The 41,161-nt window shown below is 60.3% G+C and carries 33 protein-coding genes and 1 pseudogene; 16 read left to right on the top strand and 18 right to left on the bottom strand.

All coding sequences use genetic code 11. The features are described 5' to 3' along the window. Window positions 1-380: 380 nt before the first annotated feature. The gene (locus CXK96_RS20465; RefSeq protein WP_102838232.1) at window positions 381-2,063 is read right to left on the bottom strand and encodes a methyl-accepting chemotaxis protein; all 1,683 of its coding nucleotides are present in this window, start codon (window positions 2,061-2,063) and stop codon (window positions 381-383) included. 589 nt (window positions 2,064-2,652) lie between these two features. Here CXK96_RS20465 and CXK96_RS20460 point away from each other — a divergent pair. From CXK96_RS20460 to CXK96_RS20445, 4 genes are read left to right on the top strand one after another with little or no spacing between them, the layout of a single operon-like run. Then, window positions 2,653-4,191 (top strand): MBOAT family O-acyltransferase, encoded by a 1,539-nt coding sequence (locus CXK96_RS20460; RefSeq protein ID WP_102838231.1) that lies wholly within the window; start codon window positions 2,653-2,655, stop codon window positions 4,189-4,191. A 30-nt stretch (window positions 4,192-4,221) separates the two neighbouring features. Then, entirely contained in the window at window positions 4,222-6,141 is a 1,920-nt protein-coding gene (locus CXK96_RS20455; RefSeq protein WP_102838230.1) for an HAD-IIIC family phosphatase, read from the top strand. Then, on the top strand, window positions 6,138-6,386 hold the full coding sequence (locus CXK96_RS20450) for an acyl carrier protein (RefSeq protein WP_102838229.1): 249 nt from the start codon (window positions 6,138-6,140) through the stop codon (window positions 6,384-6,386). Before CXK96_RS20455 ends, CXK96_RS20450 begins: the two co-directional genes overlap by 4 nt. A 3-nt stretch (window positions 6,387-6,389) precedes the next feature. Beyond that, window positions 6,390-7,457, top strand: a complete 1,068-nt coding sequence (locus CXK96_RS20445; protein ID WP_256061703.1) for a hypothetical protein — start codon at window positions 6,390-6,392, stop codon at window positions 7,455-7,457. A 72-nt stretch (window positions 7,458-7,529) separates the two neighbouring features. On the opposite strand, the gene fahA is transcribed toward CXK96_RS20445, so the two are convergent. Together fahA and hmgA are read right to left on the bottom strand one after the other, a co-directional pair. Further along, window positions 7,530-8,831 carry a fumarylacetoacetase gene (gene fahA, locus CXK96_RS20440; protein WP_102838228.1) on the bottom strand — a complete coding sequence of 434 codons (1,302 nt, stop codon included), beginning with the start codon at window positions 8,829-8,831 and terminating at the stop codon, window positions 7,530-7,532. Window positions 8,832-8,847: 16 nt separating this feature from the next. Next, window positions 8,848-10,152, bottom strand: coding sequence for a homogentisate 1,2-dioxygenase (gene hmgA / locus CXK96_RS20435; RefSeq protein WP_102838227.1), 1,305 nt, complete (start codon window positions 10,150-10,152; stop codon window positions 8,848-8,850). Between the two features lie 116 nt (window positions 10,153-10,268). Here hmgA and CXK96_RS20430 point away from each other — a divergent pair, with 116 nt between their 5' ends. Together CXK96_RS20430 and CXK96_RS21060 are read left to right on the top strand one after the other, a co-directional pair. Next, window positions 10,269-11,042, top strand: coding sequence for an IclR family transcriptional regulator (locus tag CXK96_RS20430; protein ID WP_102838226.1), 774 nt, complete (start codon window positions 10,269-10,271; stop codon window positions 11,040-11,042). Window positions 11,043-11,155: 113 nt separating this feature from the next. Next, complete coding sequence (locus CXK96_RS21060; protein ID WP_102838225.1) at window positions 11,156-11,341, top strand: hypothetical protein; 186 nt, start codon at window positions 11,156-11,158, stop codon at window positions 11,339-11,341. Window positions 11,342-11,405: 64 nt separating this feature from the next. On the opposite strand, the gene CXK96_RS20420 is transcribed toward CXK96_RS21060, so the two are convergent. The 3 genes from CXK96_RS20420 to CXK96_RS20410 all read right to left on the bottom strand — a co-directional run bounded on the left by CXK96_RS20420 (window position 11,406) and on the right by CXK96_RS20410 (window position 15,485). Continuing rightward, complete coding sequence (locus tag CXK96_RS20420; RefSeq protein ID WP_102838224.1) at window positions 11,406-13,367, bottom strand: TonB-dependent receptor domain-containing protein; 1,962 nt, start codon at window positions 13,365-13,367, stop codon at window positions 11,406-11,408. A gap of 85 nt (window positions 13,368-13,452) precedes the next feature. Then, the gene (locus tag CXK96_RS20415; protein ID WP_256061704.1) at window positions 13,453-14,781 is read right to left on the bottom strand and encodes a HAMP domain-containing sensor histidine kinase; all 1,329 of its coding nucleotides are present in this window, start codon (window positions 14,779-14,781) and stop codon (window positions 13,453-13,455) included. An 8-nt stretch (window positions 14,782-14,789) separates the two neighbouring features. Further along, window positions 14,790-15,485: a response regulator transcription factor gene (locus CXK96_RS20410; protein ID WP_102838222.1), complete on the bottom strand. Its 696-nt coding sequence runs from the start codon at window positions 15,483-15,485 to the stop codon at window positions 14,790-14,792. A 238-nt stretch (window positions 15,486-15,723) separates the two neighbouring features. Here CXK96_RS20410 and CXK96_RS21055 point away from each other — a divergent pair. Then, a pseudogene (locus CXK96_RS21055) lies at window positions 15,724-15,840 on the top strand (IclR family transcriptional regulator); the annotation flags it as partial. A 156-nt stretch (window positions 15,841-15,996) separates the two neighbouring features. Here CXK96_RS21055 and CXK96_RS20400 read toward each other — a convergent pair. The 4 genes from CXK96_RS20400 to CXK96_RS20385 all read right to left on the bottom strand — a co-directional run bounded on the left by CXK96_RS20400 (window position 15,997) and on the right by CXK96_RS20385 (window position 20,771). Next, on the bottom strand, window positions 15,997-17,532 hold the full coding sequence (locus tag CXK96_RS20400; RefSeq protein ID WP_336442448.1) for a sensor domain-containing diguanylate cyclase: 1,536 nt from the start codon (window positions 17,530-17,532) through the stop codon (window positions 15,997-15,999). A 321-nt stretch (window positions 17,533-17,853) separates the two neighbouring features. Beyond that, window positions 17,854-19,056 carry an HDOD domain-containing protein gene (locus CXK96_RS20395; RefSeq protein ID WP_102838221.1) on the bottom strand — a complete coding sequence of 401 codons (1,203 nt, stop codon included), beginning with the start codon at window positions 19,054-19,056 and terminating at the stop codon, window positions 17,854-17,856. A gap of 434 nt (window positions 19,057-19,490) precedes the next feature. Then, the gene (locus CXK96_RS20390; protein ID WP_102838220.1) at window positions 19,491-19,706 is read right to left on the bottom strand and encodes a hypothetical protein; all 216 of its coding nucleotides are present in this window, start codon (window positions 19,704-19,706) and stop codon (window positions 19,491-19,493) included. A gap of 297 nt (window positions 19,707-20,003) precedes the next feature. Next, window positions 20,004-20,771, bottom strand: coding sequence for a TerC family protein (locus CXK96_RS20385; protein WP_102838219.1), 768 nt, complete (start codon window positions 20,769-20,771; stop codon window positions 20,004-20,006). Window positions 20,772-21,390: 619 nt separating this feature from the next. Between CXK96_RS20385 and CXK96_RS20380 the strand changes: the two genes are divergently transcribed. From CXK96_RS20380 to CXK96_RS20370, 3 genes are all read left to right on the top strand, one after another. Further along, entirely contained in the window at window positions 21,391-23,028 is a 1,638-nt protein-coding gene (locus CXK96_RS20380; protein WP_102838218.1) for an acyl-CoA synthetase, read from the top strand. A gap of 201 nt (window positions 23,029-23,229) precedes the next feature. Continuing rightward, complete coding sequence (locus CXK96_RS20375) at window positions 23,230-24,018, top strand: alpha/beta fold hydrolase (RefSeq protein WP_219807547.1); 789 nt, start codon at window positions 23,230-23,232, stop codon at window positions 24,016-24,018. Between the two features lie 220 nt (window positions 24,019-24,238). Continuing rightward, window positions 24,239-24,631 carry a GFA family protein gene (locus CXK96_RS20370; protein WP_102838216.1) on the top strand — a complete coding sequence of 131 codons (393 nt, stop codon included), beginning with the start codon at window positions 24,239-24,241 and terminating at the stop codon, window positions 24,629-24,631. Window positions 24,632-24,840: 209 nt separating this feature from the next. On the opposite strand, the gene CXK96_RS20365 is transcribed toward CXK96_RS20370, so the two are convergent. The 6 genes from CXK96_RS20365 to hppD all read right to left on the bottom strand — a co-directional run bounded on the left by CXK96_RS20365 (window position 24,841) and on the right by hppD (window position 32,876). Then, complete coding sequence (locus tag CXK96_RS20365) at window positions 24,841-25,197, bottom strand: copper-binding protein (protein WP_102838215.1); 357 nt, start codon at window positions 25,195-25,197, stop codon at window positions 24,841-24,843. Next, the gene (locus CXK96_RS20360; RefSeq protein ID WP_102838214.1) at window positions 25,194-28,358 is read right to left on the bottom strand and encodes an efflux RND transporter permease subunit; all 3,165 of its coding nucleotides are present in this window, start codon (window positions 28,356-28,358) and stop codon (window positions 25,194-25,196) included. Before CXK96_RS20360 ends, CXK96_RS20365 begins: the two co-directional genes overlap by 4 nt. After that, on the bottom strand, window positions 28,355-29,797 hold the full coding sequence (locus CXK96_RS20355; RefSeq protein WP_102838213.1) for an efflux RND transporter periplasmic adaptor subunit: 1,443 nt from the start codon (window positions 29,795-29,797) through the stop codon (window positions 28,355-28,357). The genes CXK96_RS20360 and CXK96_RS20355 overlap by 4 nt, the downstream gene beginning before the upstream one ends. Next, window positions 29,794-31,047, bottom strand: coding sequence for a TolC family protein (locus CXK96_RS20350; protein ID WP_102838212.1), 1,254 nt, complete (start codon window positions 31,045-31,047; stop codon window positions 29,794-29,796). The genes CXK96_RS20355 and CXK96_RS20350 overlap by 4 nt, the downstream gene beginning before the upstream one ends. Window positions 31,048-31,142: 95 nt before the next feature. Next, entirely contained in the window at window positions 31,143-31,496 is a 354-nt protein-coding gene (locus tag CXK96_RS20345; protein ID WP_102838234.1) for a hypothetical protein, read from the bottom strand. Window positions 31,497-31,796: 300 nt separating this feature from the next. Then, window positions 31,797-32,876, bottom strand: coding sequence for a 4-hydroxyphenylpyruvate dioxygenase (gene hppD / locus CXK96_RS20340; RefSeq protein ID WP_102838211.1), 1,080 nt, complete (start codon window positions 32,874-32,876; stop codon window positions 31,797-31,799). A gap of 642 nt (window positions 32,877-33,518) precedes the next feature. Here hppD and CXK96_RS20335 point away from each other — a divergent pair. Then, window positions 33,519-33,890 carry a YgaP-like transmembrane domain gene (locus tag CXK96_RS20335; protein ID WP_102838233.1) on the top strand — a complete coding sequence of 124 codons (372 nt, stop codon included), beginning with the start codon at window positions 33,519-33,521 and terminating at the stop codon, window positions 33,888-33,890. 229 nt (window positions 33,891-34,119) lie between these two features. Beyond that, the gene (locus CXK96_RS20330) at window positions 34,120-34,329 is read left to right on the top strand and encodes a hypothetical protein (protein WP_102838210.1); all 210 of its coding nucleotides are present in this window, start codon (window positions 34,120-34,122) and stop codon (window positions 34,327-34,329) included. Window positions 34,330-34,529: 200 nt separating this feature from the next. Here the strand turns inward: CXK96_RS20330 and CXK96_RS20325 are convergent, their stop codons facing one another. Next, window positions 34,530-35,693 carry an NAD(P)-dependent oxidoreductase gene (locus CXK96_RS20325; RefSeq protein WP_102838209.1) on the bottom strand — a complete coding sequence of 388 codons (1,164 nt, stop codon included), beginning with the start codon at window positions 35,691-35,693 and terminating at the stop codon, window positions 34,530-34,532. Between the two features lie 119 nt (window positions 35,694-35,812). Continuing rightward, complete coding sequence (gene rfbD / locus CXK96_RS20320; RefSeq protein WP_102838208.1) at window positions 35,813-37,873, bottom strand: dTDP-4-dehydrorhamnose reductase; 2,061 nt, start codon at window positions 37,871-37,873, stop codon at window positions 35,813-35,815. A 369-nt stretch (window positions 37,874-38,242) separates the two neighbouring features. Here rfbD and CXK96_RS20315 point away from each other — a divergent pair, with 369 nt between their 5' ends. From CXK96_RS20315 to CXK96_RS20300, 4 genes are all read left to right on the top strand, one after another. Next, a complete protein-coding gene (locus tag CXK96_RS20315) occupies window positions 38,243-38,596 on the top strand; it encodes a hypothetical protein (RefSeq protein ID WP_102838207.1) in 354 nt (117 codons plus the stop codon). An 88-nt stretch (window positions 38,597-38,684) separates the two neighbouring features. Next, a complete protein-coding gene (locus CXK96_RS20310) occupies window positions 38,685-39,005 on the top strand; it encodes a hypothetical protein (RefSeq protein WP_178114578.1) in 321 nt (106 codons plus the stop codon). Window positions 39,006-39,346: 341 nt separating this feature from the next. Beyond that, window positions 39,347-39,679: a hypothetical protein gene (locus CXK96_RS20305; protein ID WP_102838206.1), complete on the top strand. Its 333-nt coding sequence runs from the start codon at window positions 39,347-39,349 to the stop codon at window positions 39,677-39,679. A 184-nt stretch (window positions 39,680-39,863) separates the two neighbouring features. Next, window positions 39,864-40,898 (top strand): NADP-dependent oxidoreductase, encoded by a 1,035-nt coding sequence (locus CXK96_RS20300; protein ID WP_102838205.1) that lies wholly within the window; start codon window positions 39,864-39,866, stop codon window positions 40,896-40,898. Window positions 40,899-41,161: the final 263 nt, after the last annotated feature.

Below are 41,161 nucleotides of genomic sequence, written 5' to 3'. Positions count from 1 at the left end.
GGCCGCAGCGCTATCTACGTCGCAGGCTCAAAGCCTAAGGGTGGATACGGCTTCCTGGCCTTCCCCCGATGATCAGTCGGGAACTATCACCCCAACATAGCGTGGTAGTCGAGATACAAGGGTGGATGTCGTGTTACATCCAACATGGCATCGCTCGGTGGGGCGCCATCCGATGGATCGCCACCCGGTGGATCAATGAAGCGTGATCCACCGTACGTGAGCACGGAGATGGGTGCGCCAGGGTGCCGCCGCTACGTCTTAGGCTGATGGGCCAAGACCGGCTTTTTTAGAGCTGGCCTGCGCTAAACGGAAAACCCCGCATGTGCGGGGTTTTGTTTTTTAAGGCTGAATTGAGCCCGATCTGACCAGATCAGGCCGCGTCAGATGCGGAACTGGCGCACCAATCCACCCAGACGTTCACCCACGCTGGCCAGGTTGCGCGCGGTCTGGGCGCCCTGCTGGGTTTCCTCGGCGACGTTTTCCACTGCTGTGGCGATCTGGTGAACGCTGCGGTTGATCTCTTCTGCCACCGCCGTCTGCTCTTCAGCGGCGCTGGCGATCTGTGCGTTCATACCGTTGATGGTGGCGATCAGCTGGGCAATGGCGTCCAGCGAAGCGCCGGCCTGATTGGCCTGAGCACTGCTGGCATCACCCGCTTCGCTGGAACGGCTCATAGCGGCTACGGCCTGCTTGGCGCCGCTCTGCAAGCGGTCAATCATTCCCTGGATTTCCTGGGTGCTCTGCTGGGTGCGACTGGCCAGTGCACGAACCTCGTCGGCGACGACGGCGAAGCCACGTCCGGCCTCACCGGCACGTGCTGCCTCGATGGCGGCGTTCAACGCTAGCAAGTTGGTCTGTTCGGCAATCGAGCGGATCACGTCGAGCACACCCACGATCGCATGCACATCCTGCTGCAAAGCATCCAGCGAGGTGCCGCTGCTGCGGATCTCTTCAACCAGTGAATGGATTTGGCGAATGCTTGAATCGACTACGGCTTTTGCCTGCTGACCTTCCTGATCGGTCTGTTGAGCAGCTTCAGCGGCGCCTTGCGCGCTGTGTGCCACTTCCTGCGCCGCAGCGGACATCTCATTGATTGCCGTAGCAACCTGATCGGTTTCCTGGCGCTGGGTCTCCATGGCTTTTTCGGAGCGCTGTGCCTGGGATGCGACCTCGGCCACCATGCCGGTCAGTTGTCCGGTCATCTCCGCAACCTGGCTGACCATGGTGTGGATCTTGCCAACGAAGCGGTTGAACGAGCCGGCCAGCTGGCCCAGTTCGTCGCTGCGATCTTCCGGCAGGCGGTGAGTCAGGTCACCGTCGCCAGCGGCAATGTCATCGAGCTGAGCGCGAATCACCTGGATCGGCTTGACGATGGAGTTGCTGATCACCACGCCGGCGATGCACAGCGCTGCCAGCATCACGCCAGCGATAACCAGAATGCTGGTTAGGATCGAGTTGACCCGGCCGTCGATGTCGGTCCTTACCCGGTCCAGGGCCGATTCGATATTGTCGAGATTGACCGCCGTACCCAGCGCCAAGTCCCACTTCGGCAGGTAATAGCTGTAGGCAAGTTTTGGCACCGATACCTTGTCGTTACCGGGCAACGGCGATGAGTAATTCACGAAGTAGGTGTTGTTTTTCGCCACGGCCACCAATTCACGGTTGATGTAGACGCCGTTGGAGTCGCGGCGGTCGCTCAGATTGGAGCCGACATCCACCGGACTTTCCCCGCGAAACAGCCGAACCACATTGGAGTCATGGCCGAAAAAGTAACCGTCTTTTCCGTACTTGATCTTCTTGAGGATGGCGATGGCCTCCTCACGGCTGGCCAAATCCCCTTGAGCGGCCGGCTCGTAGAGGTGAGCCACACTGCTCACACCGATTCGCATGTAATCCTCGAGCCGAGTCCGAGCATCGTCGATCATACGCTCACGGGTAGTTCCCAACTCTTTGTCGGCGAGACTGTGCAGGATTTTTGCCGCAGCGCCACTGAGTACTAGCGCAAATAGGGTGACAGGCACCAAAGCAAGAAGGAGGACTTTGGTTTTCAGCGTAAGTCGCATGTGTGGCATCCGAATGTATGAGTACCGGTGAGTCATCGGCTGACCGTGCGGCAACTTGACGCTCTTATATTCGGATTCCGCGGTAGCCCGACGAACAGCACACTCGGCGCAAAACAGCCGTACGCCGGATTTGTTTGCGTACCGCTTTGAATGTCGGCTTGTCGTTCCGATTCTCGTGGAGTGCCACCAAACGAGAACCGTAGAAAGCGTTTCTAAAGCCCCTCGATTTGAATATCGCCCCTGACGCATGCGGCAACCTGCCGCCTCTTCTTTTTGCGTTTTCCCCGATCTCTCGCCAACGGCTCTAAAACGGCCGTTTCGCTTGATTTTACTGGCTTGCCCGCTTGTCTGGACTGTTTAGACAAAGGGATGAGCGGCGCAACTTTCCCTTACAACTCTGTGTCGCAGTTAACAGACCAGGCATTGGTTATGTGCAGCTGAAAACTGTTCGCAACAAGAGGCACTTCAGGCTTGTGTGAGTGACTTCGGAAACGCACCAGCGAGCGTAGTTCGGTAGGTGATGGGTCATCACAACGTTCACCGTTCCGAAGAACGGCTGTTATTTGTTCAGGGATAGGGAATAAGAACAATGCTCTTCAATTCGATGGTATTTATCGCCGGGTTTCTTCCGGTGGTTTTACTGGGCTTCATCCTTCTCGCGGGCTCCGGCAGACAACGCTTTGCCGCCATATGGCTGACACTGGCGTCGCTGGTGTTTTACGGCTGGTGGAACCCCGCCTATGTGCCGCTGCTGGTGGGCAGCATGGTGGTCAACTACCTGATCGGTGGTTACCTGATGCGACAGCCCTCGAAGGCTGTGCTGATACTAGGCGTTGCCGCCAACGTCGCCCTGCTGGCTTATTACAAATACACGGGCTTTCTCTTCGGCACACTCGACAGCGCCTTCGACCTCGGTTGGTCGGTGGGCGACATCATCCTGCCGCTGGCGATTTCGTTCTTCACCTTCCAGCAGATCGCCTATCTGGTCGACGCGCACGACGGCGAGGTCGCCGAGCATGATTTCGTCAACTACTGCCTGTTCATCAGTTTTTTCCCACAGTTGATCGCCGGTCCCATCACCCACCACGGCGAGATGCTCAAGCAGTTCAATGACAGCAGCACCTTTCGCCCTCGTATCGACAATATCTCGCTGGGGCTCACGGTCTTCGTGCTCGGTCTGTTCAAGAAAGTGATCCTTGCCGACCCGCTGGGGGAAAACGCCTCGCCGGTCTTCGCGGTTGCCGCGAGCGGCACCGTGCCTTCGCTGTACGACGCCTGGTATGGCGCGCTCAGCTATACGCTGCAGATCTACTTCGATTTTTCCGGTTACAGCGACATGGCGATCGGCCTGGGCTTGCTGTTCGGCCTGCGCCTGCCGGTGAATTTCAACAGCCCGTTCAAGGCGCACAACGTGATCGATTACTGGTCGCGCTGGCATATGACGCTGACGCGCTTTCTCACTGCCTATATCTACAACCCCATCGTGATGCGGATCACCCGCAAGCGGATGGCCACCGGCAAGCCGTTGCCACGGCGAGGGAAGATGAGTGTCGGAACCTTCGTCGTGCTGATCGCCTACCCCACCGTGCTGACCATGTTCATCTCTGGCGTGTGGCACGGCGCCGGCTGGCAGTTCGTGGCGTTTGGACTGTTGCACGGCTTCTACCTGGTCGTCGCCCACGGTTTCCGGGCCTACAAGGCGCGCCATGGTCTGCCCTTGGACAGCGACAAGTTCTGGCACCACGCCGGCGCCGTGCTGCTGACCTTCCTTTGTGTAGTCGTGGCCATGGTGTTCTTCCGTGCCAACAGCGTGACGGCGGCGATGGCCATGTTGACGGGGATGGTTGGCTTGAGCGAGTTGCACACCGACTTCGACAAGTCCGACTACCTCACCGTCGCCATACTGCTTGCCTTCGTCTGGATCATGCCCAACGTGCAGCAGTGGATGGCAGGCTTTCGTACCGCGCTGGACGCCCAGCCGCGCGAGAACTGGCTGCTGCGCTGGTTCCCGATTGCCATGTGGAGCCCAACGCCGGTCATCGGTATGGCCATTGGCGTGCTGGGCTTCTTTGCCCTGGCGGTGGCCTTTTCCGTGGCGCCTACCGAGTTTCTCTACTTCCAGTTCTAACCGTCCAATAACAAAGGAGTAACACGCTAAATGGATCAGCTTCTCTGGTTAGCGCAGCACCCGGATCTTGGCTCCGCCATCGGCGAGGCCAAACGGGAAGCCGACCCCTTGGTTCGCCTGGGTCTGGCCGCGCAGCTCGCTGGGTACCGCCGCGACTTCACCCTCACCACCCGGCTGGATCGGCTTGTAAGCGAGGGTCTGCGCGCACTGGCAAACGGTGAAACCTCGGTCAGCGGGCTGCAGCCGTTGCGCATCGCCCTGCTGTCGTCGCATACCGTGGATCATCTGGTGCCGGCCATTCGCGTCGCGGGCCTTCAACGCCGGCTGGCGCTCTCGGTGCACGTCGCGCCGTATGGCATGTACCGTCAGGCCTTGTTGATGGACGATCCTGAGCTCGCCAGCTTTGCTCCGCAGTTGATCGTCCTGGCCCTGGATGCCAGAGATGCACCCTTGCAGCTGCCACTCGAAGCCTCGCAGCAAGACGTTGATGCTGCAGTGGCCGAGCGTGTCGACGAGTTGCGCCTGCTCTGGCGCCGGGCACGTGAGCGCTATGCCGCACAGGTCGTTCAGCAGACCATCGTGCCTGCCGACCCGCCGATCTTCGGCTCGTTCGAAGCGCTGGTCCCAGCCTCACCCTACGCGCTGATCGAGCGCCTCAACGCTGCCATTCGCGCCGCGGCCCGTGAAGACGGCGTGCTGCTGATGGATCTGGCCTGGGAAGCGGCTCGCGGCAGCTACGGCGACGGTCTGGCCGAACCGGTGCGTTGGCACCAGGCCAAGCAACTGGTCAGCCCGAACCTGGCGCCGCTGTATGGCGACCAGCTGGCGCGCATCGCCGCAGCCAGCGCCGGCCTGTCGCGCAAGTGTCTGGTGCTGGATCTGGACAACACGCTGTGGGGCGGCGTGGTCGGCGACGATGGCGTCGACGGCATCCATCTCGGCCAGGGCTCGCCCAGTGGCGAAGCTTTCCTCGCCTTTCAACGCTATGCCGCACAACTGGCGCGCCGCGGCATCATCCTCGCGGTGTGCAGCAAGAATGATCTGAGTGTGGCCGAGGCAGCGTTCAATCACCCGGAAATGGCGCTCAAGCGCAGTGACATCGCCGCCTTTGTCGCCAACTGGGAAGACAAGGCCGGCAACCTGCGGCGTATCGCCTCGATGCTGGACATTGGCCTCGACAGCCTGGTGTTCGTCGACGACAACCCGGCCGAGCGAGACATCGTGCGGCGCGAGCTGCCGGAAGTCGCCGTACCGGAATTGCCGGACGACGTAGCCGACTACCCTGCCCGCGTTGCCGCCGCCGGCTACTTCGAAGCCGTCTCCTTTACCTCCGACGATGCCACCCGTGGGCGCAACTATGCCTTGAATGCCGAGCGCAAAGCGGCAATGACCCAGGCCACCGACATGGAAGGCTATTTGCGCGGACTGGAGATGGTGCTGACCGCCACCCCGATCGGCGCCGCCGAACTGGCCCGCAGCACGCAGCTGATCAACAAGACCAACCAGTTCAACCTCACCACGCGCCGCTATAGCGAGGCCGAAGTCGAGCGCATCGCCAGCAACCCGGCGGCCGTGGCACTGGCAATCCGCCTGGCTGACAAGTTTGGCGACAACGGTCTGATCAGCGTTGTCTTGGCACGCCCGGATGCGGCCGGGGCCAGTGACGAACTGCTGATCGACAGCTGGCTGATGAGCTGCCGCGTGCTGGGTCGTCAGGTCGAAGACGCTGTGCTCGACGTGCTGGCTGCCGCGGCCACCGCTGCCGGCTATCGCGCATTGATCGGTGAGTACCGCCCGACCGAACGTAACGGCATGGTCGCGGAGCATTTCCCCCGGCTGGGCTTCGTTCAGCATCCGGCGCCTTCCGAAAGCGAGCCAGACGCGACCTTCTGGCGTTACGAACTCAACGCCCCCCGCACACCCCGCCATTTCATCGAGGTATTGGCATGACTGAAGCAGAAGTACTCAAGCAGCTCACCCCGGTTTTCCACGATGTGTTCGACGACGACAGCATTGTGCTTGCCCCGGAAATGACCGCCAACGATATCGAGGGCTGGGACAGTCAGACCCACGTCATGCTCACGGTCGCGGCCGAGCAGCGCTTCGGCATCAAGTTTCGGACGGCGGAGCTGGAGTCGCTGCGCAACGTCGGTCATTTCGCACAGGTCATCAGCGCCAAGCTGGAGGGAAAATAAATCATGATCCAGACAGCAGATGTCCCCAAGGACGGGAGCCTTGCCGAGCAGGATGCAGGCACCACGGCCCGCGCGCCGGGCCGGGTGCGTTCGCGATATCTGCTGTCGCTGTTTGCCGGGCTGTTCGGTGCGTTTGCGATGTTCTGCCTGACGCTGTTGGCGCTGGATCGGACCGGCAACCTGCCGCCTCCCGCGTTCTCCAACATTTCCTGCGCCGACGAAAAGCTCAACTTCATGCGCGACAACCCGATTCAGTCGCCGAATCTGCTGATCATCGGCTCCTCCGTGGCCTGGCGCCATGTGGACGGCAACGTCCTGACCGAGGCATTACCAGAGGTGCGACCGATGAACGGCGCATTCTGTGGGCTGTTCGCCAACCAGTCGACTTACGTGGGGCACTGGCTGCTCGACCGTCAGCCGAGCATCCAAAGCGTGGTGATGATTGCCGACCCACAGGATTTCGCCGGTTGCTGGCGCGTACCTACCGCAGTGTTCAACCGTGAGCACGTCGACCCTTACGTCTACGAAAACGCCTCACCCTGGGGGCACTACATGCGTTATTTCTCGCCGAAGTCGTTGGCGCGCAATGCCTTGACGGTAAAAGCGCAGCGCGCGGGCGAGATTGAATGGGACCCCCTGGTGTTCAATCGCTTCGGCGACGGCCCGCTGGACACCGGCAATACTCGCGAGCTGCTCTATGGCCGCCCGGACCCGCTCGACTCCAATTGTTTCGACGCACTGCGAGGGATGAGCGCGCGCCTGGCCGAAGAAGGCCGTGAGCTGATGGTTGTCTCCACGCCGCTGCATCCAAAGTGGAAGGAAAAATACGATCCGGACGGCACCTTCATGGCCGACTTCGACAAGCGAATCATGGACACCCTCAGCGCCACCGGTGGGACCTACTGGAACGCGGACAAGGACTGGAGCACGCCGGTCACCTCCTTTGTCGACGCGGTTCACATGCGCTGGTCCGTTGTTCATGACTTCACAGCAGCCTTGGCCGAACAAATGCGTGACACGGCAATCGCGCCTATGCCGTCACCGTCCCTGGAAACCGCCAAGGTGCCCTGATTGGCGGGTGTAGAAATATAAAAGCCCGGGCTGTTTGAACATGCCCGGGCTTTTTGCTCACTGCTCTCAGTATCAGGCCGGCATCACCCGCCCGCGACACTCGCCAAAACCGATGGACGACAGCTCATCCCGACGGCAACGCGCCTTGAGAATGATCTCGTCACCGTCTTCCAGGAAGGTGCGGGTTTCGCCACTGGACAGTTCCAACGGCTGCTTGCCGCCCGCGGTGATCTCCAGCAGGCTGCCAAGGCTTTCAGGGCTGCTACCGGACAAGGTGCCGGAGCCAAACAGATCGCCTGGCTGCAGGCTGCAGCCGTTGACGCTGTGGTGCGCGACCATCTGCGCCACGGTCCAGTACATGTTCTTCGTGCTGCTCAAGGCGATGCGCTGCGCAGGCTGACCCTTGTCGCGCATGGCCGCAGTCAGCAACAGCACTTCAAGTTCGATATCAAGCGCCCCCTGCTGCTGATCCTGCTCATCGAAAAGATACGGCAACGGCTGCGGATCGCCTTCGGCACGTGCCGGCTGCGCGCAACGGAAAGGCTCAAGTGCTTCAGGCGTCACCACCCATGGCGAGATGCTGGTGGCGAAGCTCTTCGAGAGGAACGGGCCCAATGGCTGGTATTCCCAGGCTTGCAGATCACGTGCAGACCAGTCGTTGAGAAGGCAGAAACCGGCGACATGGCTGCTCGCTTCACCGATCGGGATTGACTCACCACGCGCATTGCCCGGCCCGATCCAGATGCCCAGTTCCAGCTCGTGATCGAGCCGCTTGCTGGGCCCGAAGCTCGGCTCGCTGGCACCCGGCGGCAGGGTCTGGCCATTGGGGCGTTTGACTGTCGCACCGGACACCTCAATAGTCGAAGCGCGGCCGTGATAGCCGATGGGCACGTACTTGTAGTTTGGTAGCAAGGGGTTGTCCGGCCGGAACAGCTTGCCGACGTTGTTGGCGTGGTGGATGCCGACATAGAAGTCGGTGTAGTCGCCCACCTTGGCTGGCAGATGCATCTGGCAACGGTCCATCGGCTGCAGCAGCGACTCGCCCATGCCCTGCAGCCGCTCACCCTGCGCACTGCCCTCTCCCAGCAGGTCCTTAAGCGCGCCGCGCAGCGCTTTGCGCGCTGGGGCTCCAAGCGCAAAGAAGCTATTGAGGCTGTTGCCGCTGGCCGCCTTTGCCGCTTCCAGCGCTGGACCATCGAATAGGCCCGCTTCGCAGGCTGCCCTCAGATCAAAGATGAAATCACCAATGGCGACGCCGCCGCGAGGCTGGTCGCCGTCACGGCTGAACACGCCCAGCGGCAGGTTGGCGAGGGAAAAGTCCGAATGGCCATTGGCCGACTCGACCCAGCTGCGTTGATCGTTTTGTACGGTCATGGTCTGTGCCGTCCTGTCATTTCTGGTTCTTGTCGAAAGTTTTGGCCAGGCCGGCCCAGCAGCTGTCGTACTCAGTCTGCAGCAGAGAGCTTTCCAGCGCCTGGCGTGTGGGGCGAAGCACCTGGCCGGTCTCGAACATGAAGGCCATGGTGTTTTCGATCTTGCGCGGTTTGAGTTCGGTCTTGATCGCCTGCTCGGTCGACAGGTGGTCCGGGCCGTGCGCGCTCATGCAGTTGTGCAACGAGGCGCCACTCGGCAGGAAGCCGTCAGCCTTGGCGTCGTAGGCGCCATCGATCAGGCCCATGAACTCGTTCATCAGGTTGCGGTGGAACCACGGCGGACGGAAGGTGTTCTCCGCCACCATCCAGCGCGGCGGGAAAATCACGAAATCGATATTGGCCATCCCGTGAACCGCGCTGGGTGAGGTCAGCACGGTGAAGATCGACGGATCGGGATGATCGAAGCTGACAGTGCCGATGGTGTTGAAGCGGCGCAGGTCATACTTGTACGGCACGTTGTTGCCATGCCAGGCGACCACATCCAATGGTGAGTGATCCAGTTCAGTCGACCAGAGCTCGCCGAGAAACTTCTGTACCAGCTGCACCGGCTCGTCGCGCTCTTCGAAGTGCGCCACCGGCGTCAGGAAGTCGCGCGGGTTAGCCAGGCCATTGCTGCCAATCGGTCCGAGCTCCGGCAGGCGCAGCGCACATCCGTGGTTCTCGCAGACATAGCCACGCGCAGTGGAGTCCAGCAGCTCGACCCGAAAGCGCATGCCGCGCGGGATCACCGCGATCTCAAGCGGTGCAACCTCCAGCACGCCCAGTTCGGTAACCAGTTTCAGCGCACCCAGCTGCGGCACTATCAAGAGCTCGCCGTCGGCGTTGAAGAACACTCGTTCCATCGACTGATTGGCTGCGTAGCGGTAGATGCTCGCCCCGGCAGGCTGACTGGGCTCGGCGTTGGCGACTACGCACGTCAGCCCGTCGAGAAAATCAGTCGCGCTTTCCGGAAAGGGTTCAGGATTCCAACGCAGTCGGTTGGGTGTGATCGGCCCCAACTCGCTGTTCAGCTGCCGCTCCAGGCGCTGGTATTGCCCGTGATTGGCCGAGGGCCGAATGCGGTATAGCCAGGTCCTCCTTGCTTCGCTGCGTGCCACGGTAAAAGCAGTGCCGGAGAGCAACTCGGTATACAGGCCGTAGGGCACCGTCTGCGGCGAATTCTGGCCGACCGGCAGTGCGCCCGGCAGGGCCTCGCTGCTGAATTCGTTGCCGAAGCCGGACAGGTATCGAGAGGTTTCGCCCATTTGTTGTTGTGGTTGCATAGCCGTCTCTCATTTTGCGTAACGAGGTTACGCAAAAAGTAATTTGAACTCACTGGGGCGTCAAGCTATAAACAGCGCCTTATTCAAGCAGGCCGGCACAACGGGCATTGGAAACCATGGCAGACAGCAACGCGGACACGACGCCACGTCGACAGAAAGTGCAGGCCGCCGAGGTAGGCACGGACATCCTCACGGCGCTGGCCGAATTGGCCCCGGCGACCTCCTTGTCGCGCCTGGCCGAGCATGTCGGCATGCCCGCCAGCAAGGTCCATCGTTATTTGCAGGCACTGATGGCCAGCGGTTTCGCCGAACAGGATCCGCTGACCAACCACTACGGGCTGGGCCGCGCCGCGCTGTTCGTAGGGTTGGCCGCTTTGGGCCGACTGGACGTGGTCAAACTGGCGACGCCGCATCTGGCGCAGCTGCGCGACGAACTCAACGAAACCTGCTTTCTGGCGGTATGGGGCAATCGCGGCCCGGCCGTCGTGCATGTCGAGCAGGCGGTGCGTGCCGTGACGCTGGTGACACAGGTGGGCTCGGTGCTACCCCTGCTGGGCTCCTCCACTGGGCTCGTGTTCAACGCGTTCATGCCCAATGCCGAAACCGCACAATTGCGCGAAGCGGAACTAAAGCTTCCCTCGGCCCCCACTCCTGATGCGCTGCTGCACACCATGAGCGAACTGCAACGCACCCACATCCAGCCTGTGCACGGTCTGTTGATGGCCGGCGTTAACGCACTCTCAGCACCGCTGTTCAGTGGCGATCAGCGATTGGCAGGCGTCATCACCATTGTCGGCGGCGAGCCTGGCTTCATGGCTGGAGCGGACGGCGACGCGGCGAAGCGGCTGCGGGAAGTTGCACGCAAGATCAGCGCGCGGATGGGCGGCTAGCGTGCGACGCCAGTGAGATCCCGAAGCGGCTGATGCTGCGTCAATGATGCAAATTGACGGGTAGCGGACTGAGGACTAGCGTTCCTCTGTCTTTTCCAGACCCCGGAGGCATCATGGATATCCAAGTCCGACCGCTTACGTCATTCGAAGGCAGCAGCTGGGAGGTTCGCATGGACCGAAACAAGGTGACGTTTCGCAATGAGTCCGAGGCGCGAGCCTTTGTTCAAACACTCGAGTCGCGCTTGGCAGCGCCACATCAGCTACCTGACGACCACCATCTCCAGCGCCGGGCAGGCTGACGGAATCAGATAAAGTTGCCGGCATCTGATGCCGGCAATACTCCCTTCTTCGTTTTAACCCTTCTCAGATACGCAGCGCGACTCCCAGTCGCAGTTCACGGCCTGGCTCGTAACTGCCTCGAACACCTTCATAACCCGGGATATTCTCGAAGTCTTCGTTGCTGGCGTGGTCCAAGTATTGTTTGTCGAACAGGTTCTTTAGCGTCAGGTTGAAGACGAGCCGGTCGTCGCTCAACGCCGCCCACTGAGCATAGAGATCGTGCACACCGTAACCGGCCTTATCAACGGTGCCTACGCCCGTACGCAACGAATCGACAGCGGTAACAAAGCGGCCCTGCCAGCCGAAACTCAACCTGTCCGTCGCGCGGTAATCGGCGAAACCGGTCCAGGTGTCGTCCAGTGTCGTGCCCAGTCCATTGTGCTCGTAGACATTCAGCGGCTCACCCTCCAGCTCGGTATCGTTGTGGTGGTAGCTCAGCCCGACGCTCAGCTGCTGCCAGTAGTAGGCGCTCTGCAGCAGCACACCCTGAGTCTCTAGCGTCCCGCCATTGACGTAAAGGTTGGGACGGCCGCTCGGATCGTAGATCGCATCACGCACGCGGGTGTCATAGACCCGCCCGGACAGCTCCAGCCCGCCCTGGCGATATTCGAATCCGACCTCATTGGTGCGAGCCTTTTCGGCGTCCAGATCCGGATCGTTGCCAGAGGCGTCGAGCTTGAACGCATCGCGTACCTGCACCCCACGTAACGCCTGCGCATGGCTGGCAAGCAGGGCCAGTTCCGGAGTCAGCTGATAACGAAGGCCCACGTTGGGGCTGAAGCCGGCGTCCGAAAAATCCTGGCCGTCGCGGTCGTCGAGGCGGTAGCGGTCGTAGCGCACGCCCATGCCGAGCAGCAGCTTCTCGGTAGCCTGATAGCTGTCCTGTAGATAGAAGCCCAGCACATCGCCGGTTTCCTCATCCAGATCTCGGTCACCCTCCGGCCCCAGCCGAGTCCGGTCATCTCGGTAGTCGACCCCGTAGGTCAAACGATGGGCGTCCAGCTCGCTGGTGTTGCGCACGTCCAGGCCGGCGCTGGTGGTGTCACCGATGTACAACCCATAGCGGCCGTCTTGCTGGAGCTCAGTAGAGGTATGGTAGGTCGTCACTTCGACATCGAGCAGGTCGTTGTTCTGCGGGTTCCAGCCGTAATTCAACGTCAGGGTTTCGCGCTCCGTCTCCAGCGGGAACAGCGGGTTGAAGCCGCTTGGAATCCACTGAGGACGCTGGCTGCGTTCGCCCTCATCGGTACGTTGCTCATAGGACAGGCGCAACGTCTGCTCATCTGTCAGTCGCCCTACCAGCTTGGCGAACCCCAGCTTCTGGCGCGCTCCGGTACCAAGCACATCCTGACCATTGCCGTCCTCATAGTCGTTCTGGTCCTGGTAGGTTGCGACCGCCATGGCAGACCAGGCATCGTTGAACCGACCGAACAGGCTGGTGCTGGTCTTGTAGCCTTCGGCATTGCTGAAGTAGGTCCCTTTGACTAACGCGCCGACGCGCTCCCCCGCACGCAGCAGGTCGTCCGGGTCTTTGGTCACGAAACGGATCGAGCCGCCCAGGGCGCCCGGCCCTGCCGTTGCGTCGCCGGTGCCGGGCTGGACCTCGGCACGCTTGAGCAGCTCCGGCTCTATTCCAATACGACCGGTATGGTGGAAGGTCTGGCCCGGCTGGTTGGCGCCGTCGATGGTGATGTTCAACAGCGTATCTTCAAGACCCCGCAGGTAAAGCTTCTGAGCCACACCGGGGCCGCCGCCGACAGACACCTCGGGGCTGGCCTCGAATACATCCTGTAGGTCAGCCGCTTGATAATGCTCTAGCTGTTCGGCTTCGACGCTGTCGCCTTGTATGTGGCGTGCAGTTACCTCGCTGCCGCCCAGTTCCAACGGCTCCTTGGTCTGCGCTTGTGCCTGGCAGGGCATGGCGACCATCAGCGCAGCAAACGACAGCGAACCGAGAAGCGATAGCGGGATAGGACAGTGTTGCATGAAGAACCTCGGACCATTAATGCGAACGTTTCGTATTAACGATTCTCACCCACAATACCGTCAGCGCGTATCACTTTTACAACTGTTACGTTGTGTCCGCGGTGCGAGGCAGCCAGATCGTCATGCACAACCCGCCTTGCTCGTGGTTTGTCGCTGCCAGACGCCCGCCAATCGCACCAATCTGTCGTTGGGCCAAAGCCAGCCCCAGACCAAAACCTGGGCGGTCATCGCTGACGCGCTCGAACGGCTGAAAAATACGCTCAAGCCACGGCGGTGGTACGCCCGGCCCCTGATCAATGATGTCCAGCCGATACCTTTCGGCTTCGGCCTGAAGTTGAACCCACACTTTTTTGCCCGGCGGGGTGTGATCGAGTGCATTACGCACGATGTTCTCGACCGCTTGGCCAAGCGAGCGGTGGCAGCTGCCAACCAGCTCTGCATCGGTGGGTAGCTGCGTTTCGATTTGGCGATCCGGATATTCGAAGCGTGCATCGTCAAGAATGCTGTCCAGCAAGTCCGTCAGATCCAGCGTTTCGTCACGCAGCATTGGCCGCTCCGTCTCCAGCCAACTGAGGGTCAGTGCATCTTCGACCAAGCGACGCATTGCCGAACAATCCTGGCGAATGCGGGGCAGCAATGCAGCACTGTCGCCGCCCTGCTCCGCCAGGCTGACCGCCATCTCGATGCGTGCCAGCGGCGTTCTAAGCTCATGGGACATTTCAGCCAGTCGCTGGCGCTGATCAATGATCAAACCGCCGATGCGCTCAGCCATGGCGTCGAAAGTTTCGGCCACCCCAGCCAATTCATCGCGCCGCGAGCCCAACAGCGCTCCCGCACGAGCTGAATAATCCCCTTCGCTGAACTGGCGAGTCGCCTGCTCCAGCCTTCGCAGCGGCTGCATCAAGTGGCGATATAGCAACAAGCAACCGCAGACCAACAACACCAGCGGCAACACCAGCTCGAGTAGCAGCCGAGCCGGATACCAGTAATGCCCCGGACGCATGCGCTGCGGCAGCTGGATCAGGAAACGCAGCTGCCCGTCGGCGAACGGCACATCCATGATCGGGTTTTCCTGAAAGTAGAGATGAATCTTCCAGGACGGATCCCTCCCAAGACTGAACTCCCGCATGAAGCGCTCGGACAGTTCACTTCCGGCAAGCGCGCGTAACTGGGGATCGATGATCGCCGCCCAGGTTTGCTCTTGCTGCTGAAGCCGCTGCAACCATTGCTGCAGCGCCTTTTCATCGCCGGCGCGGTACAGGGCCTCAGCCTGCGCGCCGTACTCACGCAAAGTGCGCTGGTGCTCGGCATCGATGAAGCTCATCTGCTCCTCTGCCTGACCGCTCAGACGCGCGATGACCCAGAACAGCGCCACACTCCCAAGGGCGACGCCAAGGCATAGTTTCCAGAACAACCGCCGGTTCATTGGAAGCTGTAACCGCGGCCGTGGAGCGTCTGCAGGCGATCGGCGGCCAGCCCGGCTTCGGCCAGTCGGCGGCGGATGCGGCTGATGTGCATGTCGAGGCTGCGGTCGTAGCCGCTGTGCTCGCGCTCGAACACGACCCGGTACAAATACGGCTTGGTCAGCACTTCGCCGCGTTGCAACATCAGTTGCCAGAGCAGCCGAAACTGCAAGGGCGTTAGCGCCAAATCCTGCTCACCAACGCGGGCGCGTAGCGTGTGTCTGTCCAACGCCAGCGTTTCGATATTCAACGAAGGGGGCTGGACTGCCCTGCTATCGGCGCTGCGTGTGCGCCGCAATATGGCATCGATGCGCAGCTGCAATTCCGTCAGGTTGAAGGGTTTGGCAAGGTAGTCATCCGCGCCGTGACGCAAGCCTCGGATACGTTCCTCCTCGGCACCACACGCGGTCAGCATGATCACCGGAGTTTGTTGCTGCTCGCGCAAGCGACGCAATACCGAAAAGCCGCTCACGTCCGGCAACATTACGTCCAGCAGAACCAGGTCCGGCGCGCTAGCCAGTGCCATCGCCAGACCACTCTCGCCCAACGGGCTCAACCGCACCGCGTACCCCTGCAGGCGAAGCAACTCTCCCAACTGCGCGCTCAGTACCTGATCGTCCTCGATGACCAATAGTTCAGCCAGATACGCCCCCATCTCGACTCCCTGTCGGGTGAGCTCACCCATCGCCAGAAGATAATAATTCTCATATAGCCTAAGGGAAGAAGCTTGGCCGGGCTATATGACGCGTGCAGAACGAGAGAAAAGATGGGGCGCGCTGGGATTTTTTGTTTTGCCGAGCCGCCCCCTGCAGACGCGTAGCCATGGCGGTCAGGGTCGAACACCGATGTACTCGCCACGTGATAGAAAACACTAAAAGCCGGACGGTTCGTATCACTTCGGTCTGGGCTAAGCCGCGCTGTTCGTAGGGCTGGCCGCTTTGGGCCAACTGGACGTGGTCAAACTGACGACGCCGCATCTGGCGCAGCCGCGCGACGAACTCAACGAAACTTGATTTCTGGCTAAAGCGAAGCGGCTGCGGGAGGTTGCACGCCAGATCAGCGCGCCAATGGGTGCACCAAGCGTTGGCGACTAGGCCGGACCGCACCGTCAGGGCACGTTTACCGGTACAACCATAACGGCCCAGCGAAGCGCGTACCGAGCAACTCTAGACTGTTGCTGGTCCTGCGGTCTCAGGTTGAGGTGGAGAACCTTCGGCAGCAGGCGCGAAACAGACTCGATTCCGACCTGTCTGCTTTGCGGTGTAGAGAGCATCGTCTGCACGGATAACGAGACGACTTGAGTCCTCTCCCGCCGACTCGGCGCACGCAACGCCTGCGCTGATCGTGATCTGCACCGGGCCCCGTTCTGTTGAAATGACCGCATTCTCAACAGCCAGGCGCAGTTTCTCTGCGACGAGCAGCGCGCCCTCCTTGTCTGTCTGAGGAAGAATCAAACCGAACTCCTCACCGCCAAGCCTCCCGAACACATCATGTGCGCGCAGAACAGCGCTACACCGTGCCGACAGTTCTCGCAGAACGACGTCGCCAATCGGATGCCCGTACGTATCGTTCACTCGTTTGAAAAAATCGATATCAAGCAGCACCAGGCTGAGCGGCGCGTTGTGGCGCAACGCACGGCCTAGCTCGTTTTCCAAGGTCTCGAGAAAGTCACGCCGGCTTCGTGCTCCAGTCAGAAGGTCAATGTTAACGATCTGCCGCAGCGAGTCATGCGCTCGCTTGAGGGCCGCTGTGTTTTTCAGATGACGCCGTGTCGCAAAGTACAGATATGAAGCAAAGGCCAGTAATAAGGCCGAGATGGCAGCAGCACAAAAAATCAGGAACTGACGACGCTCACGAGAAGCTGACAGGTATTCGGCGGGTGACAGCTGAACGACAACAATCAGTCCAACATCCTCCAGACGGCGGTATGCGGTCAGGCGAGTAATCTGGTCAATGGCGCTCGGTCCCCGATAGAAGCCTTCGTCAGGTTTAGTGCTATCGAAATAGGGGCGATCCTCAGGCACCACCATCCCGTCCAGACGCGCATCCAGGTTAATCGAAGAGGCGGCTGCGCGTGGCACCCGGTCCAGACCGACCAAAGCGATCAGACCATGCTGTCCGATGTTGATCTGTTTGTAGAAATCGGTGAAGAAGGCAACCGGAATCGAAAGAACGAGCACACCGGTGAACTTTCCGTCCCTGATGACCGGTCTGGTCAATTGTATGGACCAGATTCCCGAAACGCGCCCGAGGATGGGTTTACTCACAAACAGCTGGTCTTGCCCAAGATTGTCTCGGTGCACGCGGAAATGTTCGCGATCGCTCAGGTCGACTTTTTTGGCTAGCGAGTCCAGAGACGTGCCAACCAACCATCCTTCTGCATCTATCAGTGCGAGCTGGCCGACCAGGGCGCCGTACCGTGGAAGTTTTGTTTTGGCTAACGTCTGAAACGCGTCAGGGTCCTCTACCAGCTCTTCACGCATGTCCTGTATCAAGGCGTCGGCGTAGCGGACGACACTGTGCACATGCTCTTCAAAGGCTATCGCCAGGTTCATCGCATCGTTGCGCGCGGCTTTCTCTACCAACTCATTTTCATGTTTGAGCCACGCGTTAAGAATGACCCACATGGGTATCAGTGTTGCCAGTAACGCAACGATAACCACGAGCCCGGCTTTGGCCTCGATAGAGCAATGTCGCAACAATTTTCAGTCTCCAGAACGGCGCCTATACAGTCAGGCAAGTACGCGTCCATCCAGACAGCGAAACCCCTGTGGGCTATCGAATGACAGCACCATAGAGCCGTAGAGTCAAAATGCTATCACTCTTAGTCAAACCGTCAAAAAACATTTTAGGGTGACAGCGCACGGCTAGCAGAAGGAATACAGGCCGGTACTGGCCCGCTAACGTCGAGGCTACGTCTGCCTACGCTCGGCCGGAATAATGCAGCCTTATTCCGGGTTCATTTGACGCTTGCCGAGTTGCACACGCCCAAAGCAACGGAGGCGATGGATCAGACTTCGCGTTCAGACTCGTTCGCGCGGCGCTCGCTCAAGGATCGCTTCATCAAGTCGAAGTAGTCGAACCGCCCGGTCTTGCAGTAGCTCGCCAATGGGACTGGACGGTGGTAAGCGCAGCAATGAGCCGGTCACATTGAGAACCAGCGCTTCTCGGGTGAAGACCTCCGCGCCCAGGGAATAGAACGCGGCGATTAGCTGGCGTAACCGCAACGGTATTCGCCACTGCGCCCGCAGGGCTGATCCAAAGCTGGCGGAGCGTTCGCGCAAGGCACAGAGGATTTCGTCCTCCGTCAGTTCACCACCGCTATCCAACCACTCCTGCAGACTTCTGAGCAGAGCAAGCTCGCCGATGTTATGCAGCAGTCCTGCGGTGTAGGAGATCTCTGTGTCGAGCTTGAGTTTGCCTGCCAGCCAGTGAGCAAGCTCTGCGGCGCGCTGGGCATAATCGGTGCTAGAAGCCGCCAGATGCTTCAAGCGAGGATCCGACAAGGTGGCATTATTCTGAACCGCAAGCTGCAAGGTTAGATTCAGTGCTCGCTTCACACCTAGGCGCGGCAAAGCCTGGCCAAGCGTCTTGCACACGGCACCGCTGTGCTGCCCAGCACTATTGGCAATGGATACCAGGCGAGCCGTAATTTGAGGATCTGACGATAGCTTCGATTCCAGCACCGCAAGGTCCCAGTCTTCCGTTTGCATGCAGGCTGCGACAGCAACCTGCACCGACTCCATAACTGGCGCACCGGCGTTGTTCGAGCGCATCCGTTCTAGAAAGTCGCTTAGCGTCCCGGTTGCGCTAGCGGCCGGTGTGCTAACTGTACGGGGACCGGGCAAGAGTGAGTTCAGGCGAACCCGCAAGTCCCCCAAGCTATAAGGCTTTTTCAGATAGGCCTTCGGCGACAACGGACGCACGGCACGCACACTTGCACCGTCCACCCGATCGCTGATGACTATGGCGGGCAACAGCCGCGTCGCCTGGTGATTGCGCAGCTCGTGCAATAGATTTCGAGCATCCAATTGCGCCAGCTCACCGTCAGCTATCAAAAAGCTCGGCGGTTGCTTGCGGCAGACCCGGAGTGCCGCCTGACCATCATTGACCTGAACAGTACGGATTCCTGGACGCAGTGCTGCGACCAGGCGGGCAAGCTCGTCAGCGCGCCAGGGCTCGTTATAGGCAATCAATACGTAGGAGACACTCACTGGGACGCTCACACTACCGCTCCGTTGACAATGACCAGTCGGCACGCATGAGCGCTAGCCAAGCGGCCAGTGCCGGCCGCGGCTTTTCCAATATTGCTGAAACATGCGCTCGGTGGCGCCAACGACGCCACCTACGACGCCAGCATAAGGCTATGAATTACAAAGTATTTGACGGGGGACAACCCGCACTGACATCGCCGGCTTTTCAGAGCCGCTGCTGATGAGTCACTCTTCCCCAAAAGCTCGATTGACATCAGCAGCGCACTGGCCACAAACGTTCCGAAAAGGACTCGGACCGCCGTTACCTGCCGCGTTTACGAAGCAGTGCCAGGACGAAGAGTTGGCCTAGATAAGAAAAACCTATGGGCAACCGACCCCTAGGCTTCGCCACCCTTCAGGGGAGCAAGGCTGCTCCGTCCGTACAGTCGCTATGAAGCTTAACGAACTCAAGGCAGCGGATTGCCCAGCCCTGGCTCGTTCGGGTCGGTAGCTGGCGGGCGCTTCGTCGGGCCTGAGGGTTGGCTACCGTTGCCACGGTCAGAACCAGGCTGCACATCAGGATTGTCGGTAATGAAATCAGGCTCAGGCGAATGGCTGGGGTTCTGGTCCTGCCCTGGCACCGGCTGCTGGTCGTGGGGTCTGTCGAGCGGATCGATACTCATGGAGCACCTCGCATTGAACGTCGATGGTTCCAACGTTCGATGCAGGCTGCGGAGATTGGTGCGGGCCGCATATCGACAAGTAACGCATTCCTGCATCACTTGCCTCCTGAGTGGCCTGGCGATGGTCGCGGGCCACTCGCCGTTGTTTACCCGCAATAACTACAAGACAAAACTCAGGAGTTAGCCATCAGATCATTCACGCCGAGCGGCAGGCCCGATGAGGACACCTCCCCGCATCTTCGTTCTGATCGATGGCGAAGCGGCCATCACCCGTTAAGACGGCCGCTATCGTTCGCTCTAACGGGCCTCTGTCGAGTCGAGCTGCTTTCGCTTGGCACGTCGAGAAAGCATGTTCAGCATCTCGATCCCCGCCGAGAATGCCATGGCTGCGTAGACGTAGCCCTTGGGCACATGAGCGCCGAAACCTTCCGCGATCAGCGTCATGCCAATCATCAGCAGAAAGCCCAGGGCGAGCATGACCACTGTCGGGTTTTCGTTAATGAACTTGGCTAGCGGGTTGGCCGCCATGAGCATTACGGTCACTGCGACGACCACGGCAATAACCATTATCGAGACATGCTCCGTCATCCCCACGGCGGTGATGATGCTGTCGATCGAGAACACCAGATCCAGCAGCAGGATCTGCGCAATCGCAGTACCGAAGCCCATCGCAACCGCGTTTCCGAGCGGCTTGCCCTCGAACATGTCCCCTCCGGGCGTTGGGTCCATGCTGTGGTGAATCTCCTTCGTTGCCTTCCATAACAGAAACAGACCACCGGCAATCAGGATCATGTCCTTCCAGGAGAACGCATTGCCGAACAACTCGATCACGGGCTCGGTGAGTTGGACGATCCAGGCCACGGTTCCCAGCAGACCCAAACGCATGATCAGTGCGAGACCAATCCCGATCCGCCTCGCTCGTTCGCGCTGATGCTCTGGGAGCTTGTTCGTCAGGATCGATATGAAGATCAGATTATCGATGCCGAGTACCACTTCCATGGTGATCAGCGTGGCCACGGCCACCCATGTGGTGGGTTCGGAAAACAGCTGGATGAGGGATTCCATCAGGTATCTCAGGTTGTTGGCAGTCAGGACCCGTGAAGCTCAAAACGGGCGGCAGATCATATCCACATCGATCGCCGCAATAACCACCACGGCTGGTCTGATTTGTATCAAGTCATTCGCAAAAGCGCTCGACCTGCATGGACCGCGCCCTAGCGATGTGCATATCGCTCGCGTGGAAAGAGCAAGAAGCGGCATGCAGACCGCCCATTGGGGCGGCAATACTCCACCGGAGGTTCGTGCTGCGCAGCCATGACAGATGCTTTTTATCGATTTTCCTGACCGAGACCAGCTACATCCCGACAAGGTCGTTGGCTCTGCAATACTTGGCTGGGCATGTAACAGCTTCCCAAGAACAATCAGCCCAGCCGTCGCCGGTCATTTTCTGCGCCAGGCATGAAACGCCAGCGCGGTGGCAGCGGCATCAGGTGTTGTCGCCCATGCTACGGCTGATGGTGTCTGCATTGCTGTCTACAGGCGGGTGGCGTTTAACATCGCCCCTACTGGCTCTTGGCATTTGTCCAAACCGCTCAGCCACCTTGGTGGCTTTTGCCATTGTTGCGGACTCCTTGCAGCGCCAATATCCGGACAACCCAATAACAACAAGATCCAGGAGCCAGCCATGCGCGACCATGCCACTGCGGCCAGTGAATTCGACTACGAGCAAACGGTCTCGGCCATTCTCAGCGGCGATCTCACCTCGATGAATGCCTGTGTCGAGTGCTGTGACCGCCACGCCGATTCAGACAAGGTCGCCCTCATCTGGGAAGGTCGCGAGGGTCAACGCGCTACATGGACCTTCGCCCAGCTCAAGGAAGCTTCGGCGCGCTTCGCCAACCTGCTGGACAGTTATGGCATCAAGCCGGGCGATACTGTTGCCGGTCTGCTGCCGCGCACGCCCGAGTTATTGATCACCATCCTCGGCACCTGGCGCGCGGGAGCCATCTATCAACCATTGTTCACCGCCTTCGGCCCCAAAGCGGTCGAGCATCGGATCAAGGAATCCGGGGCGAAGATGGTCGTCACCGATGCTGCCAACAGCGAGAAGCTTGACGCCATCGAAGACGCGCCGCGTCGTCTGGTGGTCGGCGACGGAGCTGGCGACTTCTGGTCACAGGTCAATCAACAACCGAGCGAATTCGAGCCGGTGCTGCTGGACGGCGAGGCGCCGTTTCTTGCCATGTTCACCTCGGGTACTACCGGGCCAGCAAAACAGCTGCATGTGCCGCTCAAGGCCATCGTGGCGTTCGTCACCTATATGCGTGATGCGGTCGATCTCCGGCCCGAAGACAATTTCTGGAACATTGCCGATCCGGGCTGGGCGTACGGTCTGTACTACGCCGTTACCGGACCGCTCGCGATGGGCCATTCGACGTTGTTTTATGAGGGCGGATTCACTGTCGACAGCACCTGCCGCGTCGTCAATGAATACAAGATCACCAACATGGCCGGCTCACCTACCGCGTTCCGCCTGCTGCTGGCCGCGCGGCATGAGGTCGAAGGCAAGATCAAGGGGCAACTGCGCGCCGTGAGCAGCGCGGGCGAACCACTCACTCCCGAGGTCATCCGCTGGTTCAGCAGCGGCCTTGGCTGCACGATCCATGATCATTACGGGCAGACCGAACTGGGTATGGTTCTGTGCAACCACCATGCGCTGAGCCATACCGTGCGCATCGGCACGGCGGGCTACGCGATGCCCGGGCACCGCGTCGTGGTCATCGACGATCAACAACGCGAGCTGGAGCCTGGCAAACCCGGCATGCTCGCACTGGACCGCAATCAGTCACCGTTGCTCTGGTTCAATGGTTATGCGGGCGGCCGCACCAAGGCCTTCGTTGGGCACTACTACCTGAGCGGCGACACCGTCGAACTCAACGCCGACGGCAGCATCAGTTTCGTCGGCCGCGCCGATGACGTCATCACCACCTCGGGCTACCGAGTCGGCCCCTTTGACGTGGAGAGCGCCCTGGTGGAACACCCTGCAGTTATCGAAGCGGCGGTAATCGGCAAGCCCGATCCGGAGCGAACCGAACTGGTGAAAGCCTTTGTCGTGCTGCATGCAAGCCATCAGGCCGGCCATGCGCTGGCCGATGAGTTGCAACAGCACGTGCGTCAGCGTCTGTCCGCCCATGCCTACCCGCGCGAAATCGAATTCGTCAGCGAACTGCCGAAAACCCCGAGCGGGAAAATCCAGCGGTTCCTGCTGCGCGACCGAGAAGTGGCGGCACAGCAGCCAGCGGCAGCGGCCGCGGCGAACTGAAGCCAGCGCCGACGCGCACGTCAGGGCATGGCCGCGACAAGCGGCCGCTGATCAGTACTTCCGGCGCCGCCTGGGCCTTAAAGCTCGCAACGGCACGCGGTTTACTCAGCGACGAGCCGGCCTGCCTGAGGCCGCCATGCATGACGCTGACGCCCGGCGCGCAGATCGATGCCAACCAGAACCGGCGTTACAAGGATTCTCATGATCGTTTCGACGGAAGACCGCGTCCTATCCACGGCACGCGGCGACGTGTTCACCCGTCGCTGGCGCGTCCGTGATTCACGCAATTCGCCCATCGTCCTGATGCACGATTCCCTTGGTTGCGTAGAACTGTGGCGCGACCTTCCCCAGCGCCTGGCGGAGGCTACCGGTCACGACGTCATTGCCTATGACCGGCTTGGCTACGGTCGCTCCGCGGCGCATCCTGGTGACTGGTCCAACAGCTTCATACGTGACGAAGCCGAGCAATTCTTCCCGCCGGTGCGGCACGCCCTCGACATCGAGCACTTCATTGCACTCGGCCACAGCGTTGGCGGCATCATGGCCGCCAGCCTTGCCGCCCATCACCCGAACAACTGTCGCGCGCTGATCACCATCGCCGCCCTCGCGTTCGTCGAAGACCGAACCCTGCAGGGCATTCGTGACACCCAGGCAGCATTCGCCGAACCGGGCCAGCTGGAACGGCTACGCAAATACCACGGGGATAAGGCTGAGTGGATCCTCTGGGCCTGGATCAACACCTGGCTGTCAAACAGCTACGCCACCTGGACGATAGAAGAAAGCGCTCCCAGCTTCGCCTGCCCACTGCTAGCGATTCATGGCCGGGAAGACGAATACGGTTCGCTGGATCATCTTCATCGTGTCGCCGCGCTGGGAAGCGGCAACGTTCAGAAGCTACCGCTCGACGGGTGTCAGCACGTTCCCCATCGTGAGCAACCTGAAACGGTGATCGAGGCAATCGCCCAGTTTCTTCGCACCTCGGTCGGATGACCGATACAGCGAGCACTCGGCCGTGAAGCGTTAACAAGCGGCTGACGTTTGTCGTGATCGATCTAGTGCGAGTTTCAGTGTTCGGTCGCCTGCGGGCGTCGCAGAGGAACTGATGCGTAGTCGCGGTCGACAATTGATCGGCCGCTCGGTCGCTTCTCGACATTTCGGCTATGACTGTTCATACAGATCCAATTTGCCCGCCTGCCTGAGGTAGCACAGCATGGAGCGATTCACTGGTGGTTGTCTTTGCGGCAACCTGCGCCTCGTGGCGACGGGTCTCCCGAGCCGGGTTGGCCTGTGTCATTGTCTCGACTGTCGCAAGCATCACGGCGCTCTCTTCTATGCCGCCGCGGTGTTTCCGCAGGATGCGGTGAGGATCAGTGGCGAAGCGCAAAGCTATGCCGGTCGATTCTTCTGCCCCCGCTGCGGCTCGTCCGTTTTCGCGCGCACTGCGAACGAAATCGAAGTGCATCTGGGCTCTCTTGATACTCCCAACCAACTGGCGCCCACCTACGAGTGCTGGACGGTTCGTCGCGAGGATTGGTTGCCGCTGTTCCCGCACACCCAGCGCTACGAAAGGGATTGTGAGGCCAGCGCTGGCGACCCGACATAACCGTCGCTACGCAACGGGACGCCCCAGACACGCCGTCCATGAACTGGCGTCGCGCCTGGCCATCAGAGGCATCAGAGGCATCAGATGAGGCGGCCTGGCAGTGGCACACCGTTCCGTCGGCACCGAGGTGTGCTGCCGCTCCGCCGCAAGCCGATTCTCAGCAAACCGTTAGCGAATCGCCACCACGATGCCGGCGGTTGCCACCCACCCTACTGTTTTTCCATCCGCGTGATGACGGAGTCCATGCCTTCGGAGAAAAAGTCGAACGCCACTTGATCGCCTTTTTCCAGCGTCTGGAGCTGATCAGGGGTTGCTCTGAAGCTCATCGTCATAGAAGGCCAGCCGAGCGCTTCGACCGGGCCATGAGCAATGGTGACCAGCCCCTTTTCCGGAATCACCTTTTTGACCGTACCGCTGGCCGTCACGGTATTTCTGGCCATCTCCTGGCTCGCTAACGCATCCATACCCTTGTGATTCATCGGCATGCCGTTCGTGGATTGCTGGTCGGCGGCATAGGCCGTTGGCATCAGCAGCAGTGCCGCAAAGGTAATGAGCTTGATGTTCATGGCTGTTCTCCAGCGACGTTAGATGATGGGTGCGGGGTGGCATGAGACTGGCGGCGGCGCATCAGCAAGTAGGCTGCGGGCAGGACGAACAGGGAAAGCAAAGGTGCGGTAATCATTCCGCCAACCATGGGCGCGGCGATGCGGCTCATGATTTCGCTACCGGTTCCGCTACCCAACAGGATGGGCAATAGACCGGCGATGATAACGGCGACGGTCATGGCCTTTGGGCGCACGCGCTGCACAGCACCTTCGCGAATCGCCTCGAGCAGGGCGCCCTCACCTCGCGCGCCGGCGCTCAGACGGTCGCGCCAGGCATTCGTCAGATACAGCAGCATGATGACGCCGAACTCCGCGGAAACCCCGGCAAGCGCAATGAAGCCGATACCGGTGGCGACGGAAAGGTTGTAGCCCAGCAGATACAAGAACCAGACTCCGCCGGTCAGGGCGAACGGCAACGTGGCCATGATCAACATCGCCTCACCAAAGCGGGAAAACGTCAGGTAGAGCAGAACGAAGATGATCAGCAAGGTGGCCGGCACTACCAGTTTCAGCTTGGCGTTGGCTCGTTCCATGAACTCGAACTGACCCGAATAGCTGATGCTCATGCCTGACTCGAGCTGAACACCCTCGCTGACCTTTTGCCTCAGATCGCTCACGACAGCAGCCATGTCGCGGCCGCGTACGTCGACATAAACCCAGCCCGACAGCCTGGCGTTTTCGCTTTTGAGCATCGGTGGGCCGTCGGCCACCTGGACCTTGGCCACCGTTCCCAAGGTGATCTGACTACCCTGCGGCGTGTAAATAGGCAGGTCGCGCAGATCCGTCAGCGAGTCGCGCCACTCTCGACCGTAGCGAAGGTTGATTGGATACCGCGCAAGCCCTTCGACAGTCTCACCGATGGTCTGGCCTCCGATGGCACCGGCCACGATCGACTGCACGTCCGCGATATTCAAGCCGTAGCGCGCCGCCGCGACGCGGTCGATATCCACATCGATATAGCGCCCTCCGGTCAGTCGCTCGGCCAGCGCCGAGCTGACTCCGGGCACTGTCTTGGCGATTTGCTCGATGGCCAGGGTAGCCTCGTCGATCTGCGCCAGTTCAGTACCGTACACCTTCACGCCGATAGGGCTCTTGATACCTGTCGCCAGCATGTCGATGCGGTTACGGATCGGCGGGATCCACAGGTTGGCCAGGCCGGGCACCTGCACCGTGCGGTCCAGCTCCTCCACCAGTTTTTCCGGCGTCATTCCTGCGCGCCACTGATCCTTTGGCTTGAACTGGATGGTCGTCTCGAACATTTCCAGCGGCGCGGGATCGGTAGCAGTGTCGGCTCGCCCAGCCTTGCCGAATACACGAGCGACCTCCGGAACTGTTTTGATGAGCCGGTCCGTCTGCTGCAACAGCTGGGAAGCCTTCTGCGCTGAAAGGCCTGGAAGCGCAGTGGGCATATAGAGCAGGTCACCTTCGTCCAACGGCGGCAGGAATTCACCGCCCAGTTGCGTGGCAGGCCACAGGCCGGTCAGAAAGATCAGGACAGCGATCAGCAATGTCGTTTTGGGCCAACGCAGCACCGCATCCAAGGCCGGCTTATAGGCCCAGATCAGCCCGCGGTTAAGTGGGTTACGGTGTTCATCAGGGATTCTGCCCCGTATCCAGTACCCCATCAGTACCGGGACCAGCGTGACAGATAGGCCAGCAGCCGCCGCCATTGCATAGGTTTTGGTGAATGCCAGCGGACCGAACAGTCGGCCTTCCTGCGCCTCCAGCGTGAACACTGGAATGAATGACAGGGTGATGATCAGCAGACTGAAGAACAAGGCCGGCCCCACCTCAACGGCCGCCTCGGTGATGACCTTCCAGTGCTCCTGACCTTTCAGATCTGACGACGGGTTCCGCTTGTGCCAGACCTCGATGTGCTTGTGCGCATTTTCGATCATCACGATTGCCGCATCGACCATCGCCCCGATAGCAATGGCGATGCCCCCCAGGGACATGATGTTGGCGTTGATGCCCTGCCGCTGCATGATCACAAAGGCGATCAGGATGCCAATTGGCAAGGAAACGATTGCCACCAGCGACGAGCGCAAATGCCAGAGGAAGACTGCGCAAACCAGCGCGACGACGATGAATTCCTCGATCAGCTTATTAGTGAGGTTTTCAACGGCACTGTCGATCAGTTTGCTGCGGTCGTAGGTCGTGACGATTTCAACACCCTTCGGCAAGCTGGCCTTTAGCTCGTCGAGCTTGGTCTGGACTGCAGTGATGGTTTCCCGAGCGTTTTTGCCGCTGCGAAGAATGATGACCCCGCCCACGACCTCACCCTCACCGTCGAGTTCGGCAATGCCACGGCGCATCTCCGGTCCGAGCTGGACGTGCGCAACCTCGCCAAGGGTCACGGGCACGCTGCCATCGAGACGCAGAGGAATGGCTCGAAAATCCCCCAGCGTCTGCAGATAGCCGGTGGCACGGACCATGAATTCGGTTTCCGCCAGTTCCAGAACACTGCCGCCGGTTTCACGGTTCGCCTCATCGATCGCCCGAGCGATCTGCTGCTGTGTCACGCCTCGACTGGCCATGCGTACCGGGTCGAGTACTACCTGGTACTGCTTGACCATCCCGCCAATGGGGGCGACTTCCGCCACGTTGGGCAGTGTCTTGAGCTCATAGCGCAGGAACCAGTCCTGCAGTGACCGCAGCTGCGAGAGATCATGCGTGCCCGTACGATCCACCAGCACATACTGGTAGATCCAGCCAACGCCCGTGGCGTCGGGGCCGAGGGCGGGCTTGGCGGCGGCAGGCAGCCGGCTTTGCACCTGACTCAGGTATTCCAGCACTCGCGAACGGGCCCAATAGAGGTCCGTACCGTCTTCGAACAGGACGTACACGTAGCTGTCCCCGAAGAACGAGTAACCACGAACCGTCTTCGCACCCGGCACCGACAGCATCGTCGTCGTCAGTGGGTAGGTGACCTGGTTTTCGACGATCTGAGGGGCTTGCCCCGGATAGGGGGTGCGGATGATGACCTGAACGTCGGAAAGGTCAGGCAACGCATCAACAGCGGTGTTCTTGACCGACCACACGCCCCAGGCCACCGCAAACAATGTGGCCAAGAGAATCAGAAATCGATTGGCGACTGACCAGCGGATTAAGGCTGCGATCATGGCTGGCCCCCGAGCTTCACGATGCGCTCGATTACCAGGCCTTCGTCACTTTCACGCACGCCGACACGGACACGGTTGCCCGACTGCAGGCCGGACAGCAATGATGGATCGGCGACCGGAAAAGCCATCGTCATTCCCGGCATGTTCAATGTCTTGAATGGCCCATGCGCCAAGCCAACCATGCGGTCCTTGAGACCGACAACAGTGCCTTCGGACTCGTGCAACACAGGTTCGGGATCAGCGTCAGATTGCTCCAGGCTCTGAGCGGTTACGCCCCGTAGACTGGCCTCCGAGTCGAGCAGGAATTGGCCGGACGCGACAACCGTCTGACCGGCTTCCAGCCCTTCAAGCACCTCGGTTCTGTCATCGAACTCCCGGCCGATACGCACCTCAACGGGACGGTAACGGCCTTCGCCCTCCGCCAACATGACCAATGCGCGTCGACCGGTGCGGATGACCGCCTCGGAAGGAATGACCAGGACCTGCTCGGCGTCGCGGTTCAAGGTCACCTGAGCGGTCATGCCGGGACGGAGTCGCTGTTGCGGGTTAGGCAGCTCGACACGAACTCGCACGGTGCGGCTGTCCAGGTTGGCTTGTGGCAACACGGCCTGGATCCGCCCGCTTACATCTTCGCCGGCAAAGGCTGGCAGGCGCGCTGTGACCGTCTGCCCCTGGGCTAGATGACTGACCTGCGCCTCGGGCACTGCCACCTCTAGCCACACCTTGCTCAGCCCATTCACGCGCGCCAGGGGCGCGCCGGCAGGTACTGTCATACCTTCGCGAACGTCGAGGCTGCTTAACACGCCGCCGATCGGGCTGGTGACGGTCCAGACCGGACGAGACTTACCGCTCCGTTGCAGCTGAGCAATGACATCTACCGGCATGCCGGCAAGGCGTAACCGCTGCTGAGCCGCCGCCAGCAGCTGGGGTTCGCCGAGGTCTTTGAGCGCCAGATACTCTTCCTGGGCCGCTGCCCACTCCGGGATAAGCAGATCGGCCAGCGGCGCCCCTTTCTCAATGACATCCTCCGGCGCACGGTCGTAGACGCGCTCGACGAAGCCCCCGGCGCGCGCCTGCACCACCGCCACGTCGCGCTCGTCAAAGGTCAACGCGCCTGTGGCTTCAAGCGATTGGCTGATTGGCTCACGCACGGCGGTCGTCAGACGGATGCCTAAATTCTGCGTTACGCTCGGGTCGATGTTTATCGAGGCCCCGTTGCTGCCTTCATCGGCATAGCGCGGGACCAAATCCATGTCCATGAAAGGCGATTTGCCTGGTTTATCGAACTTCTGCTGGGGAACCATCGGGTCGTACCAGTAGAGCACCACCTTGCCCTCGTCAGCAGGGGCTTGCGCGGAGGCTAAGGCGGACAAGGTGATTGCAGTCGCGCCGATCACCAGGCTGAGGACGAGGGCCAGCTGCTTTGTCTGGAAGCTCATGGTCGGGTATCTCCAAAGGCGAAATGCAGGCGGGCGTTGCTCAGCGCGAGGTCTCGAGACGTGTCGATGCGGCGCAGACGGGTCTCGACAAGCTGGCGCCGCGCATCAATCACGGCGGTCAGTTCGCCTTTCCCCGAGCGGTAGTCGGCCATGGCAAGCTGGACCTTTTGTTCAGCGAGCGGCTGCAGGGTCTGCTCGAGGCGATCCAGTACCCGCGTCAATCGCTGGTAATCAGCCAGATCGGTGGTCAGTTGCTGGTCATGCATGCGCAGCGTGTCTTGCCGCTGAGCCTCGACCTGCGCAAGCCGAGCCCGCTCGGCGGCGATTTTTGGGTCCTGCCGCGAGCCGGCGAACACGGGCAGGTCGAAGCTAACGCTGAGATTGACCATGTCGCCGTATTCCCGACCACGACGCAGGTAATCGACGCCCCAGCTCCAGTCCGGGGTTTTCTCGGCAACAGCCTGGCGGATCCTGGCCTCTGCCTCGCGCGTCATCGGATCGAATGCGAGCAGTGTCGGGTGGCTGTTGAGGTTGTTCTGGTAATGCTCGACGTCGGCATGCCACCGCGGCCAGTCACCGGTCAGCGGCTGGCCTGCCGAAGCGCCTACCCACCGGCGCAGATCGGCCCGGGCAACGGCCTGGTTGCGCAGCAGTTCATCCTCCTGCTCTGCGAGCAAGGCAGCTTCCTGTTTGGGTAGCACACCGTCCGCGATTTGGCCGCGGCCCCCTGCTATGCGCGCCTGAACGGCTTTGGAAAAAAGCTTGTTCTCGCCGTAGAGCTGCTTGAACAGACTCAGTTTTTGCTCGACTGCGAAGCGAGCGATCCATGCCTCGGCGGTCGCTTGCCGAACGCTGAGACGCTCCATAGTTTGCTGGACGCCTGCGAGCGCAACGCCGGCCTGCGCAGCCTCGACACGGGCCTGCCGCTTCGCTCGATTCGGTATATCCTGCATGACCCCAACCATTTGCATGGTCATGGCCTCTTCGCCCAGCCGCCAGCGTGTGTCGCCTTCGACAGGTACGTTTTGCAGCCCAAGTTTGAGCTTTGGGTCGGGAAGCTCGCCTGCCGGAATCGCGGCACTGCGAGCAGCTTGTAGGCTGGCGGCTTGCGCGACCAACGAAGGCGCCTGTTGCTCGGCCAGACTTAGGGCCTCTTCCAGCGTCAGAGCTGGCACAGACCCGGGGAACGAGAATGCGCCCATGATCACGGCCGCCACGTGTTGGGGCGCCCAGCAAATGAGGGATTTCATCGAAATGTATTCCTGATCTTCCATGCGGGCCAAAGGGCACGCGGCAGTCGGCCCGAATGCTCACATTCGGACGGATTTCTAGAATTTGATCGGAATCAGACGCGGGGTGGGTGCCAGACGGCATCCAGAAGACGGGAAGGCATCAGGTCGTTATAGGGTGCGGACACGGGCTTGGCTGCCGGGATCACATTCGCCTTCACAGCAACAATCTGAAGGAGGCTGGCGGTTTTGCATTCCTGTCCGGTCTTACACAGGGTTGCTTCTTGATCGCGCCCAGTGTGGCAATCATCCTCGGCACCTTCCATGCCGACCATTCCATCCATGTGCTCTATATCAGCCATCGCGTGATGCACTGACGATCCCGCCGGCATGAGCAGTTGCGCCATCCCATTGATCGGAAGCGTAAGTGCCAGTAGCAGGATAAGGAAGGAGCGCATGTTAACGGTCATGGGCTTAAGCCTAAGCGGCAGCGCATAAGCGATCAATAAGACAATCGGTCGCGGCGCACGCTGGTGATAGCGCACAAGCTGTGCCCGAAGCCTGTGCATGCTCGAGGGCGACACGCGCCGGGTCTCAGCTGGCTTCGCCGCTATGACAGGTCCGCGTTGCAGAGCCGTTTCGATACTGAGAGGAGTCAACTCGACCAAATCGGCACCAACATCAGCTGGTGCCCTTAGAGTGCTCTCGAACGGCCATCAAGCAAACCGACCGATCGGTTCGGCAACCGGAGCCGGTTGCCGTTTCGGCAGTTACTCGGTGGTGCTCAGCACTCCGCGTTGGATCTGGTCACGCTCGATGGATTCGAACAGCGCCTTGAAGTTGCCTTCGCCGAAGCCACTGTCACCCTTGCGCTGGATGAACTCGAAGAATACCGGGCCCAGCACCGTGCCTGAGAAGATCTGCAGCAGCAGACGCTGCTCGCCGTTCTCCTCTGCGCCATCGAGCAGGATGCCCCGTGACTTGAGCTCTTCCACGGGCTCACCGTGGTTGGGCAGCCGCTCTTCAAGCATCTGGTAATAGGTTTCCGGCGGTGCCGTCATGAAGACTGTGCCGCCGGCCTTCAGCTTGTCCCAGGTCTCGATCAGGTTGTCGGTCAGGAAGGCGACGTGCTGAATGCCCTCGCCGTTGAACTGCATGAGGAATTCCTCGATTTGTCCGGCGCCCTTCGACGACTCCTCGTTGAGGGGGATGCGGATCATGCCGTCCGGCGCAGTCATGGCCTTCGACGTCAGGCCGGTGTACTCGCCCTTGATGTCGAAGTAGCGGATTTCACGGAAGTTGAACAACTTCTCGTAGAAGTCCGCCCAATAGGCCATGCGCCCGCGGTACACGTTGTGGGTCAGGTGATCGATGAGCTTCAGGCCCGCTCCGACTGGATGACGCTCGACACCTTCGAGGAACACGAAATCGATGTCGTAAATCGAGCTGCCCTCACCGAAGCGGTCGATCAGATACAGCGGCGCGCCGCCGATGCCCTTGATCGCCGGCAGACGCAGTTCCATCGGGCCAGTCGGCAGCTCGATGGCCTGCGCACCCAGTTCGAGGGCACGTGAATAGGCCTTCTGTGCGTCCTTTACGCGGAATGCCATGCCGCACACGGACGGTCCGTGCTCAGCTGCAAAATAGGCCGGAAGACCCGTTGCCTCGCGATTGACGATGGCGTTGATTTCGCCCTGACGGTAAAGCGCCACATCCTTCGAACGATGATTGGCGACATGGGTAAAGCCCATGCTTTCCAACACGGGCTCGATGACGTTCGGGGTGGGCGAGGCAAATTCGATGAACTCGAAGCCCATGAGGCCCATTGGGTTTTCAAACAGGTCGGCCATGATTGGCTCCTTGGAATAACGGTACGTTTGGAGGTTGACGTTATGTGGAGTCAACCCGGTGGCGCACAGGAAATCCCACGGACACTGCGACCCAGATGGTCGCCCAGCGTCAATCGAAAGCCCAAGATCTTCATTTCAACGGCTCATCCAGGCTTCAAGCCTAACTGCCACCCTGCCCTGCGCGCTGCGCTTTGGCTGGGTAGGCCGACGCGTATCGCCAACCGCCAATCGGCCAACCGAAGCGATCAGGCTCGCCGAGCGGGTGGACGCCTGAGCGGTGTGGGGACGAGCGGACTCGATGAAGCGGAAGAAAACTGATGAATCCATATTCGTTGCCATGGCTGCATACAAGGTGCGCCGCATCTGCGCAGCGCTCTATTATTTTTTTGCGTAATTCGATTACGTTTAGCGAAATCTGCGGGACCCATGCCCAACTGTCAAGCCTTGTGTCGCGCCACTCATCTCCCGTCCCGAACGATTTCCCCTATGTTGCTGCCGAACCTAAGACCAACGAAACGAGCCATAGCGGCATCACACAGGCTAGTCAGGCTGGAGCAGCCCCTTTTGGGCAGCGTTGCCGCCACTGGACCCGTTTCCGCCCTCGACGGGCACCACGCTCAACGGCTGATCACTATTAAAGGAATGACTATGAATCTATTCGACAAGAACGCCCCGCAAAACGTGCATGGCTGGGAACGCAGTGCCTCGGTGGCAGGCGGCCTGGTGATGCTGGGCCGAGGTTTGCGGCGCGGCGGTTTGACCGGCCTGCTGCAGCTCGCAATGGGCGGCATGGCTCTGGCTCGCGGTATCAGCGGCCGATGCGAGGCAAAACGTATTCTGACCGCAACCGAGCAGCCGCCACATCAGGTCTCTCCTGACAAGCAGCGCTACAGTCACATGCCATTGGACTCGGAAGTGCACAGCCCCGATTTCGCCGAGCCAGGTGTGACCCTTCCGGACACCACTCCGATGGGCCACGAAACGCATCCGGGCGAGCGCCGTGGCGCTCCGTGAAAGAGTGCGATTGCCGAACGGCCACCCGATACAGCCATTGAGCTTTTCGCTGCTGCAGTCCGGCGCCAGCGCATATTGGCGTTGAGTTTGTGACTGGCTGAAAAATCGGTATCAATCTGCCGTCTGGCGGTTAGTTGCACCTCCGCCGAATGGCAATTGTCGGCGTTATGACGCCGTGCTATCTATGCGACGTATTTTTGTCACACCCCTGTGACATCAGGAGACGTCCATGGATTGCATCAAGGCAGATAACGAAAGCATGAATCACTGGGGAGTTGTTTACTCCTATGGCAGCGTGCTCACGGTATTCGACAACGAGCAGGATGCTCGAACAGAGGCCATCGGCTTTGGGGGTGCCGTGGTGCGCTTGGCGTGCAACCTTTGGAACACCCTCAATACGACCGCTGAGGTCAGCCCGGGCCCAGACTCAGCCGTGTAAGCCAGCCGATCAAGCCAGCAGGGTGAAACCATCTTCGTCGCCGGCCGACCTATCGTCGGCCAACGGCGCAGACGCTGCGGTTGGCAAAGGCAGATTTGTAGCGCGAGATTCGTGGTGATATGGGACGAGGCCGGTCCCGGTCCGCTGAAACTCCATGAAGCCGTACCCGTCAGCCCACACCTCTGCCTCGTCCCGGGCTCTCACGGCAGGGCCTGACACAACATCGCTGGCTCAGCCTTTGTTTTAACCTGCTGCAGCATTTTCTGCTGCTGCTGGAAAATGATATCCAGCACTCGACTCGGCTGAACCTCGATGTCGTCGAAGGTGATCAACTGCCCTGGCTCAACCGGTCGTTTGAGAACCGTATTGCGCAACAGACCAATAGGTACGTGGTCAAGCTCGTCGGCAAGCTTCACCGCTTCGCCGCGAACGTCGAATCCGCCGATGCCTCGGACGATCATCTCTCCCGGCTTCATTGGACGTTTGGCTATGGCCGCAACACCCAGGGTGGGCGAGACAGAATTGTTCAGCAGCACGCCGCCGCCAGCCAATACCCGGCGAACGGTTTTGCCAACTTCCAGCGAGCACAGGTGGAACGGTCGTGTCAGCACGTAGTAAGGACCGGGACCCAGCTTGAAGTATTCGATTGCTGGCGCCTGCATCTCATCGTGTCTGCATACCAGGAACACGCCGCCGGCCGAGTAACCGTTGGGCAGAACATAATCGACGATCGGCTGGCCGACGCCCTCGGCAATCAGGCCAAGTACGTTGCCACTGACATTGAGATCGGTGGATGCGAGCCCTTCCAGGCCGCGTCGGGTGATGGTCGCGCCAAACCCGTTGCCGACCACGACCTGCTCGATCTGCACCTTGGTGCCGTCGGTGAAGGACGTGGTCTGCTCAATGCTGATGCCCTGCCGCTTGGACCAGTAAGCCATGTCCTCAGGGCTGGGATTGTGGTTCAGGTAACCTTTCATGTTGCCGTACACGAGCGGCAGAAAGCCCATCTGCAGGGCCTCTTCGCGCAGTGCGGCGAGCGAGCCTGGCTGATCCCCTTCGGCTTCGGTCAGGAACCCCTTGCCCGAGAGGTAGGACCCAGTGGTGACCTGAAGCTCGGCATTGATAGTGACGACTGGTACCCCGGCCTCGAAGGCACGCTCGATCACTTCGGTACCGAAAAACACATCGCCCGTACACTCAACGATCACATCCGAGTTCGCAATCAGATCGTCAATGGAGTTCGTCAGCACCTCGGCCAACGGGAAGCTGCTCAATGTTCCGACGTTTCTGCGGGTCAAAACCCGGCTTATTCGCAGATCGCTGTAGTGCTGCATGATCAGACGAACGAAACAGTGCGAGATCATCCCTGTACCCGAAACACCTACTCTTTTAATCGCTGCGTCTGTCATGGCGACATCCCTTCGAAAAAGTCCTGCCCCTCGGACCGTAATATTTAGAAAAAGTTTTCTTTTGTGATGCGAGTCTAGTCGCCGGTGGCCGAGCGTCTGGACGAGGACAGCTGTGCAGGTCGTTCCTTGATGCAGAACGGATAAGCTTTGTACGGAACCCGGCTTGGCGAAGGCCCGAACGGCACGACCGGCATATCGCTGATTCGACGAATCACATGCCGCAATTCCTCTCGCCAGTGCTTGGGTCGAATGCCGAAGGTCTCCTCGATGAGCGCACAGTCGAGCACCGACCATGCAGGTCGCATCGCTGCGCGTGGGAGGCTCGAGCTAGGTACCGGCAGCACACGCGGCGCGGTGTCGATCAACCCGGCCGATTCCGCTTCCTGGAAGATCTGAGTGGCGAATTCGGCCCAGCTGCACGGTGAAGCACCGCTGTAGTGATACAGCCCCCATTCCAGATCACCGTCGCGGCAATAACGCAGCGCCAATTCAATCAGGACGCGTGCAACGCTACGGGCACGGGTCGGGCAACCGACCTGATCACTGACGACCGACACTTCCTCGGTCTTGTTGCTCAGGTTGAGCATCGTCTTCACGAAATTGTTTCCGCGCTCCCCATAAATCCAGCTGGTTCGCAGAATGAGGAAGCGGTCCAACGTCTGACTGATCGCCATCTCGCCCGCACGACGCGTGGAGCCGTAGACGCTGTTGGGTGTCGGCTGGTCGGTTTCACGGTAGGGTTTGTCAGCTTCGCCGGAGAAGACGTATTCGCTCGACAGGTGGAACAAGGGAATATTGAACTGCCGGGCAGCGGCGGCCAGGTTAGCTACACCGTCGCGATTGACCGCTTGCGCCTGCGCCACCTCTGCCTCGGCATGGTCCAGGTTGGTGTATGCAGCGGCATTGATGATCAACGCCGGCTCATGGCGCTCAATGGCCTCACGCACCTGCTCCGCGTTGGTAATGTCCAACGCTTGGCGAGACAAGCCGATGGCTTCCAATCCAAAGCTCGCAGCCTGATTGATGAGGCAGTAACCCACCTGCCCTTCAGCGCCGCAGACCAGAATCCGCAGATTGGACTGCCTGTCATGAGCGGGCTTATCGGTGCAGGGAACAGCTGCGACAGCGGCATCCGGCGGCCGTTGCTCAGCTAGCTCAGTTGCCTCAGTTGGCACGTCTGTCCGCTTTGGGAGCAGCTCACGCACGGTCACCCCCAGCGCCTCAACCGGCGCATCGGCCGATTCAGGGGAAGGCGAGAAGCTGACACTTTCCACCAGCCCGGAAAGAATGATGCGTGCCTTGGCGAACTGTCCTCGCAGCAGCATTGCCGCAACCAGGCTCAGCCGCGAGGTGAACAGTCCCAAAACGCGTCGTTTGCGGAAATATTGGCGTGCGACAAAGATCTCGTTTCGAACCAGGTGCCGGTGCAGCGCAATCCGGCTCGGGTCAGGCTCGCGCAGGATGTCGATCGCGCCACTGACGCGTCGCAGGTGCAGTACCTTGCTGGCGACCACAAGGTAACCCGGCGTGTTCTGGCTGATACGCAGAGTAAACTCGGTGTCGTCCCCCCACATGAACATGGGGGCCAAAGGCACCCCATGCTGAGCCAGTGTTTCTCGCGGCACCAGGATCGATACGTAGGTGGCCGGTCGCACCGGCACCACTCCGATATCCAGCAGCGCGGGCCAGTTTTCGTAATCGATGGCGTTGGTACGCTCATCGATCCGCGGCACGTTGGTCAGCAGACCCGCCTCGGTAAAGGCCATCGACAACAGGAAAGCACGCGCCTGTTTGCGCTCCGAGAGTCGCTGATCCGCCTCGAGCAATTGTTCCAACGCATCCGGCTCTGGAATCACGTCATCGTCCATCATCCAGACGAAGTCAGCTCCTTGCTGATACGCGATGCGAAACCCGGCACTGAAACCTCCTGATGCACCGGTGTTCCGGGACAGTACATAGACCTTGAGATTGGCGATGTCCGACGCGAGCAACATCTCCTCGGTCCCATCGTTGCTGGCATTGTCGACCACGATGATGGCGTCGCAGGGGCGGCTCTGGGCACCGATCCCATCCAGACAACGCTTAAGCAAATCCTTGCGTTTATAAGACAGTACGACAGCGTAAATCTTATCCATTGGTGCGCTCAGCAACTTGAGTAGGGGGTAACAACTTGGCAGGGGTGAGCTGCGGTGCGTAGCAGCCTTGAGCCACGACGCTCAGCTCTGACCCAGGAAGACGAACGGGGTTCAGTGAATTGCAACAAGATATGGCCGGCTGTACGACAACCCATACGGCGCACGTTGAAGGCTGTGGAAGACGCGTCTATGCACCGGCATTGCTGGCGCTGGGCACAGCACGCGGTTGCTCAGCCAGATCATCGGCGGGTCAATGGAAGCGGCCCATGACGAACTGATTTGACGATCTGTCCGACAGGTCGATTGGCGGCCCGAACTCGCCGCGCCTACCCGGTTCAGATGAATAAGTCACTAAAACGGAGAAGCAGAATGAAGAGACCTCTATCAGCGCTGATCAGCTTGGCGTTTGCTCTGCCTGCGCTCGCTCAGGAGCCTCTAGTCGTTACCCGTTTGAACGGCATGAACCTCGAAGTCGAGGAGCTTGGAGTGCCGCAGGCATCCTCGGATGACGTTGATTTGCGCGGTGTTCCAGCGATCAAGGTGACCAACCACAGCCGGGAAGTCGCGTCGTGCCAGTTCCACGCTCTGCCCGAAGAAACCGTGATGACGGCGTCGCCGGCAATGTCGATCAGTCCAAACGAACAGGCCGTGGCGAGGGTGCCCGGCAAATATTCCAGTGGTGGCCCCATCGCGTTGCTGGTGTGCCAGCCCGAGGGCGCCTAGGTGCGTTGAGCGCGCACTAGCACAGACCGCCTGCCGGAATGGGCGCCACCACCGCCAACCTTCCGAAGATGCAGATCAGGAGACCGCTATGAACAGATCCCATTTGATGTCACTGGCGTTGACCGCATTACTGGCAAGCGCCGCCCAGCCAGCCCTGGCGCAGTGGCCAGCCGGCACGCCGAAGGACGATACCGGTTCACGTCCGAGCCCAATGGGCACGCCCGCGCCGATGGAGAAGCTCGAAACTCACCGCAATGAGCAGGGACAGATCGTGACCGAGGATGGCCGTGTCGTTAAGGGTCTGCCGGAGAATGACAGCGTGCCTAACCGCAACATGCATCGCACCGAGCAGGAAACCGTGACAGAGGACCCGGCGCACTACTCCGCCACACCGGGAGAAATCGAATAGCGTCCTAGGTCTGGACACGCTGTTCGCTGCGGCCTACCGATCTCGCCAATACCGCGGCACCGCGCCGGGTGGTCCAACCACCCGGCCCAACCCGAGAAGCGTCCCGCGCTGCAATCACATGATCGTTTAGCTAGTTGTCCGCTGAGCGTCCTGGCATTACCACCCCTTCTCTTTCTGCCGCGGCGTGCAGCAACAGCGCTGAACGCCCCCCCTCACCCCGGCACAGCCGTGTGTCGGTAACCGGCGCTTTTCCAGAACTCTGTCTGCTCACTGGTTACGAAATTAATGTCAGCGCCATCCTCTGGTGATGACTACCCAGAAATTTGCAGAGGAGAAGCAGCATGAACACCAACTGGCACAAAACGATCGGCGGTCTCGTTGTAGCGGCGGCCCTTGCGGGCGGCTCGGCCATGACCTACGCCGCGGAGATGGACTACAACACCTGGGATGCCAACAAATCAGGCTCTGTGGACTACAACGAATGGGGCTCCCGCTTCGACAACGATGGCATGTTTTCACGCTGGGACTCGGACAGAGATGGAGTCCTGACCAATGACGAGTACGGTCAAGGCGTCTACAACACCTACGACCGCGACAAGAGCGGCGACTGGAACGAAGATGAGTACAACCGGTTCCGCGATGATTCTGACAACGAAGGCTGGCTCGACCTCTGACATCGTTGTTCGAGCCTCCATCGTGGTGTAGCCGCTCTCTCTCGGGGCGGCTGCACCAAACCCCCATCCCACCTCTCGCGAGAGAGCGGGCGGCTCGGCTCGGCTCGGCTCGGCTAACGATTGAACGTCCAGCGCGCAACAGGCTCCCATTTTGATCTGCTGATCGATCAACGGGAGAACTTCAATGACTCAACAATCGCAACACAACCGCAGCATTCGCCTCGCTTCGCGCCCGCACGGTGCCCCCACGTCGGACAATTTCCGTATGGAATCCGGCACGGTACCGAGCCCTGACAACGGGCAGCTGTTGCTGCGTACGGTCTATCTCTCGCTCGATCCCTATATGCGCGGCCGCATGAGTGCCGGGCCTTCCTATGCGCCCCCTATGGAAGTAGGCGATGTGATGGTTGGCGGCACGGTTTGCCGGGTCGCCGAGTCACGTCATCCCGACTACCAGGAAGGTGACTGGGTACTCAGTGGCAATGGCTGGCAGGACTATGCGTTGTCCGATGGACAAGGGCTGATCAAGCTCGCCCCTGATATGGCGCATCCTTCTCACGCCCTTGGTGTACTGGGCATGCCGGGCTTCACCGCTTACATGGGCCTGCTCGATATCGGCCAGCCCAAGGCTGGGGAAACCCTGGTGGTCGCAGCAGCCACCGGGCCCGTTGGGGCAACGGTCGGGCAGATCGGCAAGCTGAAAGGCTGCCGCGTGGTCGGTATCGCTGGCGGCGCTGAAAAATGTCGGCATGCGGTCGAAACGCTTGGCTTCGATGCCTGTATCGATCACCGGGCCAGCGACTTCCCACAACAACTGGCCCAACATTGCCCGGACGGTATTGACGTCTATTTCGAGAACGTCGGCGGCAAGGTATTCGATGCCGTGCTGCCGCTGCTCAATACCAGCGCACGGGTGCCGGTCTGCGGAGTGGTCGCGCAGTACAACAGCACCGACCTGCCGGATGGGCCGGATCGCTTGCCATTGCTGCTCGACACCCTTCTGAAGAAGCGCATGCGCATGCAGGGCTTCATCATCTTCAACGACTACGGCCACCGCTACGACGAATTCGCCCGCGATATGAGCGCCTGGTATGCGGAAGGCAAGATCAAATACCGCGAGCAGATCGTCCAGGGGCTGGAAAATGCGCCCGAGGCATTTATCGGTCTCCTCGAAGGCAAGAATTTCGGAAAGCTGGTGGTGCAGGTCGGCGAGACGTGATCTCGTTCGGCATTTGCACACCTACGACGGCACGTTGCCCCGTAGGCTGAAGGGACGCGTCGCCTTGCTCACCCAACGGCAGAAATGCATACGCCAGGCGCTTGCCTGGCGTATGCACCGCCTCGTTTTCGAGCACGCTCGCTCCTTGTATCTCGACTGCTGCCTCATTGTGGGCAATAGTCCCCGACTGATCATCGGGGGAAGGTCAGGAAGCCGAGCTCGCTCCAAGGCCTCGAGCCTGTAACGTAGATAGTGCTCCAGCC

Source organism: Stutzerimonas stutzeri, from assembly GCF_002890895.1.
Taxonomy (GTDB): domain Bacteria; phylum Pseudomonadota; class Gammaproteobacteria; order Pseudomonadales; family Pseudomonadaceae; genus Stutzerimonas; species Stutzerimonas stutzeri_AB.
This window is presented reverse-complemented; position numbering and strand designations above follow the sequence as displayed.

Coding starts and splice junctions, on each gene's coding strand:
- CXK96_RS20390 (WP_102838220.1), bottom strand. CDS start 19,706: ATGAGTATCGATCCGCTCGACAGACCCCACGACCAGCAGCCGGTGCCA.
- CXK96_RS20450 (WP_102838229.1), top strand. CDS start 6,138: ATGACTGAAGCAGAAGTACTCAAGCAGCTCACCCCGGTTTTCCACGAT.
- hppD (WP_102838211.1), bottom strand. CDS start 32,876: ATGGCCGACCTGTTTGAAAACCCAATGGGCCTCATGGGCTTCGAGTTC.
- CXK96_RS20380 (WP_102838218.1), top strand. CDS start 21,391: ATGCGCGACCATGCCACTGCGGCCAGTGAATTCGACTACGAGCAAACG.
- CXK96_RS20300 (WP_102838205.1), top strand. CDS start 39,864: ATGACTCAACAATCGCAACACAACCGCAGCATTCGCCTCGCTTCGCGC.
- hmgA (WP_102838227.1), bottom strand. CDS start 10,152: ATGCAACCACAACAACAAATGGGCGAAACCTCTCGATACCTGTCCGGC.
- CXK96_RS20370 (WP_102838216.1), top strand. CDS start 24,239: ATGGAGCGATTCACTGGTGGTTGTCTTTGCGGCAACCTGCGCCTCGTG.
- CXK96_RS20465 (WP_102838232.1), bottom strand. CDS start 2,063: ATGCGACTTACGCTGAAAACCAAAGTCCTCCTTCTTGCTTTGGTGCCT.
- CXK96_RS20355 (WP_102838213.1), bottom strand. CDS start 29,797: ATGAGCTTCCAGACAAAGCAGCTGGCCCTCGTCCTCAGCCTGGTGATC.
- CXK96_RS20315 (WP_102838207.1), top strand. CDS start 38,243: ATGAAGAGACCTCTATCAGCGCTGATCAGCTTGGCGTTTGCTCTGCCT.
- CXK96_RS20375 (WP_219807547.1), top strand. CDS start 23,230: ATGATCGTTTCGACGGAAGACCGCGTCCTATCCACGGCACGCGGCGAC.
- fahA (WP_102838228.1), bottom strand. CDS start 8,831: ATGACCGTACAAAACGATCAACGCAGCTGGGTCGAGTCGGCCAATGGC.
- CXK96_RS20305 (WP_102838206.1), top strand. CDS start 39,347: ATGAACACCAACTGGCACAAAACGATCGGCGGTCTCGTTGTAGCGGCG.
- CXK96_RS20330 (WP_102838210.1), top strand. CDS start 34,120: ATGGATTGCATCAAGGCAGATAACGAAAGCATGAATCACTGGGGAGTT.
- CXK96_RS20345 (WP_102838234.1), bottom strand. CDS start 31,496: ATGACCGTTAACATGCGCTCCTTCCTTATCCTGCTACTGGCACTTACG.
- CXK96_RS20430 (WP_102838226.1), top strand. CDS start 10,269: ATGGCAGACAGCAACGCGGACACGACGCCACGTCGACAGAAAGTGCAG.
- rfbD (WP_102838208.1), bottom strand. CDS start 37,873: ATGGATAAGATTTACGCTGTCGTACTGTCTTATAAACGCAAGGATTTG.
- CXK96_RS20360 (WP_102838214.1), bottom strand. CDS start 28,358: ATGATCGCAGCCTTAATCCGCTGGTCAGTCGCCAATCGATTTCTGATT.
- CXK96_RS20385 (WP_102838219.1), bottom strand. CDS start 20,771: ATGGAATCCCTCATCCAGCTGTTTTCCGAACCCACCACATGGGTGGCC.
- CXK96_RS20410 (WP_102838222.1), bottom strand. CDS start 15,485: ATGGGGGCGTATCTGGCTGAACTATTGGTCATCGAGGACGATCAGGTA.
- CXK96_RS20365 (WP_102838215.1), bottom strand. CDS start 25,197: ATGAACATCAAGCTCATTACCTTTGCGGCACTGCTGCTGATGCCAACG.
- CXK96_RS21060 (WP_102838225.1), top strand. CDS start 11,156: ATGGATATCCAAGTCCGACCGCTTACGTCATTCGAAGGCAGCAGCTGG.
- CXK96_RS20310 (WP_178114578.1), top strand. CDS start 38,685: ATGAACAGATCCCATTTGATGTCACTGGCGTTGACCGCATTACTGGCA.
- CXK96_RS20455 (WP_102838230.1), top strand. CDS start 4,222: ATGGATCAGCTTCTCTGGTTAGCGCAGCACCCGGATCTTGGCTCCGCC.
- CXK96_RS20445 (WP_256061703.1), top strand. CDS start 6,390: ATGATCCAGACAGCAGATGTCCCCAAGGACGGGAGCCTTGCCGAGCAG.
- CXK96_RS20350 (WP_102838212.1), bottom strand. CDS start 31,047: ATGAAATCCCTCATTTGCTGGGCGCCCCAACACGTGGCGGCCGTGATC.
- CXK96_RS20325 (WP_102838209.1), bottom strand. CDS start 35,693: ATGATCTCGCACTGTTTCGTTCGTCTGATCATGCAGCACTACAGCGAT.
- CXK96_RS20335 (WP_102838233.1), top strand. CDS start 33,519: ATGACTATGAATCTATTCGACAAGAACGCCCCGCAAAACGTGCATGGC.
- CXK96_RS20460 (WP_102838231.1), top strand. CDS start 2,653: ATGCTCTTCAATTCGATGGTATTTATCGCCGGGTTTCTTCCGGTGGTT.
- CXK96_RS20420 (WP_102838224.1), bottom strand. CDS start 13,367: ATGCAACACTGTCCTATCCCGCTATCGCTTCTCGGTTCGCTGTCGTTT.